The 40697-nt window shown below is 60.6% G+C and carries 43 protein-coding genes and 3 pseudogenes; 20 read left to right on the top strand and 26 right to left on the bottom strand.

Features of this window, described 5'->3' with window-relative positions:
• The first annotated feature begins 225 nt into the window (after positions 1 to 225).
• A complete protein-coding gene (locus tag BN1115_RS15200; RefSeq protein WP_042657811.1) occupies positions 226 to 765 on the top strand; it encodes a gamma carbonic anhydrase family protein in 540 nt (179 codons plus the stop codon).
• 88 nt (positions 766 to 853) lie between these two features.
• Here the strand turns inward: BN1115_RS15200 and polA are convergent, their stop codons facing one another.
• A complete protein-coding gene (polA, locus tag BN1115_RS15195; RefSeq protein WP_042657806.1) occupies positions 854 to 3616 on the bottom strand; it encodes a DNA polymerase I in 2763 nt (920 codons plus the stop codon).
• A 400-nt stretch (positions 3617 to 4016) separates the two neighbouring features.
• Between polA and elbB the strand changes: the two genes are divergently transcribed.
• Positions 4017 to 4667 carry an isoprenoid biosynthesis glyoxalase ElbB gene (gene elbB, locus BN1115_RS15190; RefSeq protein ID WP_042657810.1) on the top strand — a complete coding sequence of 217 codons (651 nt, stop codon included), beginning with the start codon at positions 4017 to 4019 and terminating at the stop codon, positions 4665 to 4667.
• A gap of 72 nt (positions 4668 to 4739) precedes the next feature.
• Here the strand turns inward: elbB and BN1115_RS22580 are convergent, their stop codons facing one another.
• The 4 genes from BN1115_RS22580 to fieF all read right to left on the bottom strand — a co-directional run bounded on the left by BN1115_RS22580 (position 4740) and on the right by fieF (position 8196).
• Entirely contained in the window at positions 4740 to 4949 is a 210-nt protein-coding gene (locus BN1115_RS22580; protein WP_033136398.1) for a cell division protein ZapB, read from the bottom strand.
• Between the two features lie 246 nt (positions 4950 to 5195).
• Positions 5196 to 6476 carry a hypothetical protein gene (locus BN1115_RS15180; protein ID WP_042657805.1) on the bottom strand — a complete coding sequence of 427 codons (1281 nt, stop codon included), beginning with the start codon at positions 6474 to 6476 and terminating at the stop codon, positions 5196 to 5198.
• Positions 6477 to 6496: 20 nt separating this feature from the next.
• Positions 6497 to 7276, bottom strand: a complete 780-nt coding sequence (gene cysE, locus BN1115_RS15175) for a serine O-acetyltransferase (protein WP_042061151.1) — start codon at positions 7274 to 7276, stop codon at positions 6497 to 6499.
• An 8-nt stretch (positions 7277 to 7284) separates the two neighbouring features.
• Complete coding sequence (fieF, locus tag BN1115_RS15170) at positions 7285 to 8196, bottom strand: cation efflux pump FieF (RefSeq protein ID WP_042061152.1); 912 nt, start codon at positions 8194 to 8196, stop codon at positions 7285 to 7287.
• A gap of 85 nt (positions 8197 to 8281) precedes the next feature.
• Here fieF and BN1115_RS15165 point away from each other — a divergent pair, with 85 nt between their 5' ends.
• The 3 genes from BN1115_RS15165 to trmL all read left to right on the top strand — a co-directional run bounded on the left by BN1115_RS15165 (position 8282) and on the right by trmL (position 10868).
• Positions 8282 to 8977: a response regulator gene (locus BN1115_RS15165; RefSeq protein WP_042657804.1), complete on the top strand. Its 696-nt coding sequence runs from the start codon at positions 8282 to 8284 to the stop codon at positions 8975 to 8977.
• Entirely contained in the window at positions 8959 to 10329 is a 1371-nt protein-coding gene (locus BN1115_RS15160; RefSeq protein WP_082034867.1) for an ATP-binding protein, read from the top strand. The genes BN1115_RS15165 and BN1115_RS15160 overlap by 19 nt, the downstream gene beginning before the upstream one ends.
• Before the next feature lie 74 nt (positions 10330 to 10403).
• Positions 10404 to 10868: a tRNA (uridine(34)/cytosine(34)/5-carboxymethylaminomethyluridine(34)-2'-O)-methyltransferase TrmL gene (gene trmL, locus BN1115_RS15155; protein ID WP_042657803.1), complete on the top strand. Its 465-nt coding sequence runs from the start codon at positions 10404 to 10406 to the stop codon at positions 10866 to 10868.
• Positions 10869 to 10881: 13 nt separating this feature from the next.
• Here trmL and BN1115_RS15150 read toward each other — a convergent pair whose 3' ends face one another.
• The 4 genes from BN1115_RS15150 to lexA form a co-directional block, all read right to left on the bottom strand.
• The gene (locus tag BN1115_RS15150; protein ID WP_082034866.1) at positions 10882 to 12171 is read right to left on the bottom strand and encodes an MATE family efflux transporter; all 1290 of its coding nucleotides are present in this window, start codon (positions 12169 to 12171) and stop codon (positions 10882 to 10884) included.
• A 74-nt stretch (positions 12172 to 12245) separates the two neighbouring features.
• A complete protein-coding gene (locus BN1115_RS15145) occupies positions 12246 to 12872 on the bottom strand; it encodes an SCO family protein (protein WP_042657801.1) in 627 nt (208 codons plus the stop codon).
• Positions 12873 to 13080: 208 nt separating this feature from the next.
• Positions 13081 to 13296: a hypothetical protein gene (locus BN1115_RS15140; RefSeq protein WP_019446524.1), complete on the bottom strand. Its 216-nt coding sequence runs from the start codon at positions 13294 to 13296 to the stop codon at positions 13081 to 13083.
• Between the two features lie 483 nt (positions 13297 to 13779).
• Positions 13780 to 14403, bottom strand: a complete 624-nt coding sequence (gene lexA, locus BN1115_RS15135) for a transcriptional repressor LexA (RefSeq protein WP_033136389.1) — start codon at positions 14401 to 14403, stop codon at positions 13780 to 13782.
• A gap of 204 nt (positions 14404 to 14607) precedes the next feature.
• Here lexA and plsB point away from each other — a divergent pair, with 204 nt between their 5' ends.
• Positions 14608 to 17031 carry a glycerol-3-phosphate 1-O-acyltransferase PlsB gene (gene plsB / locus BN1115_RS15130; protein WP_042657799.1) on the top strand — a complete coding sequence of 808 codons (2424 nt, stop codon included), beginning with the start codon at positions 14608 to 14610 and terminating at the stop codon, positions 17029 to 17031.
• Between the two features lie 162 nt (positions 17032 to 17193).
• Here plsB and ubiA read toward each other — a convergent pair whose 3' ends face one another.
• The gene (ubiA, locus tag BN1115_RS15125; RefSeq protein WP_082034865.1) at positions 17194 to 18063 is read right to left on the bottom strand and encodes a 4-hydroxybenzoate octaprenyltransferase; all 870 of its coding nucleotides are present in this window, start codon (positions 18061 to 18063) and stop codon (positions 17194 to 17196) included.
• On the bottom strand, positions 18060 to 18596 hold the full coding sequence (locus BN1115_RS15120; RefSeq protein WP_042657798.1) for a chorismate--pyruvate lyase family protein: 537 nt from the start codon (positions 18594 to 18596) through the stop codon (positions 18060 to 18062). Before BN1115_RS15120 ends, ubiA begins: the two co-directional genes overlap by 4 nt.
• A 145-nt stretch (positions 18597 to 18741) precedes the next feature.
• Between BN1115_RS15120 and BN1115_RS15115 the strand changes: the two genes are divergently transcribed.
• Both BN1115_RS15115 and BN1115_RS22345 read left to right on the top strand, forming a co-directional pair.
• On the top strand, positions 18742 to 19182 hold the full coding sequence (locus tag BN1115_RS15115) for a flagellar basal body-associated FliL family protein (protein ID WP_042657797.1): 441 nt from the start codon (positions 18742 to 18744) through the stop codon (positions 19180 to 19182).
• A 112-nt stretch (positions 19183 to 19294) separates the two neighbouring features.
• Entirely contained in the window at positions 19295 to 19459 is a 165-nt protein-coding gene (locus BN1115_RS22345) for a hypothetical protein (protein WP_098971330.1), read from the top strand.
• A gap of 18 nt (positions 19460 to 19477) precedes the next feature.
• Here BN1115_RS22345 and BN1115_RS15110 read toward each other — a convergent pair whose 3' ends face one another.
• The 4 genes from BN1115_RS15110 to BN1115_RS15100 all read right to left on the bottom strand — a co-directional run bounded on the left by BN1115_RS15110 (position 19478) and on the right by BN1115_RS15100 (position 22183).
• On the bottom strand, positions 19478 to 19810 hold the full coding sequence (locus BN1115_RS15110) for a DUF2799 domain-containing protein (RefSeq protein WP_042061170.1): 333 nt from the start codon (positions 19808 to 19810) through the stop codon (positions 19478 to 19480).
• Positions 19811 to 19947: 137 nt separating this feature from the next.
• A complete protein-coding gene (locus BN1115_RS22900; protein WP_265328520.1) occupies positions 19948 to 20073 on the bottom strand; it encodes a hypothetical protein in 126 nt (41 codons plus the stop codon).
• A 74-nt stretch (positions 20074 to 20147) separates the two neighbouring features.
• Positions 20148 to 21128: an acrylyl-CoA reductase (NADPH) gene (acuI, locus tag BN1115_RS15105; protein ID WP_042657796.1), complete on the bottom strand. Its 981-nt coding sequence runs from the start codon at positions 21126 to 21128 to the stop codon at positions 20148 to 20150.
• 32 nt (positions 21129 to 21160) lie between these two features.
• Positions 21161 to 22183: a LacI family DNA-binding transcriptional regulator gene (locus tag BN1115_RS15100; protein WP_042657795.1), complete on the bottom strand. Its 1023-nt coding sequence runs from the start codon at positions 22181 to 22183 to the stop codon at positions 21161 to 21163.
• Between the two features lie 251 nt (positions 22184 to 22434).
• Here BN1115_RS15100 and BN1115_RS15095 point away from each other — a divergent pair, with 251 nt between their 5' ends.
• From BN1115_RS15095 to BN1115_RS15085, 3 genes are read left to right on the top strand one after another with little or no spacing between them, the layout of a single operon-like run.
• Positions 22435 to 22878 carry a PTS sugar transporter subunit IIA gene (locus BN1115_RS15095; protein ID WP_033136381.1) on the top strand — a complete coding sequence of 148 codons (444 nt, stop codon included), beginning with the start codon at positions 22435 to 22437 and terminating at the stop codon, positions 22876 to 22878.
• 35 nt (positions 22879 to 22913) lie between these two features.
• Positions 22914 to 23201, top strand: coding sequence for a PTS sugar transporter subunit IIB (locus BN1115_RS15090; protein ID WP_042657794.1), 288 nt, complete (start codon positions 22914 to 22916; stop codon positions 23199 to 23201).
• A 51-nt stretch (positions 23202 to 23252) separates the two neighbouring features.
• Positions 23253 to 24512, top strand: coding sequence for a PTS ascorbate transporter subunit IIC (locus BN1115_RS15085; protein ID WP_042061212.1), 1260 nt, complete (start codon positions 23253 to 23255; stop codon positions 24510 to 24512).
• Between the two features lie 81 nt (positions 24513 to 24593).
• Here BN1115_RS15085 and waaA read toward each other — a convergent pair whose 3' ends face one another.
• Genes waaA through BN1115_RS22335 form a run of 3 tightly spaced genes read right to left on the bottom strand, consistent with a single transcriptional unit; the run spans position 24594 to position 27098 of the window.
• Positions 24594 to 25859: a lipid IV(A) 3-deoxy-D-manno-octulosonic acid transferase gene (waaA, locus tag BN1115_RS15080; RefSeq protein WP_042657793.1), complete on the bottom strand. Its 1266-nt coding sequence runs from the start codon at positions 25857 to 25859 to the stop codon at positions 24594 to 24596.
• Between the two features lies 1 nt (position 25860).
• Positions 25861 to 26895: a lipopolysaccharide heptosyltransferase II gene (gene waaF / locus BN1115_RS15075; RefSeq protein ID WP_042061184.1), complete on the bottom strand. Its 1035-nt coding sequence runs from the start codon at positions 26893 to 26895 to the stop codon at positions 25861 to 25863.
• 38 nt (positions 26896 to 26933) lie between these two features.
• Positions 26934 to 27098: a hypothetical protein gene (locus tag BN1115_RS22335; protein ID WP_156135277.1), complete on the bottom strand. Its 165-nt coding sequence runs from the start codon at positions 27096 to 27098 to the stop codon at positions 26934 to 26936.
• Between the two features lie 175 nt (positions 27099 to 27273).
• Between BN1115_RS22335 and BN1115_RS15070 the strand changes: the two genes are divergently transcribed.
• The gene (locus BN1115_RS15070) at positions 27274 to 28050 is read left to right on the top strand and encodes a glycosyltransferase family 2 protein (RefSeq protein ID WP_005339515.1); all 777 of its coding nucleotides are present in this window, start codon (positions 27274 to 27276) and stop codon (positions 28048 to 28050) included.
• A gap of 51 nt (positions 28051 to 28101) precedes the next feature.
• Here BN1115_RS15070 and BN1115_RS15065 read toward each other — a convergent pair whose 3' ends face one another.
• Positions 28102 to 29139: a glycosyltransferase family 9 protein gene (locus BN1115_RS15065; RefSeq protein ID WP_042657792.1), complete on the bottom strand. Its 1038-nt coding sequence runs from the start codon at positions 29137 to 29139 to the stop codon at positions 28102 to 28104.
• A gap of 134 nt (positions 29140 to 29273) precedes the next feature.
• On the opposite strand from BN1115_RS15065, the gene coaD reads away from it, so the two are divergent.
• Positions 29274 to 29756 carry a pantetheine-phosphate adenylyltransferase gene (gene coaD / locus BN1115_RS15060; protein ID WP_005356008.1) on the top strand — a complete coding sequence of 161 codons (483 nt, stop codon included), beginning with the start codon at positions 29274 to 29276 and terminating at the stop codon, positions 29754 to 29756.
• A 106-nt stretch (positions 29757 to 29862) separates the two neighbouring features.
• Here coaD and BN1115_RS15055 read toward each other — a convergent pair whose 3' ends face one another.
• From BN1115_RS15055 to radC, 6 genes are all read right to left on the bottom strand, one after another.
• Entirely contained in the window at positions 29863 to 30798 is a 936-nt protein-coding gene (locus tag BN1115_RS15055; RefSeq protein ID WP_082034864.1) for a VirK/YbjX family protein, read from the bottom strand.
• A 113-nt stretch (positions 30799 to 30911) separates the two neighbouring features.
• Positions 30912 to 31724 carry a bifunctional DNA-formamidopyrimidine glycosylase/DNA-(apurinic or apyrimidinic site) lyase gene (gene mutM / locus BN1115_RS15050; RefSeq protein WP_042657790.1) on the bottom strand — a complete coding sequence of 271 codons (813 nt, stop codon included), beginning with the start codon at positions 31722 to 31724 and terminating at the stop codon, positions 30912 to 30914.
• A gap of 24 nt (positions 31725 to 31748) precedes the next feature.
• Positions 31749 to 32204, bottom strand: a complete 456-nt coding sequence (locus BN1115_RS15045; RefSeq protein WP_042657789.1) for a hypothetical protein — start codon at positions 32202 to 32204, stop codon at positions 31749 to 31751.
• Positions 32205 to 32297: 93 nt separating this feature from the next.
• The gene (rpmG, locus tag BN1115_RS15040) at positions 32298 to 32465 is read right to left on the bottom strand and encodes a 50S ribosomal protein L33 (protein ID WP_005307500.1); all 168 of its coding nucleotides are present in this window, start codon (positions 32463 to 32465) and stop codon (positions 32298 to 32300) included.
• 11 nt (positions 32466 to 32476) lie between these two features.
• Positions 32477 to 32713: a 50S ribosomal protein L28 gene (rpmB, locus tag BN1115_RS21825; RefSeq protein WP_005307492.1), complete on the bottom strand. Its 237-nt coding sequence runs from the start codon at positions 32711 to 32713 to the stop codon at positions 32477 to 32479.
• Positions 32714 to 32849: 136 nt separating this feature from the next.
• The gene (gene radC / locus BN1115_RS15035) at positions 32850 to 33524 is read right to left on the bottom strand and encodes a RadC family protein (RefSeq protein WP_042657788.1); all 675 of its coding nucleotides are present in this window, start codon (positions 33522 to 33524) and stop codon (positions 32850 to 32852) included.
• Between the two features lie 147 nt (positions 33525 to 33671).
• Here radC and coaBC point away from each other — a divergent pair, with 147 nt between their 5' ends.
• The 5 genes from coaBC to pgi all read left to right on the top strand — a co-directional run bounded on the left by coaBC (position 33672) and on the right by pgi (position 39078).
• Positions 33672 to 34874, top strand: coding sequence for a bifunctional phosphopantothenoylcysteine decarboxylase/phosphopantothenate--cysteine ligase CoaBC (gene coaBC, locus BN1115_RS15030; RefSeq protein WP_042657787.1), 1203 nt, complete (start codon positions 33672 to 33674; stop codon positions 34872 to 34874).
• Positions 34875 to 34955: 81 nt separating this feature from the next.
• Positions 34956 to 35414, top strand: coding sequence for a dUTP diphosphatase (gene dut, locus BN1115_RS15025; protein WP_042657786.1), 459 nt, complete (start codon positions 34956 to 34958; stop codon positions 35412 to 35414).
• Between the two features lie 68 nt (positions 35415 to 35482).
• On the top strand, positions 35483 to 36079 hold the full coding sequence (gene slmA / locus BN1115_RS15020; RefSeq protein WP_005339495.1) for a nucleoid occlusion factor SlmA: 597 nt from the start codon (positions 35483 to 35485) through the stop codon (positions 36077 to 36079).
• Between the two features lie 165 nt (positions 36080 to 36244).
• The gene (locus BN1115_RS15015; RefSeq protein ID WP_042061197.1) at positions 36245 to 37081 is read left to right on the top strand and encodes a mechanosensitive ion channel domain-containing protein; all 837 of its coding nucleotides are present in this window, start codon (positions 36245 to 36247) and stop codon (positions 37079 to 37081) included.
• 347 nt (positions 37082 to 37428) lie between these two features.
• Positions 37429 to 39078 carry a glucose-6-phosphate isomerase gene (gene pgi, locus BN1115_RS15010; RefSeq protein ID WP_042657785.1) on the top strand — a complete coding sequence of 550 codons (1650 nt, stop codon included), beginning with the start codon at positions 37429 to 37431 and terminating at the stop codon, positions 39076 to 39078.
• Positions 39079 to 39130: 52 nt separating this feature from the next.
• Here the strand turns inward: pgi and BN1115_RS15005 are convergent.
• Positions 39131 to 40099: pseudogene (locus BN1115_RS15005) on the bottom strand (IS4-like element ISAeme15 family transposase); the annotation flags it as partial.
• An 88-nt stretch (positions 40100 to 40187) separates the two neighbouring features.
• Between BN1115_RS15005 and BN1115_RS15000 the strand changes: the two are divergent.
• Together BN1115_RS15000 and BN1115_RS22330 are read left to right on the top strand one after the other, a co-directional pair.
• A pseudogene (locus tag BN1115_RS15000) lies at positions 40188 to 40469 on the top strand (IS5/IS1182 family transposase); the annotation flags it as partial.
• 86 nt (positions 40470 to 40555) lie between these two features.
• Positions 40556 to 40697: pseudogene (locus BN1115_RS22330) on the top strand (IS110 family transposase); the annotation flags it as partial.

Below are 40697 nucleotides of genomic sequence, written 5' to 3'. Positions count from 1 at the left end.
TCAAAGGCTTTTCGAGGTTATCGACTCAGGCTTTGCGTTGCCGCTTGCCCTGTCGATGGAGGCGCATTATAGGGAACAGATTCTTTCTGGCAACCCCTCATCGGCAATAAAATTGCAAAAAAGGGCACTTTTTTAGTTATTCATATCCAACCACAGCTTTTATACAAACTTATCCACAGAAACAGGTTCCGGATTGCTAGAATGGCCGAAAACAAGGAGGCCAAGATGGACTTGCGACTGAGACCCTACAAGGGAAAACGCCCGCAATTGGGCAAACGAGTATATGTAGATCCCTGCGCGACACTGGTGGGCGATATCGAACTAGCCGACGATGCCAGCATCTGGCCCATGGTGGCGGCACGGGGGGATGTGAACCATATCCGCATCGGCGCCCGCAGCAATATTCAGGATGGCACTGTGCTGCACCTGACTCGCAAGAGTGCTGGCAATCCTGACGGCTATCCGCTGCTGATCGGTGAAGATGTCACTGTGGGTCACAAGGCGATGTTGCACGGCTGCACCATCGGCAACCGGGTGCTGGTCGGCATGGGTGCCATTCTGCTTGATGGCGTCGTGGTTGAAGATGATGTGATGATCGGCGCAGGTTCGCTGGTGCCACCAGGCAAGCGACTCGAATCGGGCTTTCTATATATAGGTAATCCCGTCAAACAGGCTCGTCCGCTCAAACCCGCCGAAATCGCGTTTCTCAAAACCTCGGCGGACAACTATGTCCTGCTCAAGGATGAGTATCTGCAAGAGACCTGATAGGGCAGGCAGAAACAGGAAGCCCGGCATGATGCCGGGCTTCGCTTCTTATATAGCTATATAGCTGTGCAGAACGGCTGACCGGAAATCAGTGGGCCTGATCCCAGTTGTCGCCGGTGCCCGCTTCAACCACCAGCGGCACATGCAGTTCGGCAGCGGCCGACATCTTCTCCTTGATGATGGCGGTGTACTCCTCCAGCTTCTCTTCGCGGATCTCGAACACCAGTTCATCGTGTACCTGCATCAGCATACGGATCGACTCATCCTCGATACCGCGGATCCAGCTGTCCACATTGATCATGGCGCGCTTGATGATATCGGCAGCAGTGCCCTGCATCGGGGCGTTGATGGCGGCCCGCTCGGCAGCCTTGCGCAGACCGGCGTTGCGGGACTTGATGTCCGGCAGATAGAGGCGGCGGCCAAACAGAGTCTCGACATAGCCCTGGGCTTCCGCCTGCTGGCGGGTGCGCTCCATATATTCCAGCACGCCCGGGTAACGTTCGAAGTAGAGGTCCATGTACTTCTGCGCTTCGGCACGACCAATCCCCAGCTGCTTGGCCAGACCAAAGGCACTCATGCCGTAGATGAGGCCGAAGTTGATCGCCTTGGCGCTGCGGCGCATGTCGGTAGTGACCGCATCGAGCGCCACGCCGAATACCTCGGCAGCCGTCGCCTTGTGGATGTCCTTACCCTCGGCAAAGGCGGTCAGCAACCCCTTGTCACCGGAGAGGTGCGCCATGATGCGCAGCTCGATCTGGGAGTAGTCCGCCGCCACCAGCTTGTAGCCAGCGCTCGGAATAAAGGCCTGACGGATCCGGCGCCCCTGCTCGTTGCGTACCGGGATATTCTGCAGGTTGGGATCAGATGATGACAAACGGCCCGTAGCCGCCACCGCCTGATGATAGGAGGTGTGTACCCGCCCGGTCTGCGGCTTGATCATCAACGGCAGCTTGTCGGTATAAGTGGACTTGAGCTTGGCCAGACCGCGATGTTCCATCAGGAGACGCGGCAGCTCGTAGGTCTCCGCCAGCTCGGCCAGCACCTCTTCTGCGGTGGACGGAGCCCCCTTCGGAGTCTTTTTGATGATCGGCAAGCCCAGCTTGGTGAAGAGGATTTCCCCCAGCTGCTTGGGCGAGGAGAGGTTGAACTCCTGTCCGGCCAGCTCATGGGCTTGCTTCTCCAGCTCCGCCAACCGCACTTCGATCTCCTGACTCTGCTGGTGCAGCAGCTTGGGATCGATGGTAGTGCCGAGCAACTCCATCCGCGCCAGTACCGGCAGCAGCGGCAGCTCGATCTCACCGAATACCTTGGCGAGGCCCGGCACGGCCTCCAGCTGACCCCACAGGGTCTGGTGCAAACGCAGGGTGATATCGGCATCTTCTGCCGCATAGGGAGCGGCCTGCTCCAGCTCGATCTGGTTGAAGGTGAGCTGTTTCACCCCTTTGCCCGCGATATCTTCAAAGGAGGTGGTCTCGACCCCGAGATAGCGTTTGGCCAGCGAGTCCATGTCGTGACGACTGGCGGTGGAGTTGAGCACATAGGATTCGAGCATGGTGTCGTAGGCGATACCCTGCAGGTCGATGTCGTGGTTGAGCAGCACGTTGCGGTCGTACTTGAGGTTCTGCCCCACCTTGAGACGGGTCGGATCTTCCAGCAACGGCTTGAGCTTGCCCAACACCACAGCTTCGCTCAGCTGTACCGGCGCCCCGAGATAGTCATGGCCAAACGGCACATAGGCGGCCTTGCCCGCTTCGACGGCGAAGGAGACGCCGACGATCCGCGCCTCCATATAGTCGAGACTGGTGGTTTCGGTATCGAAAGCAAACAGCGGTGCCGCTTTCAGCTGTTCCAGCCAGCCGTCAAACTCGGCTTCGTCCAGAATGCAGCGGTAGTCGGTTTCGATGGTGGCAGCGGGAGCGGTAGCCGCAGCACCATCAGCAGCCTCTTCCTGCCCGGCCCCCTCTTCACCACCGGACTCCAGCTCCTTGATCAGGTTGCGCAGCTCGTATTCGCGATAGACGGCCAGCAGGGACTCCTTGTCGACCGGCTGGAGCTTCAGTTGCTCCAGACTCTGTTCCAGTTCGACATCGGTCTTGATGGTCGCCAGTCGATAGGAGAGACGAACCTGCTCCTCCTGCTCACGGAATTTGTCGGCGAACGCCTTGGAGCCTCGGAAGCCGAGCGCGGCCACCTTGTCGAGGTTGGCGGCAATCTCGTCGATGCTGCCGATCCCCTGCAGCAGGGCCAGTGCGGTCTTCTCGCCGACACCGGTCATACCGGGAATGTTGTCGACCTTGTCACCCATCAGGGCCAGATAGTCGATGATGAGCTCGGGCGGCACGCCAAACTTCTCGATCACCCCTTCCCGATCGGTCTTCACATCTTTCATGGTGTCGATCAGGGTGACATGGTCGGAGACCAGCTGCGCCATGTCCTTGTCGCCGGTGCTGATCAGCACCGGCAGCTGTTTCTCGGTCGCCTGACGGGCCAGGGTGCCGATCACATCATCCGCCTCGACGCCTTCGACCATCAAAAAGGGGAAGCCCATCGCCTTGATCATCTGGTGGATGGGGGCGACCTGGCTGCGCAGATCGTCCGGCATGCTGGCACGGGTCGCCTTGTACTCGGGATAGATGTCGTCGCGAAAGGTCTTGCCCTTGGCATCAAACACCACGGCCACATGACAGTCAGGATATTGCTTGCGCAGGCTGCGCATCATGTTGGCCATGACACGGACGGCGCCGCTCGGCAAACCGGTCGATGTGCGCAGATCGGCCTGCTGGGAGGCGAAGAAGGCGCGGTAAAGATAAGAGGAGCCGTCGACCAGAATAAGGGGATTGCTAGGGGCCATGAAATCGTCCTGCCAGAGATAAACAGCCGCTAGGATGCCACAGGGCCCCCCTCACACCAAGGGGCGCAGCAACAGCACAAAGCGCCTGATGAAGGGACTCAAGCTGTGGATAACTCTGTGTTCAAAAATGGGGCGCATCAGAGCGCACAGTGACAAAGCTGTGCATAAGAATATAAAAATCCATTAAAAACAATATATTGAGATCGCAAAAACCGATCGCAAGACAGTTAGAATGATCTCGATCAATGTGGAAAAAGATTTAAGGGAGTAGGTACGGCAGGATCCAAAACGAAACAATCCTAGCACAGCAAGATGACTTGACCAGCGGATGGCGAGCGATAACCATACAAAAGTACAACAATCCATCTTGGCTCACATTTTCAACAACGAGGAGTTTGCCATGAAAAAAGTGGCCGTGATTTTGAGTGGCTGCGGTGTCTTTGACGGAGCTGAAATCCACGAAGCCGTCATCAGCCTGCTGGCGCTGGCCCGTCAGGGAGCCGCCGTCCAGTGCTTCGCCCCGAACGTGGCGCAGCTTCATGTGATCAACCACCTGACCGGTGAAGTGAGCGAGGGAGAGAGCCGCAACGTGCTGGTCGAAGCGGCCCGCATCTGCCGTGGCCAGATCAAGGATGTGGCCGAGCTGGATGCGGCCGATTACGACGCGCTGCTGGTGCCCGGCGGCTTTGGCGCGGCCAAAAACCTGTGCGACTTCGCCATCCGGGGCGCCGAGTGCCAGATCCAGCCCGATGTGCTGAAAGCGTGCCAGAGCTTTGCCAAAGCCAACAAACCGGCCGCCTATATCTGCATCGCGCCCGCCATGATCCCGCTGATCTATGGCGCCGGAACGCTGGCGACCATCGGCCATGACGAGGGCACCGCCAACGCCATCGAGGTGATGGGCGGCAGCCATCTCAACTGCCCGGTCAACGAGTTCGTGGTGGATCAGGAGCGCAAGGTGATCTCCACCCCCGCCTACATGCTGGCTAACAACATTGTGGAAGCGGCAGACGGTATCGAGAAGACGGTCAAACAGCTGCTGGCGCTGTAATCCCCGCCCCGCCAAAAACAGACGGGCCGCTCATGGAGCGGCCCGTTTTCAATTCTGCCTGAAGGCGATGAATTAGATGGTTTCGCCCATCTGATCCATTTTGCCCAGCAGGGCACGCAGACGCTCCTGCCATGCAACGTGCTCGTTGCGCAGCTGATGGTTCTCGTCTTGCAGCTTGCTGTTCTGCTCTTTCAGCTCGTCCAGCTCCATCTTCAGCAGGGAGATGTTATCGACGGCGGATTGTACTTTGGATTCGAGTTGCTCAAGGACTTCTAGTGACATATGCATACCTGTTTGTTCAATTGCGATGCCCCACAGAGGGCGATTCAAGCGCGTGAAGCCAGCATACCCCGAGCGCATCGGCACAAACAAGCCAGTGCGCTGTAAAATGCGCCTTCCATAGATGTATTGTCTAAATATGCGTCTATTTTTCTCGCATCCTGCGCCAGAGCCGCGACAACGCACTGAGCCGTGCGTAAAAGACCCCGCCACCCGCGCATTATTGGCGCCCTCCCGACAGTACCGCCGTTATCCCTGCAAGGCGATATAAGCCCCCAGCAACAGACAGGCGACGACATACATCAGCAGGCCGTAGAGCAGGTTCCAGCGCAGGATCAGCCCGGCACTGAGGTTGTAACGGGAAGCCAACGCCAGATTGGATCCGGAGAGCGGACTGGTGCCGGTGGCAAGCCCCCACCCCAGCAGGAAACACATGCCGAGCAGGCTGGGATCCGGCGCCAGCGGCCAGAGCAGCGGCGCCAGCCCGGAGATACTGATGAGCGGATGCACTCCGACGATGGCCACCACCAGGATCAGCAGCAGAGTGAGGGATGCTTCAAGCCAGCCAAAATGGTTGAACAGTGGCAGGCCGTGGCCAGCGCCGAGATCGATGACCGACAGCGCACTGTTGATGCCTGCCGCCAGCAAACCGGCCCCCAGAAACAACACCAGCTGGCCACCGATGGCGGGAAAGCGCTCCACCACCTGCCGCTTGAGGGCCGCCTTGCGCCCGACCCTCGACATAAAGAGCAGCGCCAGCAGCGGGGCCACCAGCGCGATTACCGCCAGAATGCCGAGCTGGGGCCAGATCTGCTTGATGAGCAGTACCAGCAGCGCCAGCGTGACCGGCAACCCCAGCGTCTGCAGCCGCAGCGGATAACCGGCAAAGTCGGCCACCCCGATCCGTTCCACCTGCCAGGCAGTCAGTCCCATCGCCAGCAAGGCGGCGAGGATCCCGAACGGCAGAATATGGGAGAGCTGCAAACCCGGCGCATAGGTCAGCGCCACCGCCATGGCGACAAAGAAGGGTGACCAGAAGGCGGCGGCACAGAAGATCCGGCTAAGCACCATCACCTGACGCCGCTCCAGCGTGCCATTGCGCTCCAGCCGATCGCCGATGATGAACAGCACCGAGAGGTTGATGACCGCCCCCAGCAGATTGAGGCTGGCCATGGTGCTCCACAACCCCTTGCGCCCGGTCCATGAGGTGGTGCCGGTCAGCAGGCCGGACGTTGCAAGATTGAGGGTGCTCACCGCGGCAAACATGGTGAGCATATTGATGTTGGGCAGCAGCCAGTCACCGGCGCTGAGGGTCGCCCCCCGCCACCAGGAGAAGATGAGCAGAAGCAGGGCGGCACCATAAAGGGCCAGCGCCTGCCGCTTGGCGGCACCCACCAGCCAGGGCCAGGTGAGCAGTGACGCCCCCCAGGCCGCAATGGCCGCGGGCCAGGGGGAGAGTCCCAGATAGAGATGAAGCAGGTTGAGCAGCCACATCCCCAGTATCAGATAACCCGACCAGCGTTTGGCCATCGACGCCTCCGGTCAGGAGATCAGAGACACTGATCCATATCCAGTGAAGGCTTGTCGCACTCCGGACGGCCGACGATCTTGGCAGGGACGCCAGCGACCGTGGTGTGCGGCGGCACCGGGTTGATCACCACGCTGCCTGCGCCGATTTTGGCGCCCATGCCCACTTCGATATTGCCGAGCACCTTGGCGCCCGCCCCTATCATCACCCCTTCGCGGATCTTGGGATGGCGATCGCCGCTCTCCTTGCCGGTACCGCCAAGGGTCACGCTCTGCAGGATGGATACATCATCTTCAATCACCGCCGTCTCGCCAACCACGATGCCGGTGGCATGGTCAAACATGATCCCCTTGCCGATACGGGCGGCCGGGTGCACATCCACCCCGAACACCACCGAGATCTGGTTTTGCAGATAGAGCGCCAGCGAGCGGCGCCCCTGACGCCACAGCCAGTTGGCGACCCGATAACCCTGCAGGGCATGGAACCCCTTGAGGTAGAGCAACGGGGTGGAGAAGAGATCGACCGCCGGATCCCGCTCCTGCACGGCGCAGATGTCGGCCGCCACCACCGCCAGCAGCTCGGGTTCGCTGCGCAGCGCCAGCTCGATCACCTCGCGCAGGGCGATGGCGGGCATGGTGGCGCTGTCGAGCTTGTTGGCCAGCTGGAAGCTGAGGGCCGATCGCAGATTCTTGTGATTGAGAATGGTGGAGTGGAAGAAGCTGGCCAGCATCGGCTCCTGGGCCGCCATGCACTGTGCTTCTTGCTGAATTTTGTGCCAGGTTTTGGCAACCAGTTCATCCATGTTGCAGCCTACTGTTGTTCTGGGTGAGGGCTCTGTTGTTCTTTTGTCAGCACCGAGATGGGGTCCATGTGGATGATGACATCCATCCGCTCGAATGCCTGGCGTACCGCCAGTTCGGCTTCATCGGCGATCTGATGGGCCTTGACCAGGGGGATCTGATCATCCAGTTCCAGATGCAACTGTACGAATCGGGTCGGCCCGGATTGACGGGTGCGCAGGTCATGTACGCCGTGTACACCTTCTACGGCACAGCAGAGCGCCATTATTCTCGCTTGTTCTTCGGCTGGCAACTGACGATCGAGCAGCGCCTGCACCGACTCGTAGCCGATGTGTCCCGCCCCCCACAACAGGAACAGCCCGATCAGGATGGCAAACAGGCCGTCGGCCCAGTACCACCCCTGCCCCGCCAGCACCAGCGCCAGCAAGACACCGGCATTGAGCAGCAGATCGGAACGGTAGTGCAGCATGTCGGCCTTGATGGCCACGCTGTTGGTCTTGCGAATGACCAAGCTCTGGAAGCTGACCAGCAGCAGGGTCAGCACGATGGAGCCACCGCTGACCCAGAGACCCGCCTCCAGCCGCTCGATGGGCGCCTGCTTGAGCAGCGACGAGATACCGTGCATCACCAGCAGCAACGCAGAACCGGAGATAAAGGCCGACTGAATGAGCCCCGCCAGCGACTCCGCCTTGCCGTGACCGAAACGGTGTTCGTCATCGGCGGGGGCCAGCGCATAGCGAATGGCCAGCAGGTTGATGATGGAGGCACTCACATCCATGAAGGAGTCGGTGAGCGATGCCAGCAGGGTCGACGAGTCGGTCATCAGCCAGGCGATCAGTTTGCCGATGATCAGCAGGGTAGCGGTGGTGACCGCCGCCATGCTGGCAAAGGTAACCCAACGGGAATATTGTTGATGGCTCAAAACCGGCTTTCCTCTGGCGATGAAAAACTTATTATACCCTGACCCCGGCGTCAGTTTGGCGCGAAAATCTGCGGAATAACACCAGATGAACAGAATACTCCTGGTCGACGACGATCTTGAATTGACCCAACTGCTCACCGAAATTCTGACCCTGGAGGGATTTCAGGTCACGGTCGCCGAGGATGGTGAAGAGGGGCTGCAACGATTGGCGGAGCAGAGCTTCGATCTGGTGCTGCTGGATGTGATGATGCCCAGGCTCAACGGCTTTGCCATGCTGACCAAGCTGCGCAAGACCCACGACACCCCGGTGCTGATGCTGACCGCCCGCGGTGACAGCCAGGATCGGGTCAACGGTCTGGAGGCAGGCGCCGACGACTATCTGGCCAAGCCGTTCGATGATCGGGAGCTGCTGGCCCGCGTGCGCGCCATCCTGCGCCGCACCCAGAGCGCCCCGCCCCAGCGCGGCAACTCCTCCGACGAAGTGCACTTCATGGATATCGTGCTGCAACCCGGCCTGCAGCAGGCCCGCTACGGCGAACAGCTGCTGGAGCTGACCGCCACAGAGTTCGGCCTGCTGGAGTGCCTGCTGCGCAATCCCGGTCAGATCGTCAGCAAGAGTCATCTCTCCGAGCAGGTGCTGGGCAAGAAGCTGGAACCCTTCGATCGGGCCATCGACATGCACCTGAGCAACCTGCGCAAGAAGCTGCCGGACCGCACCGATGGCCAGCCCCGCTTCAAAACCGTACGGGGGCGCGGTTACCTGTGGCTAGAGCAAGAATAGAGCGCATCAGCTCCCTCAACGGGATCTCGACCCACATCTTCCTCTGGTTCTGGCTCATGCTGCTGGTGATCCTGGCCGCCGTGATCAGCCTGCCGACCCTGGATCCCCGTAACCAGATCCCGCTGCCGACCCACGAAGTGGCGCGGATGCAGAATAATGTTCAGGCCCTGCTCAACGCCGCCGATCCGGATCAGGATTTCGATCTGGCCAAGGCGATGGACAATATCGCCATGCTGCCGGTGGATAACGTCTATCTGCGCGATGAGCGGGGACAGATCCAGTCCACCACCCATCCGCGCAAGTTCGTGGTGCGCTTCATGGTGGATGCCGACGACCCGGCCAACCCCATGCTGGGCAACGAGGATCGCAAGGCGATCGCCGGCCCCTTCCTGATGGAACACCACGGCCATCGCTATCACGTCTATTTCGGCCTCAATGCCGAAAACCCCTACCTGTTCCTGTTCATTCAGGTGCTGGATCACCCGATCCGCATTCTGGGCATCTCGATGCTGGTCAGCACCCCGCTCTGCCTGCTGCTCGCATGGCGGCTGACCCGCCCCATCCTGCAACTGCAGAAGTCGGTCTCCCAGCTGGCTGCCGGCAATCTGGAGGTGCAGATCCCCAATCTGGGACGGGGCGACGAGATCGGCCAGCTGGCGGATAACGTCAGCCGCATGGTGGAGACGCTCAAGAGCATGATCCAGAAGCAGAAACAGCTGCTTTCCGATATCTCCCACGAGCTGCGCAGCCCGCTCACCCGGATGCAGCTGGCGCAGGCGCTGATCCGCCGCAAGCAGGGTGACAGCGCCGAGCTGGCGCGGATCGAATCGGAGATCGGGCGGCTGGACAAGCTGATCGGCGATCTGCTGGATCTGTCGCGGGTGCAGCAGCATGTGGAGGCGCCGGTGATGCACCCGCTGGCCGACCTGCTGGAACCCATCCTCGAAGATGCCATGTTCGAAGCGAACCAGAGCGGCAAGCAGCTCAGACTGCCGCCGCTGCCCGCCGAGTCGATCCAGATGTGGCCCGAGCTGCTGGCCAGGGCGGTGGAGAACCCCCTGCGCAACGCCCTCAAATATGCCCGCGAGTTCATCAAGGTGGACTGGTATCGGGAGGGGCAGGAGTGGGTGATGACCATTCGGGATGACGGCCCCGGGGTGCCTGACGAGCAGCAGGCGCTGCTGTTCCAGCCCTTCTTTCGGGTCGATGACGCCCGCAACGCCAAGACTGGCGGCACCGGGCTGGGGCTGGCCATCGCCTCGGAGGCGATCCAGCGCCACGGCGGCACCATTGCGGCCAGCAACAATCACCCCACCGGGCTGACCATCACCATCCGCTTGCCCATCGCCTGATCCTTTTCATCCGGACGGGCGCTGGGTATGCTGGCGCCCCTTCTTGGCTTTACATCTCTTTGCAGGAACTCGTCATGCTCGATATCGTCCTCTACCAGCCGGAAATTCCGCCCAACACCGGCAATATCATCCGGCTTTGCGCCAATACCGGTTACCGGCTCCATCTGATCGAGCCGCTGGGATTTGAGTGGGATGACAAGCGGGTAAAGCGGGCGGGACTCGACTATCACGAGTTTGCCGAGGTGAAGCGCTGGCCAAGCTATGAGGCTTTTCTGGCTGCCGTGGCGCCCAAGCGGGTGTTTGCCTGCACCACCAAGGGGCGCACCGCGCACTCGGCAGCACAATATGCACTTGGCGATGCCCTGCTGTTTGGCCCGGAGAGTCGCGGCCTGCCCAGCGAGATCATCGAGAGCCTGCCATTCGAGCAGCGGCTGCGCATTCCGATGGTGCCCCAGAGCCGCAGCATGAACCTCTCCAACGCGGTGTCTGTGTTCGTCTACGAGAGCTGGCGCCAGCTCGGCTACGACGGCGCTATGTAAGCGTCATCGCGGCTCAGTGGCGGGCGTCGAGCAGATGCCCGCTGCGCTCCAGCCGCCAGCAAGTAACCCCCAGCGACAGACCGCGCCCCACCATCAGCGCCGCCATCGCCGCCCATAACGCGGCCACGCCCCACGACTGACAGAGCCACCAGATCGGGAAGAAGCCGCCAAACGCGGCCAGCAACATGCTGTTGCGCATCTCCCGCGCCCGAGTCGCCCCGATGAATACGCCATCCAGCAGGAAACACCAGACTGCCAGCAACGGCATGGCGATCAGCCAGGGAAGCTGACGATGTGCCTCCGCTACCACGGCCGGAATGTCGGTGATATAGCCGATAAGGTGGGCCCCAAAGAGGGCAAACACCAGGGTAAAACCAATGGCGATGAGGGCGGCCCAGCCCAGATTGAGCACGATGGCCTCCCGCAGTTTCTGCCGATCCCGCTGACCGATGGCTCGCCCCACCATGGCCTCCACCGCATAGGCAAAACCATCGAGCCCGTAGGAGATGAGCATCAGGAAGTTGAGCAGCACCGCATTGGCGGCCACCGCCACATCCCCCAGCCGCGCCCCTTGCAGGGTCATAAAGGCGAAACAGAGCTGCAAGCAGAGGGAGCGCAGGAAGATATCGCAGTTGAGGCCGAGCAGCCGCACCATGGGGGCAAGTTGCCGCCAGCGCTGCCAGCCATCCTGCCACACCGTCGGTGCCAGTTGCCGCAGCTGACGGCGCACCAGCCAGATCCCGGCCGCCAGCGCGCAGTAATCCGCCATGACCGAGGCCGCCGCCACACCCCGCACCTGCCAGCCAAGCCCCAGCACAAACAGGGCATCGAGCGCCATGTTGACCAGATTGGTGAGGATCAGCATCACCATGGGGCTGCGGGCATCCTGCATCCCCAACAGCCAACCCATGATCACCAGATTGCAGAGCGCCGCCGGGGCGCTCCAGATCCGCAGCGCGACGTATTGGCCCGCATAGAGCTGCACCTCGGCCGAGCCGCCACTCAGGGCGATCAGCCGTGGCAACAGGGGGAAGAGCAACAACAGCAACGCCAGGCCGAGGGCAATGGCCAGCCCCAGCGCCCGCAGCAGGGTATCGAGCTGGGCACGGCCGTCGGCGGCGCCGTGCGCCTGCGCCGTCAGCCCGGTGGTCGACATTCGCAAAAAGCCGAGCAGCCAGAAGATGAGGTTGATCAGGGTCGCGCCAACCGACACGCCCCCCAGAAACCAGGCCTGACCGAGATGACCGATCACCCAGGTGTCCACCAGCCCCAGCAAGGGGGTGGTGATATTGGAGAAAACCATGGGCAGGGCAAGAGCAAAAACAGCGCGGTGGCGAGAGGGATCTCGCCACCAGGGGGCAACAGATGGGGTCACGCTCAGTGGCCTGTCAGCTTCAGAATGCGGGAGAAGTCAGAGAGCATGGTGGCCATCTGCACCCGTGGCACCTGACCCGGCGCAACTTGTGGGCGGAATACCGCCTGCAGCTTGCCCGTGGGATTGATGAGCACGATGGAGGCGGAGTGATCGATCAGGTAATCCTTCTCCCCCTGATTGGCGATGGAGTAGATCAGCCCCAGATTACGCACAAACGGGAACAGCTTGTCGTGGGGGGCGGTGGCCGCCTTGAACTCGGGATTGAAGAAGGCGGTATAGGTCTTGAGACGGGGAATGTCGTCACGCTGGGGATCCGCCGAGATAAACACCACCTGACTGTCGGGCGCCATCTTCTTCAACTGATCATAAACGGATCGCATATCTGCCAGGGTGGTGGGGCAGATATCGGGGCAGAAGGTGTAACCGACGAACAGGAAGGTCCAATGCCCCTTCAGGTTGGCAGGGGTGAACGGCTGGTTGTCCGCATCGGTAAAGGCAAAATCGTTGATGTCCCGCCCCGCCGGATAGTAGTCGGCCTGCTGTGGCTGCTCTGGCTGCGTGGCGCAGAACGCAAGGATCAGACAGGCTGTCAGCAGCAGAAAGAGCAGGGGATAGCGGAGCTTCATCATAACAAGAGACCCTTTCAGTTCGAGGCAGATGGCCAGCAGTGACCGGACAAGAGGGGGCATTGTACCCCAGCGAGCCACCAAGGGGGGTCAACCTTGTGCAACACCCTGTCAGGAGTCGACCATTTGGCGCAATTGATCGCCAGTTGCGGCCATAAAAAAACCGGCACTTCGGGTGCCGGTTATCGGTGCATTTGTTTGTATCTTCTGCTCAGGGGCGAGCGTTGCGCCCCTGCTGCAACATCTTGCCGATGGCACGCACGCCGATGGGAATGACGGGGGCCAGCCAGCCCTCTTCCCCCTGGCGATCGCCGTGACCTCGCTTGAACAGCAGCACCAGACGCACCACCTTCTCTTTCGGGCATCCCAGCCAGAGCGTCCAGTGCGACCCACGATGGTGCAACCAGAGACCGTAGAACCAGGTCATCCGGCTACCTTTGACAAAACGGGTGATTGACGATTCCGCTGGCGCAGCCGCAGCCTCTGAATCCCATGGCGATCTTGATGCCATACCAGTCCTCCTTGACCGACAGGTCATGTTGCTTCGTCGGCCTGAACTGGCGTCAGGCCCGTCACGACTCTCTGCAACCACTACGAGTGGTCCCCTTTGCCCGACCAGGCTCGGGATCTCCCCACTCCCCCTTCATATCCCGTGAAGGTGTACTGCCCGATTCTCGTTGTTACCGCCCCTCCCGTCATGGCGCATTGCGGTTGCCAGAGGGAGGCGCCAAGCCCCATCTCGGCGACAGGGCACTGATCTGAGCATATATCTGAAATGGATGATTGGTAACCGATCCCGCGGGACAAAATGCTGCCGCCGATGATCTGTTTGATATGACAGGGAAAGTGCGCCAGAAACAGCACAGCCTCCCGAAGGAGGCCGTGTGGCAAATGCAGTTGGCAGGGATGATTACATCCAGTCGGCGTTGCGGATCACCCCGACCGCCAGCCCTTCGATGGTGAGCTGCTGGCAGGAGAGATCCACCTCGATAGGGGCGAGCTCTTCATTCTCCGGCAGCAGCCATACCTGACTGCCCTTGCGCTGGAAGCGCTTGACGGTGACATCCTCATCGAGACGGGCGACCACCACCTGACCGTTGCGCACCTCCTGGGTCTTGTGCACCGCCAGCAGGTCGCCATCCAGAATACCGATGTTCTTCATGCTCATCCCCTGCACCCGCAGCAGAAAATCAGCGCGCGGATGGAACAGGGCGGGATCCACCTGATAGTGGCTCTCGATATGCTCCTGCGCCAGGATGGGTTCACCGGCGGCCACCTTGCCGATCAGCGGCAGGCCACTCTCTTCCAGCACCTCTTCCTCTTCGAGCAACAGGCGAATGCCGCGGGACGTGCCCGGCATGATCTCGATGACCCCTTTTTTGGCCAGGGCCTTCAGATGTTCTTCGGCCGCATTGGCCGACTTGAAACCAAGCTTCTGGGCAATCTCGGCACGAGTCGGCGGCATGCCGGTCTCGCTCATGTTCACCTTGATCAGCTCCAGCACTTCGGCCTGGCGGGGGGTAAGGGGTTTCATAGCATTGGCACCTGTCTTTTTATACAGCACACTGGCAGTATATACAGTGCAGTGGCCAAGGCAAGGCGCAGCTGACATTTGTCGCAACCAACCCCTCATTTACTGCTGTTTTGATCCTGCGCAGCCGACTCATCGTACCTCTCGGCGACAAGGGGCTGCCGATTTGCTATGCTCACGCCGCATTTTTTTGGAGAGCAGACGCACATGTCCCTAGGACAGAAGATTTCCAGAGCCATCTTGCAATGGCCGGTCAGCGGCTTGGTCAATCACAAGAGCCTGCCGGAAAATCCCATCACAGAACTCAATCTGGATCCGGCCAGACCCATCGTCTATGCCCTGAAAACCAGTTCGATCACCGACCTGATGACCCTGCAGCAGTGCTGCGAGGATCTCGGGCTGCCCGGCCCCTTCACGCCGCTGGAACTTAACGGCCAGCTGCTGCCGCGCTATGTCTGTCTGGATCGTCCGCCTCCCCTGTTTGGCAAACGCAGCAAGCCGCTCCCCTTCCTGCAGGAGTTCCACCAGCTGCTGGATCTGCACAAGCAGGATCCCGAACTGGATATTCAGGTGGTGCCCGTCACCCTGTTCTGGGGCCGCGCTCCGGGTCGGGAGGGAGAAGAAGCCTCCGGCCTCAACATCATCAGCAGTCTGGCGCCAAACCGGCTGAAGAAGGCGCTTATCGTGATCCTCAAGGGTCGCGAGAATCTGGTGCGCTTCTCGCCGCCGCTCTCCCTGCGTCATATGGCCGACAAGCACGGCACCGACGAGGCCATCGCCCACAAGCTGGCGCGAGTTGCCCGTACCCACTTCAGCCGTCAGCAGCTGGCCGCCACCGGCCCGAAACTGCCGAACCGCAACCTGCTGTTCAAACAGCTGCTCGACTCCGCGGTGATCCAGCAGGCGATTGAAGAAGAAGCCCAGCGCGAGGGCATCAGCCTCGAGAAGGCGCAAAAGCGCGCCCATAGCTACATGGACGAGATCGCCTCCAACTTCTCCTACCGGCTGATCCGCCTGGGTGAGAGCTTCCTCGGCTGGCTGTGGAACAAGCTCTATCGCGGTTTGTCGGTCAATGGCGCCGAGAAGGTACGCCAGCTGGCGCAGGAGGGGCACGAGATCGTCTACGTCCCCTGCCATCGCAGCCACATGGACTATCTGCTGCTCTCCTACGTCATCTACCACCAGGGGATGGTGCCGCCCCATATCGCGGCAGGCATCAACCTCAACTTCTGGCCGGCGGGCCCCATCTTCCGCCACGGTGGCGCCTTCTTCATTCGCCGTACCTTCAAGGGCAACCCGCTCTACAGCACGGTGTTCCGTGAATACCTCAACCTGCTGTTTGCCAAGGGTTACTCGGTGGAGTTCTTCACCGAAGGCGGCCGCTCCCGTACCGGCCGTCTGCTGCCACCCAAGACCGGCATGCTGGCGATGACCCTGCAGGCGATGATGCGCGGGCTGGACAGACCGGTCACTCTGGTGCCCGTCTATCTGGGCTACGAGCACGTGATGGAGGTGAACACCTACCACAACGAGCTCAAGGGCAGCCGCAAGGAGAAGGAGAGCTTCCTGCAGGTGCTCGGCATCCTGCGCAAGCTGCGCAACTACGGCCGCGGCTTCGTCAACTTCGGCGAGCCGCTGACCCTCAACAGCTACCTGAGTGAACATATCCCCGACTGGAAGAAACACATCGGGGAAGAGGAGCGTCCGGAGTGGATGGCGGGCACCGTCAACGATCTGGCCGAACTGCTGATGACCCGCATCAACGATGCGGCCGCGGTCAACGGCCTGACCCTGAGCGCGCTGGCGCTGCTGGCCGCCGAGCGCCACGCCCTGACCCGTGACGAGTTGCAGGCCCAGCTCAACACCTATCTGGATCTGCTCAAGGCGGTGCCTTACAGCCCGCAGAGCACCATTCCGGATGAGGATGCTAGGACCCTGCTGGATCAGGCGATGGAGCTCAACAAGTTCGAGGTGAGCGAGGACAAGCTGGGGCAGATCATCAGTCTGGACCGCTATCAGGCGATCCTGCTGACCTACTACCGCAACAACATCCTCCACCTGTTCGCCATCCCCTCTCTGGTGGCGGCCTTAATCGAACGGTGCGAGGGGATCTCCCGCAGCGAGATCATGGCCCGCTGCATCGACATCTATCCGCTGCTCAAAACCGAGCTGTTCCTGCGTTATGAAGAGGACGAGTTGCCGGCGCTGGTCGACAGCCTGCTCGATGCCCTGCAGACCCAGCAGCTGATCGAGACCCGTGATGACGGCTACTGGGTCAATCCGGCCAACCAGATGCGGTTGCTGCTGCTGGCGGAGAGCATTCAGGAGACCCTGCAACGCTACGCCATCGTGCTGACCCGAGTGCTGGCCCAGCCTCACATCGAAGCTGAGCAGCTAGAGGCGGACGGCCTGATGATGGCAGAGCGCCTCGGCACCCTGCACGGCATCAACGCCCCCGAGTTCTTCGACCAGAAGCTGTTCAGCACCCTGATCCACACCTTGCGCAAGGAGGGCTACCTCTCCCCCGAGTGCAAACCGGATCTCGGCCGCTTCCAGGCGCTGGCCGACAACATAGTGCCGCTGTTGAGCAACAAGATCCGCCGTACCATTCAGGCGGGCAACCAGCTCTAATCTGCAACGCAAACAAAGAAGGCCGCATCGTGCGGCCTTATTTTTATCCAGTGTTACTCAGCGCGCTATCGCGTCAGCAGTGTGTAGCCGAGTACCAGACCGGCAAACAACAGCCCCCCAACACGCGCCCCTCTTTTTTATTCAGCGTGACTCAGTACATTATCACGCCAGCAGGTAGTCGAGCACCAGACCGGCAAACACCAGCGCCCCCACATAGTTGTTGTTGAGAAACGCCTGGAAGCAGGCTTCTCGCTGCCGCTCGCGAATGAGCCGCTGCTGATAGACAAACAGCACCGCCGCCCCCAGCAAACCCCAGTAATACCAGCCACCCAGCGCCATCAGATGCCCCACCGCCAGCAACAGCAGCAGTGCCGAGAGTTGCAGCGCGCCGATGATCCGCTTGTCGTAGCGGCCAAACAGGATGGCGCTGGATTTGAGGCCGAGCTTGAGGTCGTCATCCCGATCCACCATGGCGTACTGGGTGTCGTAAGCCACCGTCCAGAGCAGGTTGGCGAAGAAGAGCAGCCAGGCCACCAGCGGCAGGGCATCCGCCTGCGCCGCATAGGCCATCGGGATCGACCAGGAGAAGGCCATCCCGAGCACCAGCTGGGGGTTGGAGATAAAGCGCTTCATGAAGGGGTAACTCACCGCCAGCAGCAGGCCGACAAACGACAGGCCGATGGTGAGCGGATTCATGGTCAGCACCAGAGCAAACGAGATAATTGCCAGCACGAAGAAGAGCGCCAGCACCTCCCATGGTTTGACTCTGCCCGTGGGCAAGGGCCGACCAGCGGTTCGTTTGACGTGGCCATCGAAGTTGCGATCCGCATAGTCGTTGATCACGCACCCGGCCGAGCGCATCAGAAAGACCCCGACCACAAACACGGTCAGCACCCAGAGATTAGGCAGGCCACCGGCGGCCAGCCAGAGCGCCCACAAAGTTGGCCACAGCAGCAACAGAGTGCCTATGGGCTTGTCGACGCGGGCCAACTGCATGTAGGCCAGTCCCCGCTCCTTGGTTAACAGATTCACTCCAGCTCCTTGTCACAGACGAGAGAGGGCAGAAACAGCTCGTGCACCAGCAGTGGCCACTGCCCCAGAAACAGACGGGAACGACGCCCCCAGACAGTGGCGGCAGGGCACCGGGGATTGGCGGCGATATCGAAACGGGCCAGCAGCAGGTGATCGCGGCGGGCAGGCTCATGGCTAAATACCCGCTCACCCAGCGGCTGCTCGCCCAGCTCGGCAATGCCGCTCTCTTGCAGCGCGCCATCGGCAAACAGGGTCCAGCCCAGCACGGCGGGCCCCTGATCCCCATGCAGGATCACCTTGCGGCAGGTACCGACCGGCGAGGCCGAATCCACCAGCCACTGCTCATCGGCAGTGAGGGCGACCGGGTGATTGCCCAGCCACTCCACCGAAAAGTGACGATTGTGCTGACGCAGCCGCCGGGTCATGGAGCCGGACTCCAGCAGCCAAGGGCGCAAGCTGGCGGGCAACTCGCAACATTCGGGGGCCAGCCACCCGCTTAACGGCGTGAGGGGAACAGTCAACTCGGACTTCACAGCTTCACCATCCAGAGATTTCCGTGTTCAGGTTAAAATCCGGTTTATTATCCGTAAATCAATAGCGAAATGTAAGAACATCCGTGCTTGACGGCCCCGATGGCAACATCAAAAATGGGTTATCTCTTGCTGATGAGCCATCTATATGAAGATCTTCAAAATTCTGCTGGTGTTGTTACTGAGCTGTGGTGCGCTGCATGTGCAGGCCTCATCCGAAGAAGAGCCGCCCGCAGAGGGAGAAGAAGCGGCCGCGGCCGCCAAACCGGGCTTCTCCTACCACGCGCTCGATCCCGACATCATCACCAACTATCTGAGCGATGGCAAAACCCTCGGCTATATCCGGGTCACGGTGGAGCTGATGGCGGAGAACGAGGCCGATCTCAAGCTACTGGAGCAGCATGACCCACTGATCCGCGATACCATCATCCGCCTGATGGGCAGCAAGAGCGCCGAGCAGATTAAATCCCTGGTCAGCCGCGAAGAGTTGCGCAAGGAGTGCGAGACCAAGGTCAACGAACTGCTGGTGAAAGAGACCGGCAAGAAAGCGGTGCGCGAGCTCATCTTCACCAAGTTCCTCTACCAGTAATCCCTACCGAAACAGTCGCTTATTGGTATATCGACCAATAAGCGAGCTTTGCCGGTTTATTCGAAATGAAAATCGATTACAATACGGCCGTCGAGTCGTAGAGGTAGTCGTTATGGGCAGCAAAACCCTTTGTGAATGGCGCCGTCACGAGATCCCCACCGATCTCAAGGCGTTGCGCAAGATAGTCCGCAAACCCAAGTTTGTCTGCGGCAAGTGCGCCCGCAGCGCCAATGACAAGGGTTACCTCTGCCAGCCGCTGCGCTTGAAAGAGGAGTAACCCCTCCCTGCCTGGGCGTTATTGATCGGTCCACCCCTGACGCCCCTGCTCGAACAGCCTGCGCGCCTGGATATCATTCGGGCAAACGCCGCGATACTCCTCGCCGGAACGGCCAGCCAGATAGAGATGCTCGGGGCGGCAATACCATGCCAACCCCTTCTGGCGCCCCTGCTCCCACAGTTCGGTATCCACCTTTTTGCCGCACTGGCCCTGATGGAACTCGACCCGCTCGGCGGTGAAGCCCAGCTTGCCATCCGCCTCCCCGACCTCGCTCCACACCTTCTCGCAGGGATCATCGTTGGAGACACAGCCACCCAGCAGGGCAGCCAACAATATGATGGTGAGTCGCATAGTCATCCTTGAGTGTCATTTGGGCAGTTCATTCTACCCAGCGGCCCGGCCCTGACCAAGGGCCAACACTCAGCCGTGTGAGCGCGGCAAAAAAAATCAGGCGGGCTCAAAGCCCGCCTGTTCATTCATGCTGTGGTTCACTGGTCATCGAAAGGGTCATCATCCTGCCAGCTTTCATCTTCCCACTGATCCAGCTCTTCTTCCCAGGATTCCGGATCCCACTCATCATCAGAGGAGTCGTAATCCGGCTTGTGTCCACCCATCTTCACTCTCCTTGGATAGTTCACCCGCACTCCAATTTTATCCGGAATTGTCAGGCTCGCCAGTCAGAGAGCGTTCAAAGTTTGACCAGGGTGCGACCGGCGATCTGGCCCAGCGTGATGGCCTCGGCGGCCTCCACTACCTGCTCCAGCCCGATCTCGGTAACCGCCTGTTCGAAGAAGCTGGCGGGCAGATCCCGCGCCAGTCGCTGCCACGCCAGTTGGCGACGTTCAAATGGGCACATCACCGAATCGACACCCTGCAGTCGCACATTGCGCAGGATAAAGGGCATCACGCTGGTCGGCAGATCGAAACCGCCTGCCAGCCCGCAGGCTGCCACGGCGCCGCCATAGTTCATCTGGGCCAGCAACTTGGCCAACACCTGACTGCCAACGGTGTCGATAGCACCGGCCCACAGCTGCTTCTCCAGCGGCTTGGCGGGCACCAGCAGTTCGCTGCGCGGCACGATGCGGCTGGCACCCAGCGCAGTCAGCATGACGCCCTGCTCTTCCGGACGACCGGTCAGCGCCGCCACCTGATAGCCAAGGGCTGCCAGCAGGGCAACCGAGGTGGAGCCCACGCCGCCTGCCGCACCGGTGACCAGCACCTCGCCACTTGCGGGATTAATACCCGCCTCTTCCAGTGCCAGCACGCAGAGCATGGCGGTGAGACCGGCGGTACCGATGCACATGGCCTGCCGCTCATCCAGCCCGGCGGGCAACGGCACCAGCCAGTCCCCCTTGACCCGCGCCTGTTCGGCCATGCCGCCCCAGTGACCTTCGCCCACGCCCCAACCGGTCAGCACCACCTTATCACCGGGCTGATAGCGGCTGTCGGCAGATTCGAGCACGGTACCGGCAAAGTCGATGCCGGGCACCAGCGGCCACTGACGCACTATCTTGCCCTTGCCGGTGATGGCCAGCCCATCCTTGTAGTTGATCGAGCTGTAGGCGACCGCAACCCGCACCTCACCTTCCGGCAACTGGCTCTCGGTCAGTCGGGTCAGGGTTGGAACAGTCTTGCCGTCTTGGTTTTCCAGTAACAGAGCCTTGAACATGGTTGCCTCTTTGATGACGTGTGAAACGGGGATCAGCTGCTTTGGCGCTTTTGCAGTTGAAAATCGAGGGCCAGCGCGGTGCCCATCACGGGCTCCCCGGCCAGTTGGCGCAGGATCAGCTCGGCGGCCTCCTGCCCCATTTTTCGATAGGGGATCCTGACCGAGGTAAGGGTCGGATAACAGGCACGCGCCACATCCAGATCGTCAAATCCGGCGATGGCGAGTTTGCCCGGCACATTCAAATGGCGACGCTGGCACTCGAACAGCACCCCGGCCGCCAGTTCGTCGTTGACGCAGATCAGCGCGTCCAGCTCGGGCCAGCGCAGCAGAAATTCTCCCAGCATGGTGGCACCGGTGCTGAAGCTGGGCCGCTCCGAGGTGTTGATGATGGCATCGGGGGAGAGGTAGTTGTCGAGCAACGCTTTCTGCCAGCCCTGCATCCGCTGTTGCAGCATCCACTGCTCCTGACGGGCACAGAGAAAGCCGATGTTGCGGTAGCCCCGCTCGATCAGGTGGCGAGTGAGCTGATAACCGGCATCGAAGTTGGAGACACCCACATTCATGTCGATGGGGCTGCGCGCCATGGCGCCCACTTCCACCACCGGCAGGCGGGAGGCTTTCAGGCGGGTACGGATCGTCTCGCCGGGATCGCCACCAAACAGCACCACCGCAGCCGGATTGTGCTGCAAAAAGCTGGTCAGCAGGCGCTCTTCCTGCTGCTTCAGATGCTGGGCATCCCCCAGCATGATCTGGTAACCCTCGTCGAGCAGGGTCTGTTGCAGGCCAGCGATCATCTCGCCACAGCCCGCTTCCGCCAGACTGGGGACGATCACTACGATGGTCTGGGAGGTGGCAGAGGCCAGCGCCCCGGCCGCCCGGTTGGGGATGTAGCCGAGCTCTTCCACCGCGGCGTCGATGCGTTCGCGCATCTTGTCGGAGACCATCTCCGGCGTGCGCAGGGCACGGGAGACCGTCATGGCTCCCACGCCGGCCAGCTGGGCCACATCGTTGAGGGTCACCCGACCCGTGCTACGGCGCTTCTTTGCTTCTGACATCCATCCCATCCTCGACTTGCGGCTGCCCACTTTAAGGCAAAAGTGCGGCACTGACTATTTGCTCAGGGCCGATTCTACCCTCTTTCCCGGATCACGGGGGCAAGATGACTCCCGTTAATGGATGAAGTGATAGCGCTATCACAGTTTCATGTTAGCGCTATCTGATAGCGCTAACTTTCGGGATCAGCCTCACAGTTTCACCACCGCAAGATCGATAGATTGGCCCCATCTTAACTAGCCGGATCACCACCATGCTGACTCAACTGCTGACCGAGGATGTCATCCGCATCGAACCCGCCGCCCGCGACTGGCGCCACGCCATCGAGCTGGCCACAGCGCCCCTGCTGGCCAATGGCACCATCGAGCCCTCCTACGTGGCGGCGCTGTTTCGCTCTCATGAAGAGCTCGGCCCCTACTACGTGCTGGGCCCCGGTCTGGCGATGCCGCACGCTCGCCCCGAGGACGGAGTCAACCGGCTGGGTCTGGGGCTGACCGTCATCAAGCAGGGGGTCAACTTCGACTCCGAGGGCAACGACCCGATCCAGCTGCTGATCACCCTGGCTGCCAGCGACAGCAACTCCCACGTGGAGACCATCGCCCAGCTGGCCGAGCTGTTTATGAATGAAGAGGACGTGGCGGCCATCATCGCGGCCGACACCAAAGACGACATCCTGCGCATTCTGGCGCGCTACTGATCTGCGCCACGGCGCACCTGACAGAGGAAGAGACAATGAAAATTCTGGTTGTATGCGGTCACGGTCTGGGCACCAGCCTGATGATGGAAATGAGCATCAAGAGCATCCTGAAAGAGCTGGCGGTCACCGCCGAAGTGGATCACCGCGATCTGGCCTCCGCCGGTAGCGAAACCGCCGAGATCTTTATCGCCACCCGCGACATCGCCGAGCAGCTGCAATCCATGGGCGTCAATGGCCGACTGGTGAGCCTCGCCAACATGGTCGACAAGGTCGCGATGAAAGAGCAGCTCTCCACCGCCCTGCGCGAACTGGGTGCCCTCTAAGAATCCTCCATGCGGCCTGCGGGCCGCATCTTCCATTGCCAGGAGCTGACCATGGAATTTTTCAATTTTCTGATGTTTGACGTGCTGTCCGAGCCCGCCGTGCTGGTCGGCCTGATCGCGCTTATCGGCCTGATTGCCCAGAAGAAACCGGTGACCGAGTGCATCAAGGGCACGGTCAAGACCATCATGGGTTTCGTCATTCTGGGGGCCGGTGCCACCCTGGTGATCAACTCGCTGGGTGACTTCGCCGTCATCTTCCAGCACGCCTTCGGCATCAAGGGCGTTGTGCCCAACAACGAAGCCATCGTCTCCATCGCCCAGACCTCGTTCGGCAAGGAGATGGCGATGATCATGTTCTTCGCCATGCTGGTGAATATCCTGATCGCCCGTCTGACCCCGTGGAAATTCATCTTCCTGACCGGTCACCACACCCTGTTCATGTCGATGATGGTGGCCGTAATCCTATCTGCCGGTGGCATGAGCGGTGTGCCGCTGATCGCGGTCGGCAGTCTGGTAGTCGGTGTTGCCATGGTCTTCTTCCCGGCCATCGCCCACCCCTTCATGAAGCAGATCACCGGTTCCGATGACGTGGCGCTGGGCCACTTCTCCACCTGCTCCTACGTGCTCTCCGCCCTGATCGGCGCCAAGTTCGGCAACAAGGCCCACAGCTGTGAAGATGTGCAGGTGCCCAAGAGCCTGCTGTTCCTGCGCGACACGCCGGTGGCCATCTCCTTCACCATGGGCATCATCTTCCTGGTGACTGCCGCCTTCGCTGGCCCCGAGTTTGTCACCAGCGTCGCCAAGGGCAAGCACTGGTTCATGTTCTCCCTGATGCAGTCCATCACCTTCGCGGCAGGCGTCTACGTCATCCTGCAGGGTGTACGGATGGTCATCGCCGAGATCGTGCCGGCCTTCAAGGGGATCTCCGACAAGCTGGTGCCGAACGCCAAACCGGCGCTCGACTGCCCCATCGTCTTCCCCTACGCCCCCAACGCCGTACTGATCGGCTTCCTGTCGAGCTTTGCCGCCGGTCTGGTGGGGATGGCACTGCTCTATGTGATGGGGCTGACCGTCATCATCCCGGGCGTGGTGCCGCACTTCTTCGTCGGCGCCGCTGCCGGGGTATTCGGCAACGCCACCGGTGGCCGTCGTGGTGCCATTCTGGGCTCCTTCGCCAACGGCCTGCTGCTGCTCACCATTTTGCCGGTGTTCCTGCTGCCGGTGCTGGGCGACCTCGGCTTTGCCAACACTACCTTCAGCGACTCCGACTTCGGCGTGCTGGGCATCCTGCTGGGGCTGATCGTTCGCTAATCCCGGCAACCGCCAACAACAAAACGGAGCGCATCGCGCTCCGTTTTTTTATGACTGGCCATCTTGTCTAATGGGCAGGAGTCAGTCGTTCTCCAGCGCGGTGAGGCAATGAGATAGAGTGCGGGCCAACGCCCCCTGATTGCGCAGCACCACGGCGCGGGCCTGCTCGCCCATCTCGCGGCGGGCGCTCCCGTCAGCAAACAGCTGGCTCACCCGCTCGCCCAGCTCGGCGGCATCGGCCACGATGGCAGCGCCCCCCTGAGCCACCAGCTGGCGGGTAATGTCGCTGAAGTTGAAGTAGGCGGAACCGGTCAGGCAGGGCTTGCCGAGCGCCGCTGGCTCCAGCAGGTTGTGGCCGCCCACCTTGACCAGACTGCCACCGACGAAGGCCACATCGGCCGCCGCCAGCATCAGTGGCAGCTCGCCCATGGTATCGCCGAGATAGACCTTCTCCTGCGCTCCAACCGCAGCATGGCTGGTGCGCCGCACACAGCCGTAAGGGGCACACAGCTCGGCCACCCGATCGAACCGCTCGGGGTGGCGCGGTACCAGAATGAGTAGCGCAGCGGGATGACGTTTGAGCAGCAGATCGAAGGCGGCCAGCACCTGCTCATCCTCACCCTGATGGGTACTGGCGGCGATCCAGACCGGCCGATCTGCGCCCAGCTGCTGGCGCAGGGCACGCCCCTTGGCCTGCGCCTCATCACCAAACTGGATATCGAACTTGATGGAGCCGGTCACCGCCAGCCGCTCGCGGCCGATGCCGAGACGGGCGAAACGGTCGGCATCATCCTGATGCTGGCAAAGCAGATGGGTCAGCGGCCGGCTCAGCGCGTCAAAGGCGCCGTGGAAGCGGGCATAACGCTGGCAGGATCGCTCGGAGAGGCGGGCGTTGATGATGGTCACCGGCAGGTGGCGTGCCTCGCAGGCAGCCAGCCAGTTCGGCCACAGCTCGGTCTCCATCACCCAGAGCGCGCGCGGCTTGAAGGTGTCGAGAAAGGCCGCGACAGCCCAGGGATAGTCGAGCGGCGCGTAGCGATGCACCACCAGATCACCCAGCTTGGCGGCCTGCTCGGCGCCGGTACGGGTGGTAGTGGTGAGCAGGATCGGCAGATCGGGCCGCTCCGCCTTGAGGGCGCGAATGAGCGGCGTTATGGCCAGCGTCTCCCCCACGCTCACCGCATGGATCCAGAGCGGTGCATCCTGGCCAGTGGCAGGCAGTCGCCCGAGATGCTCGGCCCAGCGCTCGCCAAAGCCGGGCTTGCCCTTCTTCGGCTTGTAGAGGGCCAGCAGTACCAGCGGCAATCCCAGATGGATCAGCAGGTTGTAGAGCAGACGGTAGGGCATCTTACTGGCTCTGCTCCAGCTTCTTGCAGGCATCGACCACCTGCTCCGGCGGCAAGTCGATCAGGCACTTGAGATGGCCGAACTTGCAGGTGCGCTTGAAGCAGGGGCGACACTCGATGTCGGTGTGGACAATCTCGACCCGATCCGCCAGCGGCGGAGTGTAGAGCGGCGAGGTGGAGCCATAGACACCGACCAGCGGCCGGTTGAGGGCGGCGGCGATGTGCATCAGGCCGGAGTCGTTGGAGATGACCCGGCTGGCCAGCGCCATCAGATCGATCGCCTCGTGCAGGCTGGTCTTGCCCGCCAGCACGTGGCAGTTGGGGCGTGTCAGCAGATTGACCCGATCCCGGATGGTGTTGCCGACCGGCACATCCTTGTTGGAGCCGAAGATCCACACCTGCCACCCCTCGTCCAGATGCTGTTGGGCCACCACGGCGTAGTGCCCTTCAGGCCAGCGCTTGGCCGGGCCGAACTCGGCACCGGGGCAAAGCACCAGCACCGGACGGGCGCGATCCAGACCCAGCCGCTCCAGCGCCTTGCTCTGGTTGATCAGATCGACGTGGAGCGCCGGATGTGGAATGGTCGGGATATCGGCCCGGCTCTTCATCTGCTCCTTGGGATAGGCGAGCGCCAGATAGCCCTCCACCATCAGCGGGAAGGCGGACTTGTTGCTGCGCAGGTCGTTGAGCAGGCCGTAGCGGCTCTCGCCCTTCCAGCCAGTACGCACCGGAATGCGGGCAAACCAGGGGATCAGCGCCGACTTCATGGAGTTGGGCTGGACGATGGCCTGATCGTACTGCTCAGCCGCCAGCTGCTTGCCGAGGCGGCGGCGAGCCACCAGCTTGAAGTCACCGTGGCCAAGGGGCATGGTGATCGCCTTGTCCACCTCCGGCATCCGCTCCAGCAGGGCGCAGCACCAGGCGGGGGCCATCACGTGCAGTTCGCACTCCGGATGGTTGGCCTTGATCGCCTTGTAGAGGCTCTGGGACATCACCATATCGCCGACCCAGGAGGGGCCGATCACCAATATTTTCATCACGCGTCTTCTCTCGGGACTGGCCCGGCTGTTAATCATCACTGGGCGAGATTATGCCCCAAGAATGACTGGATAAATAACAGAAGATCCTTGGCAATCGCCTCTGCCGTCTCATTTTCCCAGTGACGCTCTTCTTCCAACTGGGCGAGATTACGCGCCACATGCAATGGTCGAATAAATAACAGCAGATCCTTGCCAGGCACCTCTGCCGTCTCATTTTTCCACAGGTCTTCTGAAGAGACGCAACGCCAGCCGGGCAGTTAAACAGCTGGCAGAAACGGGCAATGGCGGCTCTCTCTTTGAACCGTTTTTCCGTTAGAATGGCCCATCAATACGCATTCGACCCGCCAGCCGGGCAATAACCGTGAGCCCACATTCGTGAAAAAACCGACTCTGGCTGCCGTTCTGATCGTCAAGAATGAAGCCGACAACCTGCGCAAGTGCCTCGCCTCCCTCGACGGGCTGGTGGACGAGATCGTCATTCTGGACTCCGGCAGTCAGGACGAGACCCCGGCCATTGCCGCCGAATTTGGCGCCCGCTTCTTCGTCAACGCCAAGTGGCCGGGCTTTGGCAAACAGCGCCGACTGGCCCAGTCCCATGTGCAATCCGACTGGGTGCTGTGGCTGGATGCCGACGAGCGGCTCACCCCTGAGCTGAAAACCGCCATCGCCAACGTGATGGCCAATCCGGCCAGCGATACCATCTACTCGATCCCGCGCCTCTCCTGGGTGTTTGGCCGCTTTATCCGCCACAGCGGCTGGTATCCGGATCGGGTGCTGCGCCTCTATCCCAAGGCGCTCACCAGCTACAACGAGGCGCTGGTGCACGAGAAGGTGGAAGTGCGCGCCAACATGAAGATCGTCAATATTCATGGCGACCTGCTCCACTTCACCTATCGGGATCTGGAGCACTATCTGGTGAAATCCGCCGGTTATGCCCGCGCCTGGGCCGATCAACGCACCGCTCGCGGCAAGAAGGGCTCCCTCAGTCAGGGGCTGATCCACGCTGTCGGCTGCTTCCTCAAGATGTACCTGCTCAAAGCGGGCTTCCTCGATGGCAAGCAGGGGCTGCTGCTGGCGATCCTCTCCGCCCACTCCACCTTCGTCAAATACGCCGACCTCTGGGTGCGCCAGCAACCGCAGCAGCCGGAATAACCGTCATACGAAACAGGGCCCCGCGGGGCCCTGTTTGCATTGCTGCATACCTTACTTGCGCCAGAACGGCGCCGCCCAGCGGGCCATCACCGGCACCATGGTCTTGGGATCGAGCTGGCTCATATCCTCAGGATGGTCGCTATCCTCCGGCGGGCTGAAGGCGAGGTGACGCCCTTCGCTGTTGAGGGGCTTCCAGCGCAGCGGGGTAGCGGAGCGGCGCATCGGGAAGAAGCCGATGGTCGGCACATCGAGCGCACCGGCGATATGGAGCGGCCCGGTACTGCCCGCCACGAACAGGGCGGCGTTGGCCAGCACCTGACAGAACATCGGCAGGCCATCGCTGGAGCGGTAGATCCAGCCGTTACCGCCGTGGGCCAGCAGCTCGGCCGCCAGCTGTTCGGCCATCTTCTCCTCACCCGGGCCTGCGGTCAGCACGCACTGCAGCTCGGGGCAGGCCTGATTGAGCTTGATGATGATGCGGGCATACTGCTCGATGGAGAGGTTGTTGGCCGAACCACCGCTACCGGCATGCACCATCAGCCAGGGGCGACTGGCATCGAGCTTGAGCTTGAGCGCCAGCTGCTCGCGCACCTGCCGCAGGGTCTCCTCATCGAACCGCAGGAAGGGGGTCTTGGGCTCCACCACGGCGACCTGCTGATCGGCCAGGAAGCGGCGGATCAGCTCCAGGTTGTACTCGGACTCCGGCTTCTGGGAGCGGGAGCGGCGCTGCACCAGTCGCTGGTTGTAGAGCACCTGCGCCAGCTTGGTCGCCGGGGCCAGCCGGTAAGGGATGTGTGCCTTCCACACCAGCATGGCGTTGCGGGAGTTGGAGAAGAGGCAGATGGACGCGTCGAACGCCGCCGCCTTGATCCGCGCCAGCAGCGCTCGCTGTTGCTCCTTGTCGGCCCGCACGCCCGGATCGATGATCACCTCGTCAATCCAGGGGCAGAGCCGGGCCAGCGGCGCCGTGTAGGCCGGAACCAGGGCAGTCACATGACACTCCATGGAGCCTTTGAGCATGGCGAAACTCGGCCACGCCAGCATGAAGTCACCAATCTTGTCATTGCGAACGACCAGAATACGTTTCATAAAAAATCCCTTTGCTCCCTGTCACCAATGCAAGGAGGCTTGATGCGCGATGGCGTATTCTTGCCTGATGCACTGCTATTCTCAAGCGACGACCTTATAATGCGACCAAATTTCCAGGTTGCAGGACCGCAAAGATGACTACCAGGGTAATTTATCCCGGGACTTTTGATCCCGTTACCAATGGCCACGCCGATCTGATCGGCCGGGCCGCCAAGCTGTTTGACGAGGTGGTGGTCGGGGTCGCCAACAGCCCGAGCAAGCGCCCGCTGTTCGATCTGGCAGAACGTGTCCAGCTTGTCCAGCAAGTGACCAGCCAGCTTCCCAACGTCAAGGTGGTGGGCTTCTCCGGCCTGCTGGTCGATTTCGCCAAAGAGCATCAGGCCAACGTGCTGATCCGCGGCCTGCGCGCCGTCTCCGACTTCGAGTACGAGTTTCAGCTGGCCAACATGAACCGCCGCCTGATGCCGGAGCTGGAGAGTGTCTTCCTCACCCCGGCGGAGGAGAACTCCTTTATCTCCTCCACTCTGGTGAAAGAGGTGGCGCTGCACGGTGGCGACATCCGCCAGTTTGTCGACCCCGTGGTGGCCCAAGCCATCGCCGCCAAACAGAAAGGGTGATCCCCTTCTACACTCGCCATTCCCGACGGCAACAACGAACAAGGGCTACCCGCGGGTAGCCCTTGTTGTCTCTATCGCATTATGGCGACGTCAGCCTGCTTGCCGGTTACTGACGGGCAAACTGCTCGCTCATCCCCTGCACCAGCAGATCGAGCCACTCGTAGCGGCGCCGGTACATGGCCCGCTTCTTGGAGGCGATCTCCTCCAGCGGCTTGCGCGGCTGGGCTTGCAGGGCGACGAAGTTGGCGTCCACATCCCGGGCGTCGAACTCCTGCCACAGCTCGTCATAATCGGCCTGCAAATTGGCTTTCTGCTTGCTGCTGTAGCGCTTGGCCTGAAACACGTGGGCCCGCTTGCGCACCGCCAGCACCTCTGTCGCGCCCATGGTCTGAGCCAGTTGCAGCACCAGTTGTACCAGCAGGGATTTGGGCCGCAGGCCGTGCCCCTCTTTGGTCAGATCACGCACCCGCGCCTGGGCATTGTCGACCGCTGGCTCCGGCCCCTGCATGGAGCCGATCATCAGCATCAAGCGCTCCTCACTACCCGCCAGCGAGAAGGCACAACTGTAGAGGCGCTGCCCTTCGGGGTTGACGATGGAGAGCGCCAGCTCGGCCTCGCGGCGGAAGGTACTATCGTAGCGCAACTGGATCCGGCAATTACTCTGAGGATATCGCCCCAGCTCGACACCTTCCTCTAAATAAAGAGGAGTTACCAAGTCAAGGTAGCAGGCCTGCAACAATTGATAATGTCGGACTAACATGTCTACACGTTGAGTAGCATTTGATTTAGCAAAGCGATAGGGGCGCATCGGCTTGTCGAGCAGCTCGGGATAGACCACTGGCAGTGCCTTGAGCGGTCCGGTCTGGAACAGCGCGAAGACCCGCGTCAGCTGCTTGCGGTAGAGCAGGCTGCGCAACACGAACTTGCCACGGTTGAAGGTCTTGCGCTCACACCCCTCCGGATAGAGGAAGCGGGCCATTTTTTTGGCGCAATAGCGCTCCTGCCGGGACAAATACTCCCAGCTTATTGATTTAACAGTCATTTTTAGTTCTCAAACCGCCTGAACGGACGAGATACTAGTGACCGCTGCGCAAATCTTCAACAGCGTGGAAATACGCTGTTACAACTTCCCCCGGATCGGGGCAAAAAGTGCGCTCAGCGCTGGCAATGGCTGCAAAAAACCGTGGTTCGCTGCCCAATTCTGATCTCGCTCAGCAGGGTGTGACAGTGGAAACAGGGCTGGCCGCCCCGGCCGTAGACCTGCAACTGCTGCACAAAATAGCCCGGCTTGCCATCGGCACTGGTGAAATCCTTGAGGGTGGTGCCGCCCTGGCGAATAGCCTCTGCCAGTACCCGCTTGATCTCGGCCACCAGAGTACCCAGCCGCTCGCCGCTGATATTGCCCGCCGCCCGTTTGGGGTGAATGCCGGCGGCATAGAGCGCCTCGTTGGCGTAGATGTTGCCCACCCCGACCACCACCTGATTGTCCATCAGGAACTGCTTGATGGCGGTGCTGCGCCCCTTGGCACGCCCCTGCAGGTAATCGGCATTGAAGGCATCGGTGAGCGGCTCTGGCCCCAGCTTGGCGAGCAGCGCATGGGCTTCGGCCGGTTCACGGGTCCACAGCAGGGCGCCGAAGCGGCGCGGATCGTTGAGCCGCAGCAACTTGCCATTCTCCAGCTCGATATCAACGTGGTCGTGCTTCTCGGCCGGCGTGCCGATATCCAGCACCCGCAGGCTGCCGGACATCCCCAGATGGAGGATGGCGGTGCCGAAATCGGTCTCCAGCAACAGGTATTTGGCACGGCGACGCACCCGATGGATGGTGAGGTCCACCAACTCCTGAATTTCACCGGGGATCGGCCAGCGCAGGCGGCCATCCCGCACCACCACGCGCGTCACCTTGATACCGGTGAGCCAGGGGGAGATCCCCTGACGGCTGACTTCAACTTCTGGCAATTCAGGCATGGGCACCTCGCAAGGAAAAGGAACTCAGGGGGCTGGTCGCAGCAGATCGCGATACTGCTCGGCAGTGAGGGCGAGCCAGAGACCGGACGGCAGCTGGGCACCATATTGGCCGCTGTTCTGATAGAGGCCGATCTCGACCGGATCGCTCTGGCCGGCAATCCACACCTTGATGGCCACCGGGGTGCCACGCACCGCCTCGCCGGGGGGCAGCAACCAGCCCTGCCAGCGCGCCAGACGGGCATCCAGCTGCGCCGTGTCGAGCCCCAGATCCGGCACGCTGCGCCAGCCCTGACCGATCCGCTCAATCTGCCAGCTCGGCGCCTGCCAGGTGAGTACCACAGCCGCATCCGGCAGCAAGGGGCGAGCCCGCTTGGCGCTGTTCTCCTGCTGGGCAGTCTCCATACGATGCAACAGGGTGATCACGATCAGCACCGCTACGATGATCACGTTATTCCAGCCTTTGCGGCTCAATTTGAACATGGCAAGCCTCCCTTTGAACCGGCAGTGTACTGAATTCGGCGCATAAAAAAACCCGGCACGAAGCCGGGTTTTTGGGAATGCAGCATCAAGTAATTACTTGATTTTGCCTTCCTTGTAGATCACATGCTGACGAACAACGGGATCAAACTTTTTGATCTCCATTTTTTCGGGCATGGTGCGCTTGTTTTTGGTAGTGGTATAGAAGTGACCAGTACCGGCGCTGGAGTTCAGGCGAATTTTCTCGCGAATACCTTTAGCCATGATCTAATTCCTTATACCTTAACACCGCTGGCGCGCAGTTCAGCCAGAACCACTTCAACGCCACGCTTGTCGATGATACGCATGCCTTTTGCGGATACGCGCAGGCTTACGAAGCGTTTTTCACTCTCAACCCAGAAACGGTGAGTGTGCAGGTTCGGCAGGAAACGACGCTTGGTGGCGTTGTTAGCGTGCGAACGGTTGTTACCAACTGCCGGGCGCTTGCCGGTTACTTGGCATACTCTAGACATGTCAGTCTCTCCAAATCTTACTTCATTGCTCGAGCAAATATCTGCCCCGCTGGCCTTCGATTGCGGGGCAAACAGAAGGCGGCATTTTATACAGCATCCGTGATCAAAGATCAACTAATACGGTGCCAGAGCACAGTCATAACCAACCGCGCTCGGCAAAAGAAACCGTGATGCCGTCACCGATCACCAAGTGATCCAGCACTCTGATATCGATCAGGGCCAAGGCGGCCGTGATCCGATCCGTGATCTGGCGGTCGGCCCTACTGGGCTCGGCGACGCCGGACGGGTGATTATGCGCCAGAATCACAGCGGCTGCATTATGTTTGAGCGCGATCTGCACGATTTCTCTTGGCCAGACGCTCGCCGAATCGATGGTGCCGAAAAAAAGCTCAACAAATTGAATGACTCTGTGCTGATTATCGAGCAACAGCAGGGCAAACACCTCCCTCGGCCGATCCCGCAGCTGAGCCTGCAGATAGTCCCGGGTCAGCTGGGGTGAGGTGAGCGCATCACCCCGTTGCAGCTGCTCGGCCAGATGGCGTCTGGCCATCTCCAGCACCGCTTGCAACTGGGCATATTTGGCCGGACCAAGGCCGTGCGCCTCGCAAAATGCCTGCTGATCCGCCCCCAGCAAGCTGCGTAAAGAGCCGAATTGATTCAACAGCTTGCGTGATAGGTCGACAGCACTTAAACCATTGACGCCGGTGCGCAAAAAAATGGCGAGCAGCTCGGCATCGGAGAGCGCAGTTGGGCCCTGACGCAACAACTTCTCTCTGGGTCGTTCATCTTCCGGCCACTCTTTGATGCTCATTTGTCTCTCCCTCATCCCTGTTGAGAAAAAACATAGCAAAAAATTGCGCGCACCCGACCACACCCCTTGATGCCAACCCCTGTCGTCATCCATTGCCTGTGGTATCTTAGCCGACCAGTCAGAATGAGCCGGATAGAGAAACAGCAGATGAGATTGGCCGATAAACGCATCCTGTTGGGTGTCAGTGGCGGAATCGCCGCCTACAAGAGTGCCGAGCTGGTACGCCGCCTGAAAGATCAGGGCGCCGAAGTGCGGGTGGTGATGACCCGCTCCGCCAAGGAGTTCATCACCCCGCTGACCCTGCAGGCGGTCTCCGGTCATCCGGTGGCCTACAGCCTGCTGGATCCCTCTGCCGAAGCGGGTATGGGCCATATCGAGCTGGCCAAGTGGGCCGATCTGGTACTGATCGCCCCTGCCAGCGCCAACCTGATGGCACGGATGGCCGCCGGCATGGCCGACGAGCTGCTGACCACCCTCTGTCTGGCAACTCCGGCGCCCATCGCGCTGGCACCTGCCATGAATCAGCAGATGTATCTCAACGCTGCGACCCAGGCCAACCTCAAGACCCTGGCCAGCCGCGGCATTCTGCTGTGGGGGCCGGATGCCGGCAGCCAGGCCTGTGGCGATGTGGGCCCGGGCCGGATGCTGGATCCCCTCGAACTGGTGGATCGCTGCTGTCAGCAACTGGCCGCCGAGCCCTTGCTGGCAGGCGTCAAGCTGCTGCTGACCGCAGGGCCAACCCGCGAGGCGCTGGATCCGGTGCGCTACATCAGCAATCACAGCTCCGGCAAGATGGGCTACGCCATCGCTCGTGCTGCCCGTGAAGCAGGCGCAGAGGTGACGCTGGTGAGCGGGCCGGTGACGCTGGCTACACCTACTGGCGTGACCCGTGTCGATGTGGAGAGCGCCGAGCAGATGCATCAGGCGGTGATGAGCTGGGTCGGCGAGTGCGACCTCTTCATCGGCTGTGCGGCGGTGGCCGACTATCGCCCCGAGCAGGTGGCCAGCCAGAAGATCAAGAAGACCGGCGATAACGACCAGATGGTGGTGAAGCTGGTGAAAAATCCCGACATCATCGCGGCCGTCGGCGCCCTTTCAGACAAACCCTTCACCGTCGGATTTGCCGCCGAAACCGTGGATGTGGAACAATACGCCCTCGACAAGTTGCAGCGTAAGCGGCTGGACATGATCGCCGCCAACGATGTGTCCCGCGAGGGGCAGGGCTTCAACGCCGATGACAACGCCCTGACCGTGTTCTGGCAAGGGGGTCAGGCCCCGCTGCCGCTGGCCGACAAGCTGACGCTGGCCCGTCACCTGATCGCCCTGATTGCGCGCCACTACCGGCGCTGAGCGTCCCGATAGCGCAAGACTCACGGCGCCCCGCCTTGCCAAGAGGGGTGCCAACACAAGATCCAACTGAACAAGCGATTCATGACAACACAAATTGAACTGAAGATTCTGGATGCCCGTATCGGTACCGAGTACCCGCTGCCCGCCTACGCCACACCGGGCTCTGCCGGTATGGATCTGCGCGCACTGCTGGATGCGCCAATCACCCTAGCCCCGGGTGATACCACCCTGGTGCCGACCGGTCTGGCCATTCACATCCAGGATCCGGCTCTGTGTGCCACCATCCTGCCCCGCTCCGGCCTCGGCCATAAGCACGGCATCGTGCTGGGCAACCTGGTCGGTCTGATCGATTCCGATTACCAGGGTCAGCTGATGGTCTCGGTCTGGAACCGCGGCAAAGATGAGTTCACCATGCAACCCGGCGAGCGTATCGCCCAGCTGGTGATCATGCCGGTGGTTCAGGCCAGCTTCCAACTGGTCGATGAGTTCAATCAGAGCGAACGGGGTGAAGGCGGTTTTGGTTCTTCTGGTCGCCAATAACAGGCCACACCAGCCCGATGGGCGGTGCTTAATAATAGAATCAAGCCATTGTTTTTTTAGGGGAATCCATGGCAAGCAGTAATCAGAAACAGAGTCGGCGCGATCAGATCCTGCAAGCGCTCGCCCATATGCTGGAAACCAGTCCGGGTCAGCGCATCACCACGGCCCGTCTGGCGGCCGAGGTCGGCGTCTCTGAAGCAGCCCTCTATCGACATTTTCCCAGCAAGGCGCGGATGTTCGAGGGGCTGATCGACTTTATCGAGGATTCCCTGCTGTCACGGGTCAATCTGATCATGGCGGAAGAGAAGGACACCATGGCGCGCTGCCACCACATCCTTCAGCTGCTGCTGGTGTTTGCCGAGCGCAATCCCGGCATCACCCGCATCCTCAACGGCGACGCCCTGCTGGGTGAACACGATCGGCTGCGGGATCGCATCAGCATCCTGTTCGACAAGCTGGAGACCCAGATCAAGCAGGTGCTGCGCGAGAAGCGGCTGCGCGAGGGTCAGGGCTTCCAGCTCGACGAGACCATGCTGGCCAATCTGCTGCTGGCCTACACCGAAGGTCGCATCAGTCAGTTTGTGCGCTCCGAGTTCAAGCTCAAGCCGACCGCCGGTTTTGAAGATCAGTGGCAATTTATCCGCAGCCAGCTGCTGCAGAGCTGATGTTTTTTTCGCGTCATTCAGCAAAAAGAAGGGAGGCCTTGGCCTCCCTTCTTTTTTGTGTCAGTTTTTTATGGCAGAAAAGAAGTACCATATGCGACCCGGACTGTCGCGCTGCGGTGTTAGATTCATCCACCATAAACCTTTTAGAACCTGACAGGACATCCTATGGAACCCGAAATCATTACCGAAGCGCAGACCTGGCTGGTCAATAATCAGGGACTGCTGATCGAATACGGCGTCAATATCGCCGCCGCCCTGCTGACCCTGCTGGTCGGTTATATCGCCGCCAACCTCCTCAGCGGTGGCGTGGTCAAGGTGATGCAGGCCCGCAAGCTGGACACCACCGTCACTCACTTCGTCGGCAGCATCCTCAAGTACGCCATCCTGGTATTCGTGGTGATCGCCGCGCTGGGCCGTGTTGGCGTGCAGACCGCCTCCTTCGTCGCCATTATCGGTGCCGCCGGTCTGGCCATCGGTCTGGCGCTGCAGGGCTCGCTCTCCAACTTCGCAGCCGGTTTCCTGCTGATCATCTTCCGCCCCATCAAGGCAGGCGAGTTTATCGAAGTAGCGGGCACCAACGGTGTAGTACAGTCCGTTCAGCTCTTTACCACCACCCTCACCTCCGGTGACAACAAGATGGTGGTAGTGCCAAACTCCGCCATTCTCAACGGCACCATCGTCAACTACTCGCGCATGGATACCCGTCGCGTCGACATGACCTTCGGCATCGGCTACGGCTCTGACCTGCGCAAGGCCAAGCAGATCCTCGAGCGTCTGGTGAATGAAGAACCGCGCATCCTCAAAGATCCGGCAGCCACCATCGCCGTCGCCGCGCTGGCAGACTCCTCGGTCAATATCGTGGTGCGCCCCTGGGTGAAAACCGCCGATTACTGGGGTGTCTGGTTCGACTTCCACGAGAAGGTAAAACTGACCTTTGATGCCGAAGGCGTCGAGATCCCCTTCCCGCAGATGGTGATGCACATGCAAAAACCGCAGGCGTGATCGCGGTTCTGCAACAACCCACAATGCCAGCCCTCGGGCTGGCATTGTCGTTTCTGGCCCCAGCCCATGGCCGTTTCGATGCATAACCACGCCAACCGGATGAAAACAATTTCAGGCCATCGGGGTGGCCCCAATCATGAGCAAGCGCAAGATCCGCCTTGCTTTCGTGACACATAATCCCAATGTTCTGGTTGTATGCTCCCGACAGTGACCCATTGCGGTAAAAGACAATCGGTAAAAATCTGTTACACGGGCCGCCCGATCGGCTCGCTATAATGCTCGGATAATAAGGTTTGGCGGGACCTTGCCTGCAAGGTTCAAACACAACTTGGCATTTCAGGAATCCTATGAAAAATATCAATCCAACCCAAACCCAGGCCTGGCAGGCACTGGAAGCCCACTTTGCAGCAAACAAAGAGACCCGACTCAAGGATCTGTTCGCGCAGGACCCGAAGCGCTTTGACAAGTTTTCCCTCACCTTCGGCGGCGACATCCTGGTTGATTACTCAAAGAACCTGATCACCGAAGAAACCCTCAAGTTGCTGGTTGATCTGGCCAAAGAGACCGATCTTCGCAGCGCGATCGATGCCATGTTCAATGGCGACAAGATCAACATGACCGAAGGCCGCTCGGTACTGCACGTGGCCCTGCGCAACCGCTCCGACCGCCCCATCGAATGCGACGGCAAGGATGTGATGCCGGAAGTGAACGCCGTACTGGCCAAGATGAAAGGCTTCTGCGAGAAGATCATCTCCGGCGAGTGGAAAGGCTACACCGGCAAGGCGATCCAGCACGTGGTCAACATCGGTATCGGTGGCTCTGATCTCGGCCCGGTGATGATCACCGAGGCACTGCGTCCCTACAAAAACCACCTGCAGATGCACTTCGTCTCCAACGTCGATGGCACCCACATCGCCGAGACCCTGAAGAAGATCGATCCGGAAACCACCCTGTTCCTGGTGGCCTCCAAGACCTTCACCACTCAGGAGACCATGACCAACGCCCTGACCGCCCGCGACTGGTTCATCAACATCGCCGGTGACAAGGCCCACGTTGCCAAGCACTTCGCCGCGCTCTCTACCAACGGCAAGGCCGTGGCCGAGTTCGGTATCGACACCAACAACATGTTCGAGTTCTGGGACTGGGTTGGCGGCCGCTACTCCTCCTGGTCTGCCATCGGCATGCCTATCGCCCTGTCCGTCGGTTTCGACAACTTCGAAGCCCTGCTGCAAGGCGCCTTCGAGATGGACATGCACTTCGCCACTGCCTCCTATGAGCAGAACGTGCCGGTGCTGCTGGCGCTGATTGGCCTGTGGTACAACAACTTCTACGGTGCCGAGTCCGAAGCCATTCTGCCGTACGATCAGTACATGCACCGCTTCCCTGCCTACTTCCAGCAGGGCAACATGGAATCCAACGGCAAATACGTGGATCGCAACGGCAAGCCGGTTGACTACCAGACTGGCCCCATCATCTGGGGTGAGCCGGGCACCAACGGCCAGCACGCCTTCTACCAGCTGATCCACCAAGGCACCAAGCTGATCCCCTGTGACTTCCTGGCGCCGGCCATCAGCCACAACCCGATCGGTGACCACCACCCGAAACTGCTGGCCAACTTCTTCGCCCAGACCGAGGCACTGGCCTTCGGCAAGAGCAAGGAACAGGTCGAAGCCGAGTTCCTGGCTGCTGGCAAAACCCTGGAGCAGGTCAAGGATCTGGTACCGTTCAAGGTGTTCGAAGGCAACCGCCCGACCAACTCCATCCTGTTCAAGAGCCTGACCCCGAAAACCCTGGGTGCCCTGATCGCCATGTACGAGCACAAGATCTTCGTACAGGGCGCAATCTGGAACATCTTCAGCTTCGACCAGTGGGGCGTGGAGCTGGGCAAACAGCTGGCCAACAAAATCCTGCCGGAGCTCAATACCGATGCGGCTGTCACCAGCCACGACTGCTCCACCAACGGTCTGATCAACACCTGGAAAGCGTGGAAAGCCTGATTTATCCGGCCTTTCTGAATGCAAAAGCCACGCTCATCGAGCGCAATGCTGTTCACTTAAGCGGAGCCGCATTGCGATTTACCGGAAAACGGGTCTTTGATATCTTCACCGCCCTGGGTCTCGATGGCCTGGGGCGTTTTTCTATGAACATGACGCCTATGCAGCCCCGCAACTCCGCCAACCTCCGTGGGGTATGGGCTGGCGATAACGCGCCCGCCATCACTGCCATCTGGTTCGCGATGAACTGACAGGCAAACTTGAAGCTCACCTCATTGGGCGCTCGCTGATGAGCTACGGCGGCCTGGCTCGCCTCTCGCCTGACCAGATTGTATCCAAGCAGCAATCCCCACAGATCCTGATAAACCAAGTCCACTTTCTTGCTTCTCAGCGTGATGGCGTTGTGCTGCATCGCGCTTTTGATATCCCGGTATCCCAGCTCGATTTCCCAGCGCTCGTGGTACAGGGTCGCCACCTGAGCTGCGCTGAACCTCACCACGGGCAGGGAGGTAAAGACCGTTTTCTCCTTGCCTGCCACCTCATAGGTCACTGCGCGAACTTGCCAGTGCGTCGGTAACTCGGGGTTTTTCTTGCGAGCCTGAGGCGAGACCGTCATTTGCAACAGACGGTCACCGTCGCCATAGCGCTCAAGTTCCGTATATACCAGCCCCTTGCGTTCAGGGATGAGCCAGTGACGGTCGCTGTCTTCGGCCTGAATTCGCAGCAACAGGTCGGCACCGAAGAAGCCTTTATCCAGCAGGGTCACTGACTTGTCCGGCAATGAGTTAATGAACTCGCTGGCCAGGGGGATCTCCCCTTTGCGGTACGGGCTGATGGCCGCGTTGGCAATGACATGCGAGCGGACATTCATCAGCGTGACCAACCGCAGCATCGGGTAGGGTGTCTGCCGGTTGGTTGAGGTGTTACCCGAGCCGAAATGCGCTCTGAGTTCAGGCATATCCTGGGTTCGGAACAGGGCCCCATCGATGGCAAAGACCTGTAAACCGTGCCACTGGTCTTCAGGGGCGTTGTTGCCCAAATCGATGCAGCTTGAATGGAACTAACTGAGGACTTGGTGATCTGATCACCACCATCCCCTTCAAGTCTGCATCATGGGCACGTCGCTTCACCCCATCACCAACTGGCCTCAATACAACAAATCATTGATTAACCGTGGTTCACTCACCTTCTGGGTTGATGCCGAGGCTATGAGCAACTGGTTTCACCACGACCATCATGGGCGGCGGGGGCGCAGCCAGCTTTACACTGACCAGACCATCTGTACCTTCCTGATGCTCAAGGGGATTTTCAATCTCACTCTGCGGGCCACTCAGGGACTACTCGACTCCCTGTTCGAGTTGATGAATGTGCCGTTGTGCGCACCGGACTATAGCTAATGGGATGGTCGCCCCTCCCCAAAACGGCATCTGAGTGCCAAAGTGGCGAATGTAAGTTCCCACTGATGAGAGAGGCGACCACCATGAAGGCTACGACTATCGGCATTGATCTGGCAAAACATCTCTTCCAATTACATGGCGTTGATCAACATGGCAAGACGGTCCTCAAGCGACAGTTGAAGCGGGATCAGATGCTCTCATTCTTTACCAATCTTCCTCCTAGCC

The organism is Aeromonas allosaccharophila (assembly GCF_000819685.1).
In the GTDB taxonomy this organism is placed as follows: Bacteria; Pseudomonadota; Gammaproteobacteria; order Enterobacterales; family Aeromonadaceae; genus Aeromonas; species Aeromonas allosaccharophila.
Note: the sequence above shows the minus strand (reverse complement) of the source record. Positions and strands in the feature narration are given on the sequence as shown.

Excerpts from the sequence above, each read along its gene's own strand:
- BN1115_RS22900 (WP_265328520.1), bottom strand. The coding sequence starts at position 20,073 with ATGGGTGGACACAAGCCGGATTACGACTCCTCTGATGATGAGTGGGAT.
- plsB (WP_042657799.1), top strand. The coding sequence starts at position 14,608 with ATGTCCCTAGGACAGAAGATTTCCAGAGCCATCTTGCAATGGCCGGTC.
- BN1115_RS15100 (WP_042657795.1), bottom strand. The coding sequence starts at position 22,183 with ATGTCAGAAGCAAAGAAGCGCCGTAGCACGGGTCGGGTGACCCTCAAC.
- BN1115_RS15110 (WP_042061170.1), bottom strand. The coding sequence starts at position 19,810 with ATGCGACTCACCATCATATTGTTGGCTGCCCTGCTGGGTGGCTGTGTC.
- BN1115_RS22580 (WP_033136398.1), bottom strand. The coding sequence starts at position 4,949 with ATGTCACTAGAAGTCCTTGAGCAACTCGAATCCAAAGTACAATCCGCC.
- BN1115_RS15085 (WP_042061212.1), top strand. The coding sequence starts at position 23,253 with ATGGAATTTTTCAATTTTCTGATGTTTGACGTGCTGTCCGAGCCCGCC.
- BN1115_RS15200 (WP_042657811.1), top strand. The coding sequence starts at position 226 with ATGGACTTGCGACTGAGACCCTACAAGGGAAAACGCCCGCAATTGGGC.
- BN1115_RS15095 (WP_033136381.1), top strand. The coding sequence starts at position 22,435 with ATGCTGACTCAACTGCTGACCGAGGATGTCATCCGCATCGAACCCGCC.
- BN1115_RS15055 (WP_082034864.1), bottom strand. The coding sequence starts at position 30,798 with ATGACTGTTAAATCAATAAGCTGGGAGTATTTGTCCCGGCAGGAGCGC.
- BN1115_RS15015 (WP_042061197.1), top strand. The coding sequence starts at position 36,245 with ATGGAACCCGAAATCATTACCGAAGCGCAGACCTGGCTGGTCAATAAT.
- waaF (WP_042061184.1), bottom strand. The coding sequence starts at position 26,895 with ATGAAAATATTGGTGATCGGCCCCTCCTGGGTCGGCGATATGGTGATG.
- cysE (WP_042061151.1), bottom strand. The coding sequence starts at position 7,276 with ATGGATGAACTGGTTGCCAAAACCTGGCACAAAATTCAGCAAGAAGCA.
- BN1115_RS15065 (WP_042657792.1), bottom strand. The coding sequence starts at position 29,139 with ATGAAACGTATTCTGGTCGTTCGCAATGACAAGATTGGTGACTTCATG.
- mutM (WP_042657790.1), bottom strand. The coding sequence starts at position 31,724 with ATGCCTGAATTGCCAGAAGTTGAAGTCAGCCGTCAGGGGATCTCCCCC.
- rpmB (WP_005307492.1), bottom strand. The coding sequence starts at position 32,713 with ATGTCTAGAGTATGCCAAGTAACCGGCAAGCGCCCGGCAGTTGGTAAC.
- elbB (WP_042657810.1), top strand. The coding sequence starts at position 4,017 with ATGAAAAAAGTGGCCGTGATTTTGAGTGGCTGCGGTGTCTTTGACGGA.
- pgi (WP_042657785.1), top strand. The coding sequence starts at position 37,429 with ATGAAAAATATCAATCCAACCCAAACCCAGGCCTGGCAGGCACTGGAA.
- slmA (WP_005339495.1), top strand. The coding sequence starts at position 35,483 with ATGGCAAGCAGTAATCAGAAACAGAGTCGGCGCGATCAGATCCTGCAA.
- waaA (WP_042657793.1), bottom strand. The coding sequence starts at position 25,859 with ATGCCCTACCGTCTGCTCTACAACCTGCTGATCCATCTGGGATTGCCG.
- BN1115_RS15090 (WP_042657794.1), top strand. The coding sequence starts at position 22,914 with ATGAAAATTCTGGTTGTATGCGGTCACGGTCTGGGCACCAGCCTGATG.
- lexA (WP_033136389.1), bottom strand. The coding sequence starts at position 14,403 with ATGAAACCCCTTACCCCCCGCCAGGCCGAAGTGCTGGAGCTGATCAAG.
- radC (WP_042657788.1), bottom strand. The coding sequence starts at position 33,524 with ATGAGCATCAAAGAGTGGCCGGAAGATGAACGACCCAGAGAGAAGTTG.
- acuI (WP_042657796.1), bottom strand. The coding sequence starts at position 21,128 with ATGTTCAAGGCTCTGTTACTGGAAAACCAAGACGGCAAGACTGTTCCA.
- BN1115_RS22345 (WP_098971330.1), top strand. The coding sequence starts at position 19,295 with ATGGGCAGCAAAACCCTTTGTGAATGGCGCCGTCACGAGATCCCCACC.
- BN1115_RS15140 (WP_019446524.1), bottom strand. The coding sequence starts at position 13,296 with ATGACCTGGTTCTACGGTCTCTGGTTGCACCATCGTGGGTCGCACTGG.
- coaBC (WP_042657787.1), top strand. The coding sequence starts at position 33,672 with ATGAGATTGGCCGATAAACGCATCCTGTTGGGTGTCAGTGGCGGAATC.
- coaD (WP_005356008.1), top strand. The coding sequence starts at position 29,274 with ATGACTACCAGGGTAATTTATCCCGGGACTTTTGATCCCGTTACCAAT.
- polA (WP_042657806.1), bottom strand. The coding sequence starts at position 3,616 with ATGGCCCCTAGCAATCCCCTTATTCTGGTCGACGGCTCCTCTTATCTT.
- BN1115_RS15045 (WP_042657789.1), bottom strand. The coding sequence starts at position 32,204 with ATGTTCAAATTGAGCCGCAAAGGCTGGAATAACGTGATCATCGTAGCG.
- BN1115_RS15165 (WP_042657804.1), top strand. The coding sequence starts at position 8,282 with ATGAACAGAATACTCCTGGTCGACGACGATCTTGAATTGACCCAACTG.
- BN1115_RS15145 (WP_042657801.1), bottom strand. The coding sequence starts at position 12,872 with ATGATGAAGCTCCGCTATCCCCTGCTCTTTCTGCTGCTGACAGCCTGT.
- BN1115_RS15115 (WP_042657797.1), top strand. The coding sequence starts at position 18,742 with ATGAAGATCTTCAAAATTCTGCTGGTGTTGTTACTGAGCTGTGGTGCG.
- rpmG (WP_005307500.1), bottom strand. The coding sequence starts at position 32,465 with ATGGCTAAAGGTATTCGCGAGAAAATTCGCCTGAACTCCAGCGCCGGT.
- BN1115_RS15180 (WP_042657805.1), bottom strand. The coding sequence starts at position 6,476 with ATGGCCAAACGCTGGTCGGGTTATCTGATACTGGGGATGTGGCTGCTC.
- BN1115_RS15150 (WP_082034866.1), bottom strand. The coding sequence starts at position 12,171 with ATGGTTTTCTCCAATATCACCACCCCCTTGCTGGGGCTGGTGGACACC.
- trmL (WP_042657803.1), top strand. The coding sequence starts at position 10,404 with ATGCTCGATATCGTCCTCTACCAGCCGGAAATTCCGCCCAACACCGGC.
- dut (WP_042657786.1), top strand. The coding sequence starts at position 34,956 with ATGACAACACAAATTGAACTGAAGATTCTGGATGCCCGTATCGGTACC.